Annotated in this window: 52 protein-coding genes and 1 tRNA gene (1 of these 53 running past the window's edge); 31 read left to right on the top strand and 22 right to left on the bottom strand. The window is 66.8% G+C overall.

The features are described from left to right. The first annotated feature begins 17 nt into the window (after positions 1-17). The gene (locus BMY06_RS10630; RefSeq protein ID WP_074982967.1) at positions 18-464 is read left to right on the top strand and encodes an SRPBCC family protein; all 447 of its coding nucleotides are present in this window, start codon (positions 18-20) and stop codon (positions 462-464) included. A gap of 129 nt (positions 465-593) precedes the next feature. On the opposite strand, the gene BMY06_RS10625 is transcribed toward BMY06_RS10630, so the two are convergent. The 5 genes from BMY06_RS10625 to BMY06_RS10605 form a co-directional block, all read right to left on the bottom strand. Beyond that, positions 594-669: transfer RNA gene (locus BMY06_RS10625), tRNA-Ala, on the bottom strand. Between the two features lie 68 nt (positions 670-737). Beyond that, the gene (locus BMY06_RS10620; RefSeq protein ID WP_124260964.1) at positions 738-1,064 is read right to left on the bottom strand and encodes a c-type cytochrome; all 327 of its coding nucleotides are present in this window, start codon (positions 1,062-1,064) and stop codon (positions 738-740) included. Positions 1,065-1,102: 38 nt separating this feature from the next. Then, positions 1,103-1,888 (bottom strand): BON domain-containing protein, encoded by a 786-nt coding sequence (locus BMY06_RS10615; protein WP_065061966.1) that lies wholly within the window; start codon positions 1,886-1,888, stop codon positions 1,103-1,105. A gap of 28 nt (positions 1,889-1,916) precedes the next feature. Continuing rightward, positions 1,917-2,504 carry a phosphoheptose isomerase gene (locus tag BMY06_RS10610; protein WP_074982964.1) on the bottom strand — a complete coding sequence of 196 codons (588 nt, stop codon included), beginning with the start codon at positions 2,502-2,504 and terminating at the stop codon, positions 1,917-1,919. A gap of 193 nt (positions 2,505-2,697) precedes the next feature. Further along, the gene (locus tag BMY06_RS10605) at positions 2,698-3,216 is read right to left on the bottom strand and encodes a YraN family protein (protein ID WP_244144292.1); all 519 of its coding nucleotides are present in this window, start codon (positions 3,214-3,216) and stop codon (positions 2,698-2,700) included. 37 nt (positions 3,217-3,253) lie between these two features. Between BMY06_RS10605 and rsmI the strand changes: the two genes are divergently transcribed. Then, positions 3,254-4,171 (top strand): 16S rRNA (cytidine(1402)-2'-O)-methyltransferase, encoded by a 918-nt coding sequence (rsmI, locus tag BMY06_RS10600; protein WP_065061962.1) that lies wholly within the window; start codon positions 3,254-3,256, stop codon positions 4,169-4,171. Between the two features lie 198 nt (positions 4,172-4,369). Here rsmI and BMY06_RS10595 read toward each other — a convergent pair whose 3' ends face one another. Beyond that, positions 4,370-4,981, bottom strand: a complete 612-nt coding sequence (locus tag BMY06_RS10595) for a septal ring lytic transglycosylase RlpA family protein (RefSeq protein ID WP_074982960.1) — start codon at positions 4,979-4,981, stop codon at positions 4,370-4,372. Positions 4,982-5,785: 804 nt separating this feature from the next. Here BMY06_RS10595 and BMY06_RS10585 point away from each other — a divergent pair. The 3 genes from BMY06_RS10585 to BMY06_RS10575 all read left to right on the top strand — a co-directional run bounded on the left by BMY06_RS10585 (position 5,786) and on the right by BMY06_RS10575 (position 7,704). Continuing rightward, positions 5,786-6,454: an MBL fold metallo-hydrolase gene (locus BMY06_RS10585; RefSeq protein WP_065061958.1), complete on the top strand. Its 669-nt coding sequence runs from the start codon at positions 5,786-5,788 to the stop codon at positions 6,452-6,454. A 68-nt stretch (positions 6,455-6,522) separates the two neighbouring features. After that, positions 6,523-7,143, top strand: a complete 621-nt coding sequence (locus BMY06_RS10580) for a 3'-5' exonuclease family protein (RefSeq protein ID WP_065061956.1) — start codon at positions 6,523-6,525, stop codon at positions 7,141-7,143. A gap of 90 nt (positions 7,144-7,233) precedes the next feature. Next, positions 7,234-7,704, top strand: coding sequence for an Lrp/AsnC family transcriptional regulator (locus BMY06_RS10575; protein WP_173816881.1), 471 nt, complete (start codon positions 7,234-7,236; stop codon positions 7,702-7,704). Positions 7,705-7,746: 42 nt separating this feature from the next. Here the strand turns inward: BMY06_RS10575 and BMY06_RS10570 are convergent, their stop codons facing one another. The 3 genes from BMY06_RS10570 to BMY06_RS10560 form a co-directional block, all read right to left on the bottom strand. Then, entirely contained in the window at positions 7,747-8,892 is a 1,146-nt protein-coding gene (locus tag BMY06_RS10570) for a cation diffusion facilitator family transporter (protein ID WP_074982957.1), read from the bottom strand. Positions 8,893-9,233: 341 nt separating this feature from the next. Then, a complete protein-coding gene (locus BMY06_RS10565; protein ID WP_065061952.1) occupies positions 9,234-9,542 on the bottom strand; it encodes an H-NS histone family protein in 309 nt (102 codons plus the stop codon). Positions 9,543-9,949: 407 nt separating this feature from the next. Continuing rightward, positions 9,950-10,624 (bottom strand): HugZ family pyridoxamine 5'-phosphate oxidase, encoded by a 675-nt coding sequence (locus BMY06_RS10560; protein ID WP_074982955.1) that lies wholly within the window; start codon positions 10,622-10,624, stop codon positions 9,950-9,952. 270 nt (positions 10,625-10,894) lie between these two features. Between BMY06_RS10560 and BMY06_RS10555 the strand changes: the two genes are divergently transcribed. Further along, the gene (locus BMY06_RS10555) at positions 10,895-12,112 is read left to right on the top strand and encodes an MFS transporter (protein WP_074982953.1); all 1,218 of its coding nucleotides are present in this window, start codon (positions 10,895-10,897) and stop codon (positions 12,110-12,112) included. Between the two features lie 154 nt (positions 12,113-12,266). On the opposite strand, the gene BMY06_RS10550 is transcribed toward BMY06_RS10555, so the two are convergent. Together BMY06_RS10550 and BMY06_RS38580 are read right to left on the bottom strand one after the other, a co-directional pair. Beyond that, positions 12,267-13,412: a branched-chain amino acid ABC transporter substrate-binding protein gene (locus BMY06_RS10550; protein ID WP_065061947.1), complete on the bottom strand. Its 1,146-nt coding sequence runs from the start codon at positions 13,410-13,412 to the stop codon at positions 12,267-12,269. Between the two features lie 233 nt (positions 13,413-13,645). Further along, positions 13,646-13,852: a hypothetical protein gene (locus BMY06_RS38580; protein ID WP_124260925.1), complete on the bottom strand. Its 207-nt coding sequence runs from the start codon at positions 13,850-13,852 to the stop codon at positions 13,646-13,648. Positions 13,853-14,205: 353 nt separating this feature from the next. Here BMY06_RS38580 and BMY06_RS10545 point away from each other — a divergent pair, with 353 nt between their 5' ends. Next, a complete protein-coding gene (locus tag BMY06_RS10545) occupies positions 14,206-14,904 on the top strand; it encodes a dienelactone hydrolase family protein (protein ID WP_065061945.1) in 699 nt (232 codons plus the stop codon). A 181-nt stretch (positions 14,905-15,085) separates the two neighbouring features. Next, positions 15,086-16,600, top strand: a complete 1,515-nt coding sequence (locus BMY06_RS10540; RefSeq protein WP_074982952.1) for an amidase — start codon at positions 15,086-15,088, stop codon at positions 16,598-16,600. 49 nt (positions 16,601-16,649) lie between these two features. On the opposite strand, the gene BMY06_RS10535 is transcribed toward BMY06_RS10540, so the two are convergent. Then, the gene (locus tag BMY06_RS10535) at positions 16,650-16,961 is read right to left on the bottom strand and encodes a high-potential iron-sulfur protein (RefSeq protein WP_065061941.1); all 312 of its coding nucleotides are present in this window, start codon (positions 16,959-16,961) and stop codon (positions 16,650-16,652) included. A 132-nt stretch (positions 16,962-17,093) separates the two neighbouring features. Beyond that, positions 17,094-18,200, bottom strand: coding sequence for an NAD(P)/FAD-dependent oxidoreductase (locus BMY06_RS10530; protein WP_065061939.1), 1,107 nt, complete (start codon positions 18,198-18,200; stop codon positions 17,094-17,096). A gap of 389 nt (positions 18,201-18,589) precedes the next feature. Here BMY06_RS10530 and BMY06_RS10525 point away from each other — a divergent pair, with 389 nt between their 5' ends. From BMY06_RS10525 to BMY06_RS10460, 14 genes are all read left to right on the top strand, one after another. Then, positions 18,590-19,213 carry a hypothetical protein gene (locus BMY06_RS10525; RefSeq protein WP_231957658.1) on the top strand — a complete coding sequence of 208 codons (624 nt, stop codon included), beginning with the start codon at positions 18,590-18,592 and terminating at the stop codon, positions 19,211-19,213. Positions 19,214-19,297: 84 nt separating this feature from the next. Next, a complete protein-coding gene (locus tag BMY06_RS10520) occupies positions 19,298-20,101 on the top strand; it encodes an endonuclease/exonuclease/phosphatase family protein (RefSeq protein WP_065061937.1) in 804 nt (267 codons plus the stop codon). 196 nt (positions 20,102-20,297) lie between these two features. Next, positions 20,298-20,951 carry a LysE family translocator gene (locus tag BMY06_RS10515; protein ID WP_065062291.1) on the top strand — a complete coding sequence of 218 codons (654 nt, stop codon included), beginning with the start codon at positions 20,298-20,300 and terminating at the stop codon, positions 20,949-20,951. 709 nt (positions 20,952-21,660) lie between these two features. Next, positions 21,661-22,431, top strand: a complete 771-nt coding sequence (locus BMY06_RS10510) for a ferredoxin--NADP reductase (RefSeq protein ID WP_065061935.1) — start codon at positions 21,661-21,663, stop codon at positions 22,429-22,431. A gap of 454 nt (positions 22,432-22,885) precedes the next feature. Continuing rightward, the gene (locus tag BMY06_RS10505) at positions 22,886-23,836 is read left to right on the top strand and encodes a sensor histidine kinase (protein ID WP_065061933.1); all 951 of its coding nucleotides are present in this window, start codon (positions 22,886-22,888) and stop codon (positions 23,834-23,836) included. Beyond that, positions 23,833-24,489, top strand: coding sequence for a response regulator transcription factor RqpR (rqpR, locus tag BMY06_RS10500; protein ID WP_065061931.1), 657 nt, complete (start codon positions 23,833-23,835; stop codon positions 24,487-24,489). The genes BMY06_RS10505 and rqpR overlap by 4 nt, the downstream gene beginning before the upstream one ends. Positions 24,490-24,860: 371 nt before the next feature. Continuing rightward, the gene (bcaP, locus tag BMY06_RS10495) at positions 24,861-26,267 is read left to right on the top strand and encodes a branched-chain amino acid transporter BcaP (protein WP_065061929.1); all 1,407 of its coding nucleotides are present in this window, start codon (positions 24,861-24,863) and stop codon (positions 26,265-26,267) included. Positions 26,268-26,790: 523 nt separating this feature from the next. Beyond that, the gene (locus tag BMY06_RS10490; RefSeq protein ID WP_074982950.1) at positions 26,791-27,303 is read left to right on the top strand and encodes a (2Fe-2S)-binding protein; all 513 of its coding nucleotides are present in this window, start codon (positions 26,791-26,793) and stop codon (positions 27,301-27,303) included. A 14-nt stretch (positions 27,304-27,317) separates the two neighbouring features. Further along, positions 27,318-29,765: a xanthine dehydrogenase family protein molybdopterin-binding subunit gene (locus tag BMY06_RS10485; protein ID WP_074982949.1), complete on the top strand. Its 2,448-nt coding sequence runs from the start codon at positions 27,318-27,320 to the stop codon at positions 29,763-29,765. Between the two features lie 13 nt (positions 29,766-29,778). Next, on the top strand, positions 29,779-30,576 hold the full coding sequence (locus BMY06_RS10480) for an FAD binding domain-containing protein (protein WP_065061923.1): 798 nt from the start codon (positions 29,779-29,781) through the stop codon (positions 30,574-30,576). Positions 30,577-30,691: 115 nt separating this feature from the next. Further along, a complete protein-coding gene (locus BMY06_RS10475) occupies positions 30,692-31,579 on the top strand; it encodes an AAA family ATPase (protein ID WP_065061921.1) in 888 nt (295 codons plus the stop codon). Positions 31,580-31,665: 86 nt separating this feature from the next. Then, on the top strand, positions 31,666-32,856 hold the full coding sequence (locus BMY06_RS10470) for a vWA domain-containing protein (protein WP_074983029.1): 1,191 nt from the start codon (positions 31,666-31,668) through the stop codon (positions 32,854-32,856). Beyond that, a complete protein-coding gene (locus BMY06_RS10465) occupies positions 32,847-33,428 on the top strand; it encodes an SRPBCC family protein (protein ID WP_074982947.1) in 582 nt (193 codons plus the stop codon). The genes BMY06_RS10470 and BMY06_RS10465 overlap by 10 nt, the downstream gene beginning before the upstream one ends. Then, positions 33,401-34,420 carry an XdhC family protein gene (locus tag BMY06_RS10460; protein ID WP_065061917.1) on the top strand — a complete coding sequence of 340 codons (1,020 nt, stop codon included), beginning with the start codon at positions 33,401-33,403 and terminating at the stop codon, positions 34,418-34,420. Before BMY06_RS10465 ends, BMY06_RS10460 begins: the two co-directional genes overlap by 28 nt. A 183-nt stretch (positions 34,421-34,603) precedes the next feature. On the opposite strand, the gene BMY06_RS10455 is transcribed toward BMY06_RS10460, so the two are convergent. The 3 genes from BMY06_RS10455 to BMY06_RS10445 all read right to left on the bottom strand — a co-directional run bounded on the left by BMY06_RS10455 (position 34,604) and on the right by BMY06_RS10445 (position 37,221). Then, on the bottom strand, positions 34,604-34,738 hold the full coding sequence (locus BMY06_RS10455) for an MFS transporter small subunit (RefSeq protein ID WP_065061915.1): 135 nt from the start codon (positions 34,736-34,738) through the stop codon (positions 34,604-34,606). A 12-nt stretch (positions 34,739-34,750) separates the two neighbouring features. Then, positions 34,751-36,154, bottom strand: a complete 1,404-nt coding sequence (locus BMY06_RS10450; protein ID WP_065061913.1) for an L-lactate MFS transporter — start codon at positions 36,152-36,154, stop codon at positions 34,751-34,753. 344 nt (positions 36,155-36,498) lie between these two features. Further along, positions 36,499-37,221: a PepSY-associated TM helix domain-containing protein gene (locus tag BMY06_RS10445; protein WP_074983028.1), complete on the bottom strand. Its 723-nt coding sequence runs from the start codon at positions 37,219-37,221 to the stop codon at positions 36,499-36,501. 308 nt (positions 37,222-37,529) lie between these two features. Between BMY06_RS10445 and BMY06_RS10440 the strand changes: the two genes are divergently transcribed. Further along, positions 37,530-39,497 (top strand): DUF3857 domain-containing transglutaminase family protein, encoded by a 1,968-nt coding sequence (locus tag BMY06_RS10440; RefSeq protein ID WP_173816883.1) that lies wholly within the window; start codon positions 37,530-37,532, stop codon positions 39,495-39,497. A gap of 9 nt (positions 39,498-39,506) precedes the next feature. Here BMY06_RS10440 and BMY06_RS10435 read toward each other — a convergent pair whose 3' ends face one another. Both BMY06_RS10435 and BMY06_RS10430 read right to left on the bottom strand, forming a co-directional pair. After that, complete coding sequence (locus BMY06_RS10435; protein WP_074983025.1) at positions 39,507-40,559, bottom strand: serine/threonine protein kinase; 1,053 nt, start codon at positions 40,557-40,559, stop codon at positions 39,507-39,509. 247 nt (positions 40,560-40,806) lie between these two features. After that, complete coding sequence (locus BMY06_RS10430; protein ID WP_065061911.1) at positions 40,807-41,019, bottom strand: hypothetical protein; 213 nt, start codon at positions 41,017-41,019, stop codon at positions 40,807-40,809. A gap of 837 nt (positions 41,020-41,856) precedes the next feature. On the opposite strand from BMY06_RS10430, the gene BMY06_RS10425 reads away from it, so the two are divergent. The 5 genes from BMY06_RS10425 (at position 41,857) to BMY06_RS10405 (ending at position 49,843) form a co-directional block, all read left to right on the top strand. After that, positions 41,857-45,030, top strand: a complete 3,174-nt coding sequence (locus tag BMY06_RS10425; RefSeq protein ID WP_074982945.1) for an efflux RND transporter permease subunit — start codon at positions 41,857-41,859, stop codon at positions 45,028-45,030. 36 nt (positions 45,031-45,066) lie between these two features. Then, positions 45,067-46,284, top strand: a complete 1,218-nt coding sequence (locus tag BMY06_RS10420) for an efflux RND transporter periplasmic adaptor subunit (RefSeq protein ID WP_074982943.1) — start codon at positions 45,067-45,069, stop codon at positions 46,282-46,284. After that, on the top strand, positions 46,281-47,903 hold the full coding sequence (locus BMY06_RS10415) for an efflux transporter outer membrane subunit (RefSeq protein ID WP_074982942.1): 1,623 nt from the start codon (positions 46,281-46,283) through the stop codon (positions 47,901-47,903). Before BMY06_RS10420 ends, BMY06_RS10415 begins: the two co-directional genes overlap by 4 nt. Positions 47,904-48,011: 108 nt before the next feature. Then, positions 48,012-49,280, top strand: a complete 1,269-nt coding sequence (locus BMY06_RS10410) for an MFS transporter (RefSeq protein ID WP_074982940.1) — start codon at positions 48,012-48,014, stop codon at positions 49,278-49,280. Positions 49,281-49,657: 377 nt separating this feature from the next. Beyond that, on the top strand, positions 49,658-49,843 hold the full coding sequence (locus tag BMY06_RS10405; RefSeq protein WP_065061901.1) for a hypothetical protein: 186 nt from the start codon (positions 49,658-49,660) through the stop codon (positions 49,841-49,843). Between the two features lie 166 nt (positions 49,844-50,009). Here the strand turns inward: BMY06_RS10405 and BMY06_RS10400 are convergent, their stop codons facing one another. After that, positions 50,010-51,095, bottom strand: a complete 1,086-nt coding sequence (locus BMY06_RS10400) for a fatty acid desaturase family protein (RefSeq protein WP_080180595.1) — start codon at positions 51,093-51,095, stop codon at positions 50,010-50,012. 188 nt (positions 51,096-51,283) lie between these two features. Then, positions 51,284-52,327, bottom strand: a complete 1,044-nt coding sequence (mgrA, locus tag BMY06_RS10395; RefSeq protein ID WP_065061899.1) for an L-glyceraldehyde 3-phosphate reductase — start codon at positions 52,325-52,327, stop codon at positions 51,284-51,286. A gap of 228 nt (positions 52,328-52,555) precedes the next feature. Between mgrA and BMY06_RS10390 the strand changes: the two genes are divergently transcribed. Next, a complete protein-coding gene (locus tag BMY06_RS10390; protein WP_065061896.1) occupies positions 52,556-52,762 on the top strand; it encodes a DUF3185 family protein in 207 nt (68 codons plus the stop codon). Between the two features lie 86 nt (positions 52,763-52,848). Here the strand turns inward: BMY06_RS10390 and BMY06_RS10385 are convergent, their stop codons facing one another. Then, positions 52,849-53,613 (bottom strand): phytanoyl-CoA dioxygenase family protein, encoded by a 765-nt coding sequence (locus BMY06_RS10385; RefSeq protein ID WP_065061895.1) that lies wholly within the window; start codon positions 53,611-53,613, stop codon positions 52,849-52,851. Positions 53,614-54,182: 569 nt separating this feature from the next. Between BMY06_RS10385 and BMY06_RS10380 the strand changes: the two genes are divergently transcribed. Further along, positions 54,183-54,539, top strand: a complete 357-nt coding sequence (locus tag BMY06_RS10380) for a hypothetical protein (RefSeq protein ID WP_065061893.1) — start codon at positions 54,183-54,185, stop codon at positions 54,537-54,539. Between the two features lie 103 nt (positions 54,540-54,642). Here BMY06_RS10380 and metK read toward each other — a convergent pair whose 3' ends face one another. Then, entirely contained in the window at positions 54,643-55,830 is a 1,188-nt protein-coding gene (gene metK / locus BMY06_RS10375; protein WP_065061891.1) for a methionine adenosyltransferase, read from the bottom strand. Between the two features lie 268 nt (positions 55,831-56,098). Between metK and BMY06_RS10370 the strand changes: the two genes are divergently transcribed. Continuing rightward, on the top strand, positions 56,099-56,658 hold the 5' portion of the coding sequence (locus BMY06_RS10370; protein WP_065061889.1) for a lipid A biosynthesis lauroyl acyltransferase. 328 nt of this gene lie beyond the right edge of the window; only the first 560 of its 888 coding nucleotides appear in the window; its start codon is at positions 56,099-56,101; the stop codon falls past the right edge of the window.

Here is a 56,658-nt window from a genome sequence, read left to right as displayed (position 1 = left end):
CCGAACGGAGGACCCTTATGCCGACGAACACCGTGCGCCTTCATCGCGTGCTGCGCGCCACGCCCGAGCGTGTGTATCGCGCGTTTCTCGATGCCGCCGCGCTCGCGAAATGGCTGCCGCCCCATGGCTTCACGGGCACCGTGCATGAACTCGATGCCGTGGTCGGCGGCCGTTATCGCATGTCCTTCACGCACTTCGCGACGGGCGCGAGTCATGCGTTCGGCGGCGAGTATCTGGAGCTGACGCCCGGCCTGCGGCTGAAGTATTCCGGCACCTTCGACGATCCGAATCTGCCTGGCGTGATGCACACCACGGTCGTCTTGCGCGCGGTGTTTTGCGGCACGGAAATGGACGTCACGCAGGAAGGCATTCCGGAAATGATTCCGGCCGAGGCGTGTTATCTCGGATGGCAGGACTCGCTTGCGTTGCTGGCGATGCTGGTCGAAGCGGAAGCTCGCGCGTAGCGTGACGAGCCTGTGCGGCGACAACGCGAAAAGGCAAACCTGAAAGGCAAACCTGAAAGGCAAACCTGAAAGGCAAACCCAAAACGAAAAAGGGTTACAGGCAAGCGCCTGTAACCCTTTGAATTCGTTTGGTGGAGAGGAGGAGGATCGAACTCCCGACCTTCGCATTGCGAACGCGACGCTCTCCCAGCTGAGCTACCCCCCCACAACGAAAATGATTCTAGCACAGCTAAATTTGCTTGTGCCAAGCGTCATTTTTGAGCTGACGCAAAACTATTTCGAAGGCGAGCCCGCCAGGATCCACGCAACGACATCGTGAATATCGCTGGCGCTCATCGCGGGATGCGAGGGCATCGGAATCGCGCCCCACACGCCCGCTCCGCCGTCGCGGACTTTCTTTTCGAGCTTGGCCTGCGCGAGTTTATCGCCCTTGTATTTAGCGGCGATGTCATTGAACGACGGACCCACGAGACGGCGATCCACCGCGTGACAGCCCATGCACGCGTTGGTGCGCGCGATGCTCTGACCGTCGCCCGCGGCGAATGCCGGAGCCGCGCCGAACAGGGCGGCGACACCGCCCGCCGCCATGGCCAACACCATCACGCCACGTCGAATTTCCACCACGGAACGACCCATCATCACATCGTCGCTCCGCCGTTGGCCGAATGCGGCGCGGATTCCGTCACGGGCGCGGGCGCCTGCTGCTCGATCGGACGCGAGCTCACGCCCGAATCCGGAATCGCGCCGACGGTCGGCGCATCGGCCGTCGCGGCGGGTGCCTGCGGCGCCGACGCAGCCGACGCATTCGCGGCCATCGCCTGCTGCGGGTTGATGTACTGATAGCACTTCACGACCTGCGAAACGCCCATCACCGTGCTCGATGCGTCGGCGGCGATACGGCCTTCCTCCGGCGTGACGAGGCCCATCAGATAGATGTTGCCGCGCTCGGACACGACCTTGAAGTTGTTCGCGGAGATGTTCTTGTACGCGACCAGTTCGGCCTTCACGCGCCCTTCGAGATACGAGTCGTTGGCGCGCGACGAGAACGAACTCGCCGGCATGACCGCCAGTTCGTTGACGACCGATTCCACATTCGTGACGCCGCGCACGATGCTCTCGGCCTTCTGCTTCGACGCTTCGTCGGGCACTTCGCCGGTCAGCAGCACGCGCTGATTGAACACCGCTACGTTGACGTGCGCGGTGTCGGGCAGCGCGTTGCTCACGTTCGAGAGCGCCTTCACCTGAATCTCGCGATCTTCGGTTTGCGAGCCCACGGTGCGGCGGTCGGTCGCCACGAGTGCCGTGCCGCCCGCCGCGCCCGCGAGCGCGAGAAAGCAGCCTTGCAGGCTCGCGCACAGCGAAGCCGCGAAGCCGATCGTCAGCGTGGTCCGTGCCAGCGCGCGCGTCATGCCGGTTCTGATCATCAAGTGCCTCTCCTTCGTCCTTCGGGTGTCAGTCGTCGCCCAGCAGCATCGCGTCGATGCCGTCGCACAGGCAGTGGATCGTCAACAGGTGAACTTCCTGAATGCGCGCGGTCCGCCCGGACGGCACGCACAGCTGAATATCGGTGTCGGCGAGCGCGCCGTTGATCTGGCCGCCGCCCTTGCCGGTCAGCGCGATCACGATCATTTCGCGCTCGTGCGCTTCCTGGATGGCCGCCAGCACGTTCGCCGAATTGCCCGACGTGGTGATCGCGAGCAGCACATCGCCGGGCTGGCCGAGTGCGCGCACCTGCCTGGCGAACACCTGCTCGTACGCGTAATCGTTCGCGACGGCGGTGAGCACCGAGGCGTCGGTGGTGAGTGCGATCGCGGGCAGGCCCGGACGCTCGCGCTCGAACCGGCCGATCAGTTCGGCGGCGCATTGCTGGGCCACGGCGGCCGAACCGCCGTTGCCGCAAGCAAGGATCTTGTTGCCGTTCGCCAGCGCGGCGAACATGGTATCGACCGCGGCGGCAATGGGCACCGCCAGGGTTTCCATCGCGGCGAGCTGGAGCGCTGCGCTATCGCGAAAGTGCTGTTGAATGCGTTCGACGGACATCGACTCTCTAATCTGTACTGCGGGTATCGCGAAAATTCCGCTGGGTCGCGGCGTGCCGCAAGTTTAGCGCAATCGCGCGCGTTGTCTTCCGGCGTTCTTTTTCTCTGCGCGCGATTTTCGCGCGTTTTATCGCTTCTTTCGCGCCTTTTTTCACCTGCTTACGAGTGAAGCGGCAATGCTGGCATGCAGACGCTCATTCGTCGTCGGCGCGAAATGCATCGCGCAGCCAGGTGAGCCGGCCGCCTTCGAACGTCACCAGATCGAAGCGGCACGCGCCCGGCATCGCTTCGAGCGCCTGCGCGCGCGCCGCGAGAAAGTCGCGCGCCGCGAGCAGCAGACGTTGCCGCTTGTGCCAGCCGACGCTCGCCGCCGCGCCGCCGTAGCCGCGCCGCGCGCGGGCGCGTACCTCGACGAACACCAGCGTGCCGTCGCGATCGCGCATCACGAGGTCGAGTTCGCCGCCGCGGCAATGCACGTTGCGCGCCACCAGCACCAGTCGCTGACGTTGCAGATAGACGAGCGCGTGCTGTTCGAAACGCGCGCCGATCTCGCGACGCGTGCGGCATTCGCCCGCACGCGTTCCGGCGTTCGACCGCGCCCGTGTGGAAAAGTTGTCGCTCCTGCCTTCGCCTCCGCCTTCGTCCTCGCGTTCATCCCGTGCACCGCCGCGATCCGCCCGATGCGGCGTCGCGGCCGGCCCCACATGGCACAATGTCGGCCTCTTTGCTTGCGTTCGCGCGTTCCGTGTCATGACGTCCCTCTCGTCCCCCTTCGAACTCGCCCAGGCCCAGCACTATCCCGCCGCCACGCTTTATGTCGTGGCGACGCCGATCGGCAACACCGCCGACATCACGCTGCGCGCGCTGCACGTGCTCGGGCTCGCCGATCGCATCGCCGCCGAGGACACGCGCAACACGGGCCAACTGCTCGCGCGCTACGGCATCTCGAAACCGATGATCGCCGTGCACGAACACAACGAGCGCGAAGCCGCGCAGCGCGTGATCGAGCATCTGCGGGCGGGCGAACGCGTGGCCTGCGTGTCCGACGCCGGCACGCCCGGCATTTCCGACCCGGGCGCGAAACTCGTGGACGCCGTGCGCGAAGCCGGCTTCCAGGTCGTGCCGATGCCGGGCGCCAGCGCGCTCGCGACCGCGCTGAGCGTGGCCGGCGACTGGGTCTCCACGTTCACGTTTCTCGGTTTCCTGCCGCCCAAGGCGAAGCAGCGCGCGAGCGCGTTGCAGCCGCTCGCCGCGCATGCGCACGCGATGGTGTTCTACGAAGCGCCGCACCGAATCGTGGAGACGGTGCAGGCGCTCGCCGATGCGTTCGGTCCCGCGCGCCGCATCCTGATCGCCCGCGAGTTGACCAAGCTACATGAAGCGCTGTGGCGCGGCACCCTGGCCGAAGGGCCAACGTGGCTGGCCGAGGATGCGAATCGTCAACGCGGCGAGTTCGTGCTGGTGGTGGAAGGCGCGCCCGCGCAGACGTCGGGCGACGAAAATCACGACGCGCTGCTGCGCGTGCTCTTGCAGGAAGTGCCGGTGAAGGGCGCGGCGAAGCTCGCGGCGGCGCTCACGGGCGCTTCGCGCAACACGCTTTACGCGCGGGCGCTCGAACTGAAGCATGAAGGCGGGGAAGAGGACGAAGAAGGCGGCGAGCCGGACTGAGCCGTCATCGCCACACGGCTGCGCGCGTCCGCCTGGGCGCTCGTGGCCTGAAAAACGAAAGGGCCGCAACGCGTCAGCGTGCGGCCCTTCGTGTTTTGCCGGGGTTCGGCCCGAATCAATCTGCGGATCGGTACGGATCTCGACCGGTGCGCGCCACGCGCCAACACGGTCGAATCAGCGGACGATCCGCTCAGCCGATCAGCGGTCGCTGCCCGAGTTCGAGTTGGCGGCCAGCATTTCCGCCTGCGCGACCTTCGCTTCCTGACGCGAGAGGCCTTCGATGTTCACCTTGGCGGTGCCCGCGTGCTGCAGGCCGAGCATCTTCGCCGCCGCGTACGACAGGTCGATCACGCGGCCGCGAGCGTACGGGCCACGGTCGTTGATCTTCACCACGACCCACTTCGAGGTCGAGGGCACGCTCACGCGCACGTACGCGCCGAGCGGCAGCGTGCGGTGCGCGGCGGTCAGCGCTTCCATATTGAAGCGCTCGCCGCTCGCGGTCTTGCGACCGTGGAACGCGCGGCCGTACCACGAGGCGCGGCCCGTCTGGTGGAACGAGCCGACGTCCGGGCTGTCGCTGTCGATCGGCTGGGCGTCGGCGAGCGACTTGTCGTTGTTCGCGCCCGAAGCCGGCAGCGCGGCCAGCGCGGAGCCGTAGCTCTGCGGCGTGGCAAACGCGGTGTGCGCGTCCTTGGTGCTGAGCGCGTTGCCCTGCGCCTGGTCTTGCGGACCCGGCGGCATGGCACAACCGGCCAGCACGGACACGGCTGCGAGACTCCCGAATCGTCGTCGAGAAAGTCCGAATTTCATAAGCTAGTCATCACGTTTCAAGGCCGTCCCGCGCCTTGGTTGCGCGTTGCCGGATAGCCTCGGCGGTCGCAGGTAAAAGGACTCCCCGCCCGCGAAATGCGGACGAAAGCCGATACCCGGATGCAGCTCCTGAGCCGCTACCGCTGGTTTTCTTTCACGTCTGGCGCAACCTGTCCCCGGCAGCCTGACCAGACCCCACATGCCGCCATCGAACGCGATGGGCTGCATTCAGGCACGCCGGAACAACACGGCGCACAGGAACGGCGGCGTAGGCCCCACCCAGCGTCACGGCAGCAAGACCGTGGCAGGCGCGTGGCACCTGGCTGGGCAAGACGTGCGGTGCCGAACGGATCGACACCTGATTTGCCGTCTTGTAAGGCAGCCTGTTGGGCGAGCCTCGACGGACGGCACTGCTTGACGGCGATGCATCGCGACCCATTTTTTACCGCGGGTCACATCGCCCAGTGAATGCACGTAGAACGTGCGTGATGGGTCGCATTATACCTAAAACTTATTCTTGTCATCCGTTTCCCATAGAAATCCTGACCATTTCTCACCATTGATGTAATAAAGGACGATCACCCTACTCACCTCGATCCCTTGTCTGACAAGGGATTCAGCCGATCGCTGCGCGCCTCGGGCGGCGCTCCCTGCGCGCCGGTACAATCGAATCTTTGGCCGGCGCCGAGGCGGCCGCGGTTCGCTCGCGACGTTTCCTGACGTCGTGGACGTGGACGATCCCGTCCGCAGCCCGCCTCGATGCGCCCCGCCGTCCCAACAACATTTCCGTCCCCGCGTTAGCGCATGAAAGTCACGCTGATTCCCGTCACGCCGTTCCAGCAAAACTGCTCGCTGCTTGTCTGCGAAGCGACGAACCGCGCCGCCGTCGTCGATCCCGGCGGCGACCTCGACCGCATCGAAGCCGAGATCGCGAACCAGGGCGTGCAGCTCGAAAAAGTCCTGCTCACGCATGGCCACGTCGATCACTGCGCGGGCGCGAAGGCGCTGGCCGAGAAGTTCGGCGTGCCCATCGAAGGTCCGCAGGAAGACGAACGGTTCTGGATCGAGCAGTTGCCACAGCAGAGCGTGCGCTTCGGCTTCGGCCATGCGCAGGCGTTCGAGCCGGATCGCTGGCTCGTCGACGGCGACACCGTGCGTTTCGGCGACGAAGCGATGGAGGTCTATCACTGCCCCGGGCACACGCCGGGCCACGTGGTGTTCTTCAGCCGCGCGCACCGGCTCGCGCTGGTCGGCGACGTGCTGTTCGCCGGGTCGATCGGCCGCACCGACTTCCCGCGCGGCAATCACGCCGACCTGATCCGCTCGATCCGCGAAAAGCTCTGGCCGCTCGGCGACGACGTCACGTTCGTGCCGGGCCACGGACCGGTCTCGACCTTCGGCGAGGAGCGCCGCTCGAACCCGTATGTCGCGGACGGCGTACCCGGCGCAACGGGCCAGGCGCAGTGGGGCTGAAGTGGGCTGATGTCGGGCCAAGCGCTGCGAACCCAGCACCAGACAGATTGAATCAACCAGGCGAAGCAATGAATCAAGCAGCCATAGAGGAAATTTACGTCAGCACCGATGTGGAGGCCGACGGTCCGATCCCCGGTCCCCATTCGATGCTGAGTTTTGCGTCGGCGGCCTACACGGCCGACAAGCGCCTGATCGCCACGTTCTCGGCGAATCTCGCCACGCTCGACGGCGCGGCGCCGCATCCGGTGCAGGCCGCATGGTGGGAAACCCAGCCCGAGGCGTGGGCCGCGTGCCGCACCGATCTGCAGGACCCGGCCGCCGCGCTGGTCGCCTACGTCGAATGGGTGGAAAAGCTGCCCGGCAAGCCCGTGTTCGTGGCGATGCCCGCGGGCTTCGATTTCACCTTCATGTTCTGGTACATGATGCGCTTTGCGGGCCGCTGCCCGTTCTCGTGGTCGGCGCTCGACATCAAGACGCTGGCCTTCGCGATGACGGGCCTGCCGTACCGCAAGTGCATCAAGCCGCGTTTTCCGAAGCACTGGTTCGACGATCACCCGCACACGCACGTCGCGCTCGACGACGCCATCGAGCAAGGCGCCCTGTTCTGCAACATGCTCGCCGACCTGCGCGCGCAGCAGGCCGCCGCCGCCGAAGAAGGTACCGCCTCAAGGCAAAATACCGCCGTCTGAGCGTTAAGTTAGGGAAATTCCCTCGTCATCTGTGGTTTGCATTGCGTTTCGTTTTCCCGGCCTCTACCATTTGGGAATCCGGCGACGCACATGGAGGCGCATTTGACACTCGATACCTTCTCCCAGAAGATCCTGCGCCTGCTGCAGCTCGACGCGCGCCGTTCGGTGCAGGAAATCTCCGATCAAGTGGGCCTGTCCAGCACGCCGTGCTGGCGCCGCATCAAGGACATGGAGCAGTCGGGCGTGATCCAGCGCTACACGGCGCTGCTCGATCGCGAGAAGCTCGGCCTGCATGTCTGCGCGCTCGCGCATATCCACCTCACGCGTCACACGGAAGGCGGCGTCGAAGCGTTTGAGCGCGAGATCGCCACCTGCCCCGAGGTGACGGAGTGCTACAGCACCACGGGCGAGTCGGATTACATCCTCAAGATCGTCGCGCCCGACATCAAGTCCTACGACACCTTCCTGCACGAGCGCATCTTCCGCATCCCCGCGGTCGCCCAGGTGCGCACAAGCGTCGTGCTGCGCGAAATCAAGTTCGATACGCAGTTGCCGCTTTAAGCGCACTCGCGCGCACCTGAGGCGCAGACGAGCGCTTCGGCGTCAGGTGTGCGCGGCGAGCGACTTTACCGCCTCGAGCCGGCTCGCGCCGAGTTCGCGCCTGAGCGCGTCGAGATCGACGGCCTCGAGCGCGCGCGGGTTGCCGCCCGGCGCAAGCACGGCCTGAATTTCCAGGCCGGTGCTCAGGTAATGCAAGGTCACCGATTCCACCTGCACGCCGCGCGCCGCGAGCGCCTCGCGCAGCGCCGCGGCCACGCGGTCGCGCGGCGGCAGGCTCGCGACCGAGCGCGCGAGCATGTCGTCCTCGGGATCGACGTGGATCAGCGCGTCGAGCACGCGTGCATCGGTGAGCACGCGCTCGCGCGCCATCTCGGCGATGTAATGCCCCTCGGACACCGAGATCAGCGGATCGACGAGGATGTGCGCGTCGACCAGCGCGAGGTCGCCGGTTTTGCGCGTACGCATTTCGTGCACGTCGAGCACGCCCGGCGTGGAGAGCAGCAGCGCGCGCAGATCGGCCGCGGCGGCTTCGTCGAGCGCGCGGTCGGAGAGATCCTGCAACGCATCCCAGCCGAACACCCAGCCCATGCGCGCGACCATGAAGCCGACGATGGCCGCCGCGATCGGGTCGAGCAGCCGCACGCCCATCAAGCTGCCGACGATGCCGAGCGCCACCACCAGCGACGAAGCGGCGTCCGAGCGCGCATGCCACGCGTTGGCGATCAGCATGGCCGAACGCACGCGCTGGGCTTCGCGCAGCATGTAGCGGAACAGCCCTTCCTTCGACATCAGCACGAGCACGGCCACGGCGAGCGCGCTGGCATGGACGGGCGGAATATCGTCGAGATTCGCGATGCGGGTGCCGGCGCGCGCGAGCATACCCACGCCGACCGTAATCAATATGGCGCCGAGAAATAATGAAGCAACGGTTTCATAACGGCTGTGGCCGTAATTGTGATCGGCGTCCGGTTTTGCGCCGCTATGGCGATTGGCGATAAGTACGACGAAATCGGAGACCAGATCGGAAAGCGAATGCACGCCGTCCGCGATCAATGCCTGCGAATGCGCAATCACACCCACGACGATTTGCAGCACGACCAGCACCGCATTCACGGCGACACTGACCAGCGTGGTCTTGCGCGCCACGCGCTGTTTATCGGAAAACGTCTCGGCGACAGAGGAAGCCATGCTCAGGGCAGCGAGGTCACAATATCCCGATTGTAATGGCCACGCCGTCCCTAATTGTAGATAACCCTGGAATCTTCTTTTAAATCAGGCGACTACGAGAAAGCGTCGCATTCGCATTCAAATATGAACCCGAAGAGCCGGTTCAAAACGGCCTGGCTTAATCCGCCGCGACGGCCGATTGGGGAAACAGAATATGGCATCCGAACGTAAGAATACGTAAGGTAGACGCAATAGATCGCAAAATGCGGACGCAAAAAAGCCGCGCGTCATTTCCCCGTGACTGCGCGGCTTTTCTGCTGGACGGACATTTGAGGTCCGCCTGGCAAACACTGTCTGGCGATTTACTTCTGGATCAGGAATTTCTCGCGATCCTTGCCCGCGATCCAGCGCGGCGGCTTGCCACGGCCCGACCACGTGCTGCCGCTCTCGGGGTCGCGATACTTCGGCGCGACGCTGGCGCGCGAGCGGCTGGCCTGCTTGGCGGCCTTGCCGGCTGCACGGCCGCCGCCGAGTTCGGCGAGCGTGATGCCGTAGTCGGCCATTTTCTGCTTGATCTCGTCGAGGACTTCGGCATATTCACGCGCCTTCGCCTCTTCAATCTGCTGCTCCAGCTTCTCTCGCTGTGCGAGAAGTTCCTTGTATGACGACATGAGTAAAGGTGCCTTGATGGTTCGTTGATAATGGCTACCGATCTTGCGCCAGTATGCCGATTGACAGATGATTCGCCTCGGAAATTGGTGGCGAGATTAACACAGAAACGAATCCCCGGAAAAGCGCGCGCAATAAAAATAATTAAAACAGATTTCCAACTGTTCCGCAGCCCCGCAAGTCATAAAGACGCTTTCATTGCGTGCAAATCAGTATTTTTACTGAATGCCGCTTTTTCCAGATAAATCCGATTCTCACAACTGGCAACTTATGAAAATTAATTGGTAAGAATTCGCAAAACATTTCATGCGATGAGAACTTTGCATGCGATGCGTCATTTATCAGGGAATGGCGCATCGCAACAATCGAGAAAATCCCACAGATGGCGGCATCCAGTTAGAGGGATTATTCAGATAGCGTGGCGCTCAATGCAGTCGATTAGCACGGCATGCAAGGATGGCGTATCGGCCTGCGGCTCCTCGAAAACGAAGCGCGCACGCTGTCCGTCTAGCGCGAGATCGGCGCCATAGCGGTCCACGCCCAGTAACTCCAGTCCGGCGCGGCGCGCGGGATTCGCCTCGAAGGCCGCGATCAGCGCATCTTCCTCGCCGGCGTCCAGCGGATCGAGGTCGTCGATATCGTTGCCGTCGAGCCAGCCCATCGCGCCGAAACCGCCGATATAGCGCAGGCGCTCGACGTGCATCACCCAGAACGTAAAGTCGCCGAGTTCGAGATAGCGCGCCGCGTCGGGCTGATAGCGCAGGTAGCGGCGCGCGAGCGGCGAGTGCGCGTCGGCGTCGGTGGGCTCGAAAAGACCGAGCAGCGTCATGCGCGGGGCGTTCAGCACGTCCTCGCCGCGCGCGCCCGTCTGCGCGATGAGCAACCCGGCGCGCGGATCGCCCTGCAGGTTGCGCGTGTGCTCGGCAAGCCGGCTCACGAGAATCACGGGCCGGTGCTCCGTGTCGACAGCGAACGGCAGCAGCGTCGGATACGGGAAGCCGTGCGGCTCGCGCGCGTGCGTGGCGAGCGCGCCGACGGACACCTGATGCAGCAGATGCAGCGGGGCATGGGCGGGAATCTTCACGGCAGCGTCCTCGGGCGATGGAAACGGCGGAAGCGAAGCAGGCCGGCGGCGGCAAACCCGCATTCCGCGATGCCACTATTAGAGCAGGCCGCGGCGCGGCGAGCAGCCTGCGCGCGCGTTGGCTAAAATCGTCGCCTGGCTTTCAGACAGCTTATTCGCCCGGCCTGGCCGACATCGATCCGGGCCGCCGCCGTCCGCTTTCGCTGATTTCCGCCACCACAGCCGCCGCTTCGCTTATATCCAGCCGCCATCCTTCGCCGGAATTTCCCAGTGTCCAACCACGCCTCCGATCCCGCGCTCGACGCGCAGCCCGCCGCCGTCCATCGCGCCCTGCCCGCCGCCCGGCGTCACCGCGCCCGCATCGCGACGATGGCGCTCTTCTTCGTCGCCGGGATGATGTATGCCTCGTGGGGCGTGCACGTGCCGACCGTGCGCGACAAGTTCCACCTGAACGCGGCCATGCTCTCGTACGCGCTGTTCGCGGTGGCGGGCGGCTCGATTGCCGCGATGACGTCGATCGGCACCTGGATCGCGCGCGTCGGCTCGCGCCGCGCCTGCTTCGCGGGCGGCATCACGATGAGCGTCTGCGGCGCGCTGATCCTCGTCGTGCCGTACTACTGGATGCTGATCGTCGTGCTCGCGGCGTTCGGCATCGGCATGGCCACGCTCGACGTCGCCATGAACGCCGAGGCGAGCGCCGTCGAGGAAGCGGTCGGCAAGCCGATCATGTCGGGGCTGCACGGCATGTTCAGTCTGGGCGGCATGGCCGGCGCGGCGATCGGCGGCGCGCTGCTCGCGCGCGGCATGGCGCCCGCGCTGCATCTGCTGCTCGCTTCGGCGCTGGCCGCGCTGGTGCTGGCCGTGTCGTGTCCGGCGGTGCTGCCGCACGTGCCGCATGCCGCGCACGGCGAGCACGCTAAAACCGGCAATCGCTGGCGCACGCCCGCATTGTGGGCGCTCGGCGCGATCGCGCTGATCGCGCTGATCGCCGAAGGCGCGATGTACGACTGGGCGACTGTCTATATGCGCGACGTCGTGCTGTCGACGCCCGCGCTCGCGAGCGCCGCCTACGCCGCGTTCTCGGGCGGCATGGCCGTGGCGCGCTTCGCCGGCGACGCCGTGCGCGCGCGCTTCGGCGCACCGCAGCTCGTGATGGTGAGCGCGTCGCTCGCCTGCGCGGGGATGATCGGCGCACTGCTGCTGCCGTTCTCGTTCACCGCGCTCACGGGTTTCACGCTGATGGGTCTCGGCCTCGCGAACATGATGCCGGTGCTGTTCGCGGCGGCCGCGCGCGTGAAGGGCATCCACGCGGCCGAAGGGCTCGCGCACGTCGCGGGCATCGCGTACTTCGGGCTGCTGTTCGGGCCGGTGGTGATCGGCGGCATTACGCAGGTGACGAATCTCACCGTGGGCCTGTCGGTAGTCGCGCTGTGCGCCGCGCTGGTGGCGTTCGCCGCGCCGAAGGTGTTGCGGCGGCTGGGCATCTGAGCGAGGCGCCTCGCATCGCCGGTACATCCGGCAGCCTCGGGCAACGCCCAAACAAAAAGCCCGCGAGTCGAAAGACCCGCGGGCTTTTTTCATCGATGCCGATGAACGGCACGTCACGCAGCGCCGCCCGAAGGCCGCGCCGCGCACGCCGCTCTTACATCTTCACCACGTCGAGCAGCGACTTCTTGCCCGACTTGTAGTTGTACAGCGAGATCACGCCGTGCTTGAGGTCGCCCTTCGAGTCGAAGGTCGTCTCGCCGATCACGCCCTTGTAGTCCGTCGTCGGCATCTGCGCGAGGATCTTGGCCGGATCGGTCGAGTTGGCGCGCTTCATCGCGTCGACGATGATGTACACCGCGTCATACGTGAACGGCGCGTAGATCTGGATCGGCTGGCCGAAGCGCTTCTCGTACTTTGCTTCGAACTCCTTGCCAAGCGGCATCTTCTCGAGCGCCATACCGGCTTCCGAGCAGACGATGTTGTCGGTCGCGTCGCCAGCCAGGTCCGAGAGCTTGTCGGTACAGACGCCGTCGCCTGCCAGCACCTTCGCGCGCAGGCCGAGCTGCTTGGCTTGCTTGGCGAACGGGCCGCCGGTGGCGTCCATGCCGCCGTACATGATCGCGTCGGGGTTTTCGCCCTTGATCTTCGTGAGAATTGCGCGGAAGTCCACGGCCTTGTCGTTCGTCGCGTCATGCGACAGCACGTTCATGCCGAGCGCCTTGGCGGTCTTCTCGAATTCGTTTGCGAGGCCCTGGCCATACGCCGTCGAGTCGTCGACGATCGCAACGCTCTTGACCTTCAGCGTCTTCGACGCGAAGTTCGCGAGCGCCGGACCTTGTTGCGCGTCCGTTGCCACCACGCGATACGTGGTCTTGAAGCCCTGTTGCGTGTATGCCGGATTCGTTGCCGACGGCGAGATCTGCACGATGCCCGCATCGCTGTAGATCTTCGAAGCCGGAATCGACGTGCCCGAGTTCAGGTGACCCACGACCGCCACGACCTTGTCGTCGACGAGCTTCTGGGCGACCTGCGTGGCCGTACGCGGGTCAGCCGCGTCGTCCTGCGCGTCGAGTGCGAGCGTGACCTTCTGGCCGCCGATCGTCAGACCCTTCGCGTTGATCTCTTCGACTGCGAGACGCGCGCCGTTTTCGTTGTCTTTGCCCAGGTGAGCGATCCCGCCCGTCAACGGCGCAACGTGGCCAATCTTGACCGTGACGTCGGCGCTCGCCGCCGTTGCAAACGACGCGAACAGCATGGCTGCTGCGCTGATCGGCAACAGCTTGTGAAGCTTGATATTCATGTAAGTCTCCAGTTTCGAACCCAAAAGCAACGTAATCGCCCTGTGCCCCCGCGCCCCGAACGTGTCGCTCCCCGTCGGACGACCACGCAGGATGCATCCTTGATGCACCTGGCCAGTATGGTTTCGAATGCCGTTTGTGACAGCGTTCGCGCACCATACTTGCGCGCAAGTGTAGGTGATCAAATTAATTTGGGGGACTTTTTTCAGATATCGGGGCGAGTACCAATAGGCTTTCACCCGAGCCCCGCGGAAACCCCGCCGGAAGCCCGCTGCGCCTTGCTCTGCAAGGCTTCTACAAGACGTTTGCAATCTTTCGGAAAGCTGAATCCAGGCAGCTCACGACTCTTTTTTGAGATTTTTTGTGAATCAGCCTCGGCGTATTTTTTACTGCTTGACGGCAATCGGTTTTCACGCTGGAACAACCGCCAACGTTTGCGCATTTTCAGCGCGCCGCAATTGAGTTCGGATTCCTCGATAACCGCGCGCCTTTAAAGTCAGCTTTCGTTTAATTGATACCGAGGCTATGAGCGCGTATTCACCGATTCACTCGCTGCGCCTCGGTCATCGGCGAACTGGATGCATCAATTCATGTTGTCCGCGCACGCATCGACCGCGCGAAACGAACGCGCTCGACGCGTGCGAGGCGCGTGTGAGGCACGCTTCGAATAAACGAAAATATTACGATCCGCTTGCGAGCACGACGCACGCTGCAGGCAGGGCGGCGCCTATGGCAAACTGGCTCCCCGTTTTACCGGCCCAGGCCGCACACCCATTCGCGAAGAAGGAGAGCAACGTGAGCGTAACGACTCGATGGATCGACATTCCCGCCGGCAAGGACAGTTTCGGCGCCTATCTCGCCCTGCCCAAAGGCGGCAAGGGTCCCGGCATCGTCATCATCCAGGAGATCTTCGGCGTGAACGGCCATATCCGTGACGTGGTCGAGCAATATGCGCTCGACGGTTACGTCGCGATCGCGCCGGACATCTTCTGGCGCAGCGCCCCGCGCGTCGAACTCGAATACACGGGTGCCGACCGCGACCGCGGCATCGAGCTGATGAAAGCCACCGACTTCAATCTCGTCGTACAGGACATCGCGGCAACCGCCGACACGCTGCGCAAGCTGCCCGAGTGCACGGGCAAGGTCGCGGCCATCGGCTACTGCCTCGGCGGCCGTCTCGCCTATATGGCGGCGGGCAGCGGTTCGGTCGACGCGGCGGTGTCGTACTACGGCGGCGGCATTCACACGCAGCTCGATCTCGCCGACAAGATCAAGCAGCCGATCCTGTTCCACTACGGCGAACTCGATCACGGCATTCCGCTCGATCAGGTCGGCCAGGTGAAGGAGCGCTTCGCGGGCCGCGACAACGCCGACGTCTATATCTACCCGGGCGCCGATCACGGCTTCAACTGCTCGGTGCGCGCGTCGTACAACCAGAACGCGTCGGTGCTCGCGCACGGCCGCACGCTGAGCTTCCTCGCCGAGCATCTCTAAGCGGGTTTCCCGGATCATGGCGATCGCGTCGATCGCCTCGATCACCTGACAACGGCCATTGCGGCAGAATCGCTGCAATGGCCGTTTTGTTTTTTGGGCGATGCGTTCGCCCGCTGAGCCGCGAGACGGGTCTGAAACTCGCCGCGGCATTCACTCACGACGCCAACAGGGAGCGCGCGCCTTGCAGTCCGACTATCTGGAATACGACGCCATCGGCCTCGCCGAACTCGTGCAGCGCCGCGACGTGAGTCCGCGCGAGTTGCTGGACACCGCCATCGCGCGCGCCGAAGCGGCCAATCCCGCGATCAACGCCATCGTGCTCAAGGATTACGACAGCGCACGCAAACGCGCCCAGCACGTCGCGCCCGACGGCGACGGCTTCGACGCACTCGCGCAAGGGCCGCTCGCGGGCGTGCCCTTTCTCGTCAAGGATCTGGGCGCGGCCGTCGCCGGTTTGCGCATGACGCTCGGCAGCCGTCACTATCGTCATTACATTCCGACCGCCGATGCGCCCGTGGTCCAGCGCATTCGCGCGGCGGGCCTGAACATCTTCGGCAAGACCAGCGCGCCGGAACTCGGGCAGATGCCGTACACCGAGCCCGAGCTGTTCGGCCCGTGCCGCAATCCATGGAATCTCGATCACACGCCCGGCGGTTCGAGCGGCGGCGCGGCGGCGGCGGTCGCGGCCGGCATCGTGCCGCTCGCGCACGCGTCCGACGGCGGCGGTTCGATCCGCATTCCGGCCGCGTGCTGCGGCCTGTTCGGCTTCAAGCCCTCGCGCGGCAACCAGCCGACCTCGGACCTGCCGCGCCCGCCGGGCGAACTGGGCGTCGATCTCGCGATATCGCGCAGCGTGCGTGACAGCGCGCTGATGCTCGATCTGCTCGCGGGCGATCCTGGCCTCGCGCCCGGCGCGCCGGGCAGCTTTCTCGCGGCCGCGCGCGCGCCGCTCGACGGCGGCAAGCCGCTGACGATCGCCTACATCACCGATCCGCTGTTCGCCGACGCGCTCTCGCCCGACGTGCGCGACGCCCTCGACGACGCCGCGAAGCTGCTGACTTCGCTCGGCCATATCGTCGAGCCGATCGAACTGGGCATGGATTTCACGGCCACGCGCGAAGCCTTTCTGATGATCTGGTCGGTCGTCGCCGAGCAATACGTGCTGAACGCCGACACCATCACCGGCAACAAGCCGCGCCGCCAGGACTTCGAGATCCCGACGTGGGCGATGGCGCACATCGGGCGCAAGTTCGGCGAGCGCGAACTGCCCGCCGCGCTCGCCGAGCAGCAGCGCGTGACGGCGCGCTTCGACGATCTGATGAAACGCTTCGACGTGATGCTGTGCGCGTCGCTCGCGGCGCCGCCCGTGAAGATCGGCGAGCTGAAACCCACGCAGTCGGAGCGCCTGCAGATGCGCGCCGTCACCGCGATGCCGGTCGAAGCGTTGATGAGAAAACTGCTGACGGAAGCCGCGAACAAGGCGTTCGCGTGGGCGGGCTGCACCGAGATCTTCAATATGACCGGCCAGCCGGCGATGACGGTGCCGCTCGCGTGGAATGCGCGCGGTCTGCCGGTCGGCGTGCAGTTCGCGGCGCGCGAGAATCACGACGCGTTGCTGCTGCGCCTCGCCGCGCAACTGGAGGCGGCGCGGCCGTGGTTCGGCAGGCGTCCGCCTCTGCTGATGGCGCGCGTCTAGACTCGCGCGCCGCTTTCAGGCTCAGTGCGGCTTGTGCCGCGAAAGGCGCTTACGCCTTCTTGTTATACGCGCTGCACCAGCCCTTGCCCGCGACCTGCTTGCCGCCGAACATCGGGCACGGCGCGAACGCGTCGGTGGCCTTGCCCTGGTAGAACGTGCAGTTGCTGCAATCCTGGCCGGCGGCGTACTTCGCGTATTTGGCCTTGTCGACCTTGGCGGCGTCGAGCTTGTAGCCGAGCGCCTGGGACGTGGGATCGGCTTCGGATGCCTTCGGGGCATCGGCGAAGGCCTGGCGCGACAGCGCAACGGTCGTGGCGACGCCAAGGCTCGTGATCAGAAAGCTGCGGCGGGACGATTTCATGGGACTTACTCCAGTATTGTGGGCAACACCGTTCTGACGACGGCGCGCGAGAAGCATAGCAACGATGCCCCACCGCGTGAGCCTGCAATTCCGGAGATAAGAGAAGCGCGTCATCACGACGCGCACGCGCGCTCAACCCGGCCCGGCCATCTCGCAGACGCGCTGCGCAATCGCAAGCGACGCCGTGAGCCCAGGCGACTCGATGCCGAAAAGATTCACGAGCCCGCGCACGCCGTGCGAGGCGCGGCCCTGGATCACGAAGTCGGCGGCCGGCTCGCCCGGTCCCGAGAGTTTCGGACGAATGCCTGCATACGCAGGCTGCAACGCGCCGTCGGGAAGCGCGGGCCAGTAGCTGCGGATCTGCGCGTAGAAACTGTCGGCGCGGCGCGGATCGACGTCGTAATCGATCGACTCGATCCATTCCACGTCGGGACCGAAACGCGCCTGGCCGCCGAGATCGAGCGTGAGATGCACGCCCAGCCCCGCTTCGTTCGGCATCGGATAAATGAGCCGCGAAAACGGCACGCGCCCCGTCACGCTGAAGTAATTGCCGCGCGCCAGATAGAGCGGCGGAATGTGCCGCGGATCGAGTCCGCGAATGCGTTTGGCGAGCCGCGTCGCTTGAAGCCCCGCGCTGTTGACGAGCGAGGCCGCGCGGATTTCGGTCGGCGCGTCGCCGCCCGTGCGGATCACGAAGCCGTTCGCGCTCGCGTCGATCGATTCGACCGGCGATTTGAGCGCGACCACCGCGCCGTCGCGCTCGGCGTCGCCTTGCAGCGCGAGCATCAATTGATGGCTGTCGACGATGCCGGTCTGCGGCGAATACACGGCCGCCACGCATTCGAGCGCCGGTTCGAGCGCGAGCGCCTCCGAGCCGCTGATGCGCGTGAGGTCGAACACGCCGTTTTCCTTGCCGCGCGCGAGGATCGCGTCCAGTTGCGCGATCTGCGCGGGCGCGGTGGCGACCAGCAGCTTGCCGCAGCGCGCGTGCGCGACGTGACGCTCGGCGCAGTAGTCGTACAGCATCTCGCGGCCGCGCACGCAGAGCGTCGCCTTGAGCGAGCCGCGCGGATAGTAGAGGCCCGCGTGAATGACCTCGCTGTTGCGCGAACTGGTGCTGGTGCCGATTGCCTCGGCGGCTTCGAGCACGATCACTTCGCGGCCGCGCGCCGCCAGCGCGCGCGCCACGGCGAGGCCGACCACACCCGCGCCGATCACCACACATTCGATCTGGTCCATGACGCTGCGCTCGCCTCCCGCTCGCTCCGGCATCCTTCAAAAATTGTACGCCGCGCATCGGCAAGCCACCGGCGCGAGTGCGGGCGAAGGCGCGCTGGCGTACACGCATGACGCGCGCGCCGGGCGGCTTCGGGACACGATTTTCCCGGGGTCGAATCGATTTAACGCGCACGCGGCGCGAGGCGGCATTACATTTGCTGTAATAGTTTTCTCGCCCTACGCGATGGAAACCGGGCGGGGTTGTCCCCACATCCTGAAAACAAAGGGGTTTTCGTCCTTGCCGCGACGCCGGGCTTCGCCGCGATCCGGCGGCCGCAAACGCGGCGTTTGCGAACCCGGTATAGGATCGATGGTCATAACGAACCCTGCCAAGCATGGAGCCTGTCGAGATGACGTTATGGAAGACCGCCCTGAGCACCGCACTCGTCGCCGCCTGCGCGCTGGCTGCGAGCGCGCGGGCTCAGGAAACCGCACCGCCCGCAGCAGCGTCGATCACGGTGACGAATCCCGCGCCCACGGCTGCATCGGCGGCGGCGGCCGTTGCGGCGTCCGGCACGTCCGCGCCGGCTTCGCCGCTCGCGCCGCAAGGCGTCGTCAACTGGACGCTGGAAGTCGACCGCGACGGCCAGAAGATCGACAGCTTCGAGGGCTCGACCACGGTCGGCCAGGCGCGCACGGACACGCATCACAAGGTGGTCACGCACAACGTGGGCTGCAAGGATCAGCCCGCGGGCAGCATCGACCTGCAACGCACGATCACGGTGTCGCCGCTGCAAGCGAACGCCAGCGCCGCGATTCTCGCCATCGACGCCCAGGAAACGCTGGAGAACCCCGTCGCGCCGAAAACGACCGACGGCTGCAAGCTGCCGCCGCAGCCGCGCCAGGTGAGCGCGAGTCATCCGGGCCTGAACGTGCCCGCCGGCCAGTGGGTGACCTGGACGATCGTCGATCACGATCCCAAGCTCGTCTACCGGGTGCGCGCGAACCTCGCGCCGCCCGCCGCGGGGCCCTGACGGCGCACCGGTCGACCACGAACCGGAGCGCGGCCCACCGGCCGACGCCGTCCACCCCGCGTCAGAACACGTAGCAACACACGCATGCGAAATCTCGAACAACCTCTCATCGACATGGACCCGGCCCACGCCGGGGACTTCGTCGCGGTGAGCTGGAACCTGCACAAGGGCCGCTCACCGCTTGGCTTTCAGGCCTGGCAGGCCATGCGACGATGGGTGCAGTCGACCCACGCCGACGCCTGGTTTCTTCAGGAAGCGATGGCGCGGCGTCTGCCGCAGCCGGTGCTTTCGTCGACCTTCGGCGCGCCGCTCGGCGATCCGCTCGAAGACGTCTGGCAGTGCCAGGCCACCGAAATCGCCCACGCGCTCGAATTGCAGATCGCCCTCGGGCCGAACGTGTTCAAGCCGTCCTGGCGGCACGGCAACGCCATTCTGTCGCCGCATCCGCTCGACCTGGGCGGACGCTGGGACATCTCCGCGCATCGCTTCGAGCGGCGCGGTCTGCTGGTGGCGCGCGCGAGCGTGGCGGGCCAGCAGGTGACGCTGCTGTGCGCGCACCTCGCGCTCACCCGCAGCGCGCGCCTCAAACAGATGCACTGGATCGCCCACTGGATCGCCAAGGAAGCGCCGCAAGGACCGCTCGTGCTTGCGGGCGATTTCAACGACTGGCGCAACGATTCGGTGCCGCTGTTCGCCGAACACGGCCTGCAGGAAGTGGCGACGCTGCTCGGCGAGCCCGCCCGCACCTTCCCGGCGTTCTCGCCCGCGCTCGCGCTCGACAAGATGTTCGTGCGCGGCCTGCAACCCGTCGAACTCATCACGCCGCCGCAGGAAACGGCCTGGCTCTCCGATCACCTTCCTTATATGGCGCGGCTGCGGCTGGAGTGACGCGAGACGGCGGGCTCGCGCGCCGATTTCGCCGATTTTGCCGATTCCGCCGATTTCATCCTTCCCGCCGATGATTCCCACGCCGCGCGAAAACGGCGTCGGAACCGCTGAAAAACGCCCTGGGTCTGCGAAGCAAGCGCGTTAATATGTCGCGTCGCGCGCCTCGATGGCGCGCTTTTCTTGCTCCGAGGCCCGCGTGCATCACCTCGCCACCCTGCTCCAGATCGCCGTCGTCTACCTGTTCGCGCTGATCAGTCCCGGCCCGAACTTCTTTATGGTGACGCAACTCTCGCTCGCCGGACGGCGCGGTCTCGGCATTGCGTCGGCGTTCGGCGTCGGCACGGGCTCGACGCTCTGGGCCGCGCTTGCGATGCTCGGTTTCGCCGCCGTGCTCCAGCACATCGACTGGCTGTATCAGGGCGTGCGCATCGGCGGCGCGCTGTATCTGCTGTGGTTCGGCATCAAGCTGCTGCGCTCGGGCATGCGCCGCGACACGGCATCGCAGAACGCCGCGCCCAGCGCGCCCGTCGAGCCGCTGCCGCCGCCCGACCGCCGCGCGTGGTTCCGCACCTGGCGCGCGGGCTTTCTCACCTGCCTGACCAACCCGAAGTCGTGTGTGTTCTGGACCAGCGTGTTCGCGGCGGTCTTTCCCGCGCATCCGCCGACGTGGTTCTACGGCGCGGCGCTCGCGCTGGTGGCGGCGATGTCGTTCGGCTGGCACGCGGGCCTCGCGCTCCTGTTCGCCGATCAACGCACGCAGCGCGGCTACAAGCGCCTGCGCCGTCCGATCGACGCGTTCTGCGGCACGGCGCTGATCGGCCTCGCCGCCAAGCTCGCCGCCGACCGCTGACCTTTGACCGCTGACCTTTGACCTTTGACCGCCGACCTTTGCCCGATGAAGCCCGCTCGGCGTCTGCTGAAACCCGCCGATGTCTGCTGAGGCATCCTGAGCAGTTTCAAGCGTTGTTCGCGCGCCGCGAAACTGCCCCGCCGTCAGGGTCAATGGTGCGGCCTGTCAGACGATCCGGTATTATCTGGGGCGAACATTCGCAGGCGCGCCTCGTTCGCGACGCGCGCCGCTCGCGGCAAGCACGCCCGCTCCCTGGTGGAACGGGCAGGACGGCCGGATTCGAGTCGCTCTGAGCGAAATCGAATCGAAATCGGGCTGAACCGGACGCAATCGGGGCCGCATGCGGCCCGGAGCACAAAGTCCGGCACGGCCCGGCCGGCGCCAGCCGTTTTCCGCCGATCGGCAGCCAGCGCTACCCGTCACGCCAGCCGCGTACGGGCGCCAGCACGATGCCTCGGCCCACGCGAGCTTCCCTCCCCTTGCAGCGCGGCGCCGCCCATGAGGCGCGCACGCGGTAAAATGGCGGATTGCGCCTCGTTCGCATCGAGGCTGCGGGCTCGCAGCGGCACGGTCAGCGCCTGCAAAGCCACGTAGCCACCGGATGTCAGAGCCGCGCGCCGCGCATCGTCATACCGGGCCAGTCATGCATCGTCATGCGGCCGGAAGGAACGCCCCGTCCGGCGGACCTCGTTTCGCATCATCAGGAACCATGAGCAAACACACCGAAGAAACCGTTCTGAGCGTCCATCACTGGACCGACACGCTTTTCAGCTTCACCTGCACGCGCGACCAGGCCCTGCGTTTCGACAACGGCCAGTTCACGATGGTCGGCCTCGAAGTGGACGGCAAGCCGCTGATGCGCGCCTATTCGCTGGCGAGCGCGAACTACGAGGAACACCTCGAATTCCTGAGCATCAAGGTGCCGGACGGCCCGCTCACGTCGCGCCTGCAGCATCTGAAAGTCGGCGACAAGGTGCTGATCGGCAAGAAGCCCGTCGGTACGCTGGTGGCCGACAACCTGCTGCCCGGCAAAGTGCTGTGGATGCTGTCGACCGGCACGGGCCTCGCGCCGTTCATGTCGATCATCAAGGATCCGGACATTTACGACCGCTTCGACAAGATCGTCCTCACGCACACCTGCCGTTTCGTCGATGAACTCGCGTACAAGGAATTCATCACCGAAGAACTGCGCGAGCACGAATACCTGGGCGAGATCGTCCGCGAAAAGCTGGTCTACTACCCGACCGTCACGCGCGAAGTGTTCGACAACCGCGGCCGTATCACCGAACTGATCGACACCGGCAAGCTGTTCGCCGACCTCGACCTGCCGGCGTTCACGCCCGAGCGCGACCGCATCATGCTCTGCGGCAGCACGCACATGCTGCGCGACACGGTCGAACTGCTCGAAAAGGCCGGCCTCAAGGAAGGCAGCAACAACGAGCCGGGTCACTATGTGATCGAAAAGGCATTCGTCGGCTGATTTCCTCGCCGGCGGCGGCGAAAAGCCGCAGCACGCCACGCCCAAAAAACCGGAGCCCCGCGCTCCGGTTTTTTTTCGCGGTATGCACGCAACAACAACACGCATAAACTGCCCGGACAGTTACATTTTTCGCCGATTTCGCGTAGCTTCTTTGTCAGTGTTTTTCTGACAGAAATCGAGAAGACGCACGCGAGCCGAACTTCAAGCCGGCTCTCAGGTTTCGCCGCTAAAGCCTTTCCCGACTGTATCTTTTCTTATTTTGGGATATTATCGCGGCGCAACATCGGCCATTTCGGAATGCCTGGCAGAGTCTCGGTCAGGTTGTTACCGGATGTAAATTTCGTTACGCTGCGCCGAGCGAATTCGGGGTCCCGCTTTCCGACGCGGAAAGGCCACCGATTCAGCCGGCGCGGAGCCAGGAACCAGGCGGGACCGGTTCCTCAACGGGGGAAGGATGGATACGTCGACTTACGCCGCGGGCAACGCGCGCGCGCCTGGCGCTGATGCGTCCGCGGCGCGCGCCAGCCATGCGGGCGGCGGCCTCTCCTTGCTGGCCAACGCCGATGGCGCACGCGCCGCGCTCGACGCCATCGCGCGCGTGCAGCGGCAGATCGTCGCGGCCGGCGCCGCACGCGTGGACGCCGACGAGGCCGCGCGCCATCGCCTCGCCCGCGAGCTGCACGACAGCGTGGGCGCCGAACTGGCCGCGACCCGTTTCGCCATCGCCAACGTCTACACCTGGCTGCCCGCCGATGCCCCGCCGCAATGCGCCGACGCGCTCGCGCTGGTCGCCCGCTCGCTCGACGCCGCCGCCACTGCCGTGCGCCACGTGCTCGACGGCCTGCACGCACCCGAACTGGACGCGGGCCTCGCGCCGGCGCTCAAGCGCTGGACGCGCGGCTTCGCGTCGCGCACCGGCCTGAGCGCGCAATTCACCGGCGGCACCTGCGACGCACGCCTCGCGGCGCTGCCCGGCGAAGCCGCGCTGGCCGTGTTCCGCGTCGCGCAGGAAGCGCTCACCAACGTCGCGCGCCACGCCCAGGCGACGCGCGTCGAAGTCCGTCTCGACAGCACCGAGCGCGAGCTGATCCTCACCGTCGTCGACGACGGCGTGGGCCTGTCGCGCGAAGCCGCCCGCCGCGTGAAGCGCCAGAGCCGCCAGCAGGACGCGTCGCTCGCGTTCGTACACGACGACGCCGCCGGCGCCACGGGCCGCAGCTACTACGGCGTCTCCGGCATGCGCGAGCGCTGCGCCGCATTCGGCGGCACGCTGCGCGCAGCGACCGCGCAACCGGGCCAGGCCCGCCCCGGCACGAACGTCGAAGCGCGCTTCCTCTGGGACACGCTCTGCGCCGACACCGCCCCGTCTTCTCTTCCGAACTCCGCTCAGGACGCCCGCTCATGACCCTGCGCATCCTGCTCGTCGACGATCACGCCGTGGTGCGCCAGGGCGTGCGCCAGTTGCTGCTCGACCGCGGCATCGCCTGCGAAGTGATCGAAGCCCAGACCGGCAGCGAGGCGCTCGTCGCGCTCGCGCGCCACGCCTGCGACGTGGTCCTGCTCGACATCTCGCTGCCCGACATGAGCGGCATCGAGGTGCTCAAACGCGCGAAGAAAAAGGCGCCGCGCGTGCCGGTGCTGATGTTCTCGATGTATCGCGAGGATCAATACGCGGTGCGCGCGCTGAAGGCCGGCGCGTCGGGCTATCTGTCCAAGACCGTGGACGCCGCGCAGATGACGGCCGCGATCCAGCAGGTCGCGAGCGGCCGCAAGTATGTGAGCCCGGCGATGGCCGAGGCGCTCGCCGATTACGTGCTGGTCGACGCCGAGCAGCTGCCGCACGAAAAGCTCTCCGACCGCGAATACCAGACGCTGTGCATGCTCGCCTCGGGCAAGCGCCTCACCGACATCGCGCACACGCTCTCGCTCTCCGTGAAGACGGTGAGCGTCTACCGCACGCGCCTGCTCGAAAAGATGAAGCTCAACAACAACGCAGAGCTGACCTTCTACGCGATGAGCAACCAGCTCGTCGATCTCGCGCCCACCGCGAGCTTCTGAGCGGCGCGGATTCGCGCCCGGACGGGCGGTGGCGTGCGGCGTCCTCTTGCCGCACCCGGCTGCGCGCCGTCGCGCCGCACGCCTGCACGCCCGGCGCATGCAAGCGTGCGCCGTCCCACTCAGGCAACCTTCTCGCCATAAGCCCTTGATCCGGAAATGATTTCGCCGATTCGCGAAACGCCCGGCAAGGATCGCGCGCAGCCGCGCCCGTTTGCGGCGGAATCGACTGCGCCTTGCGGCGGCTTCCGACCCGATTGAGCCGGTTCCGACACGGCGATCGGATAAAATTGCAGGTTTCCCCGACATACGGCACGCAGGCGCGATCCCATCCGATCGGCGCCTCGCGCGTTCTACCTGGAGTTCCCCGCCAAATGTCCCTCTTTCGCAAGAAGAACGTCGAAAACATGCTGAAGGCGAGCGCGCAGGGCGCCGGCCTGAAGAAGGCTCTCGGCGCTCTGGACCTCACTTTCCTCGGTATCGGCGCGATCATCGGCACCGGCATTTTCGTGCTGACCGGCACCGGCGCCGTGCAGGCCGGCCCCGCGCTGATGGTCTCGTTCCTGATCGCCGCCGTGGCCTGCTGCTTCGCGGCGCTGTCGTACGCCGAATTCGCCTCGACGATCCCGGTCGCCGGCTCGATCTACACCTATTCGTACGCCACGCTCGGCGAACTGATCGCGTGGATCATCGGCTGGGATCTGATGCTCGAATACGGCCTCGCCAGCTCGGCGGTCTCGGTCGGCTGGTCGGGTTATCTGCAATCGCTGCTCGGCGGCTTCGGCGTGCATCTGCCCGCCGCGCTCACGGCCGCGCCGGGCGCGGTGCCGGGCGTGCACACGCTGTTCAACCTGCCCGCCTTCCTCGTGATGATGGGCATCACGGCGCTGCTCGCGATCGGCGTGCGCGAATCCACGCGCATCAACAACATCATGGTCGCGATCAAGGTCACGGTCGTGCTGCTCGTGATCGCCGTGGGCGCGTTCCACGTCAAGCCCGAGAACTGGCATCCGTTCATGCCCAACGGCTGGAACGGCGTGTTCGGCGCGGCGGCGGTGATGTTCTTCGCCTTCATCGGCTTCGATGCGGTCTCGTCCGCCGCCGAGGAAGTCAAGAATCCGAAGCGCGATCTGCCCGCCGGCATCATCGCCTCGCTCGCCGTCTGCGCGGTGCTCTACGTGGCGGTCGCGGCCGTGGTCACGGGCATCGTGCCGTCGGCGCAGTTCGCCAACATCGGCCATCCGGTGTCGTACGCGCTGCAGGTCGCCGGCCAGCCGTGGGTCGCGGGCTTCATCGACCTCGGCGCCGTGCTCGGCATGCTCACCGTGATTCTGGTGATGAGCTACGGCCAGACCCGCATCATCTACGCGATGTCGCGCGACGGCCTGCTGCCCGCGAAGCTCTCGAAGGTGCATCCGCGCTTCGCCACGCCGTTCTTCACGACCTGGCTCGTGGGCATCTTCTTCGGCCTGATCGGCGCGCTCGTGCCGCTCAACGTGCTCGCCGAGCTGATCAACATCGGCACGCTCGCGGCGTTCTCGATGGTGTCGATCGCCGTGCTCGTGCTGCGCAAGACGCACCCGCATCTGCCGCGCGCGTTCCGCTGCCCCGGCGTGCCGGTGGTGCCGGTCCTCGCCGTGGCGTCGTGCCTGTTCCTGATGCTGAACCTCGCGCGCGTGACGTGGATCGCGTTCATCGTCTGGCTGGTGATCGGCATGGCGATTTACTTCGGCTACTCGCGCCGCCATTCGCGCCTCGCGCATCAGCCGCACGAGCAGTAAGCGCCCGACATTCCCGGCGCGCTTTCGCTGCGCTGCAACGGCCCGTTCCGGCTTGTCCGGACGGGCCGTTTTTCATGCGCGCGCCCGGCATGGCCGCAGTGCAAAAAACGCCTGAAACACTTGCAAAAACGCTGAAAAACGCCGCTTATGGCGGGTAAAAGCCCGCGCAGCGTAAATCGGCAAAGTGTGCTTTACTGTGCCGAGCATCATCGCGGCAGCCGGAAGAACGGCAATACAGCAGCACGGCATCGGTAATTCAGCAGCACGCATTCCACGCACTGAACAGCACAGCACCAGCCGGACCCTCGTCCCCGCTTTCGCCCTCGCTTTTGTCCTCGTCGCGCGCGCCCAATCCGCGCCGCGGCATGCGCCGTCTTCCGATTCGGACGCGCGCCGGACGAAAGATCGCAGGCGGCATCTCGGGGCAAGTGGTGAACGCGGGCCAGGCCGGTCCCTGATCCTCACCGAGTGTGGTACCCGGGCGCGATGCGCGCGCGTCGCTCCGGGCGACAGGAGACAGCCCATGGCGATCAGCCTCAGCCTCACGGTCAACGGCCAGCCCGTGACCGCCGAGATCGAACCTCACACGCTTCTGGTCCAGTTTCTGCGCGAGCAGCGGCGCCTCACCGGCACGCACGTCGGCTGCGACACGGCCCAATGCGGCGCGTGCACCGTGCATCTGAACGGCCGCGCGATCAAATCGTGCAACACGCTCGCCGTGCAGTGCGACGGCATGAACGTGACGACGATCGAAGGCCTCGCCGCCAACGGCGCGATGCATCCGATGCAGGCCGCTTTCCGCGACTGCCACGGCCTGCAATGCGGCTTCTGCACGCCCGGCATGGTGATGAGCGCGGTGGCGCTCGCGCACGCGTGTCCGGGCCTGACCGAAGCGGACGTGCGCGCGAACCTCGACGGCAATCTGTGCCGCTGTACGGGCTATCACAACATCGTGAAGGCCGTGCTCCAGGGCGCCGAAGCCATGCAGGCCGCGGAGCAGCCCGCCGCGCAACCCGCCACCGCTTCGGCGGCGTGACGAGGGAGGCCGCCATGAACGCACCCGACTCCCAGCCGCGCATGATCGGCGCCTCGGTGAAGCGCAAGGAAGACTATCGCTTCCTCACCGGCGCGGGCCAGTACACCGACGACGTCGTCCTTCCCCAGCAAACTTACGCCGTGTTCGTGCGCTCGCCGCACGCGCACGCGCGCATCCGCAGCATCGACACCGCCGCCGCCAAAGCCGCGCCCGGCGTGGTGGCCGTGTTCACCGGCGCCGACGTGGCCGCCGCGGGCGTGGGCGGCCTGCCGTGCGGCTGGCTGATCCACAGCATCGACGGCTCGCCGATGCACGAACCGCCGCATCCCGTGATCGCGCACGAGAAAGCGCTGCATGTGGGCGACCAGGTCGCGCTCGTGATCGCCGAATCGTGGAAGCAAGCGAAGGACGCCGCCGAACTCGTCGAGGTCGATTACGAGGAACTGCCGGCCGCCGCGGACACCGCCCGCGCCGCCGACGACGGCCAGCCGCTCGTGCACGACGGCGTGCCGAACAACACCTGCTACACGTGGGGCCACGGCGACAAGGCCGCCACCGACGCCGCCTTCGCGCAGGCCGCGCACGTCACCACGCTCGACATCGTCAACAACCGGCTGGTGCCGAACGCGATCGAGCCGCGCGCCGTGAACGCGAGCTACGCGCAGCACGACGACAGCTACACGGTCTACGTGTCGAACCAGAACCCGCACGTCGAGCGTCTGCTGATGGCGGCGTTCGTGCTCGGGCTGCCGGAAACGAAGCTGCGCATCGTCGCGCCCGACGTGGGCGGCGGCTTCGGCTCGAAGATCTTCCTCTACGCCGAGGACGTGGCGCTCACATGGGCCTCGAAGCAGATCCGCCGTCCGGTGAAATGGACCGCCGAACGCAGCGAATCCTTCGTCTCCGACGCGCACGGCCGCGATCACGTGACGAAGGCCGAACTCGCGCTCGACAAGGACGGCAAGTTCCTCGCCATGCGCGTGCACACCACGGCGAACATGGGCGCGTATCTCTCGACGTTCGCGTCGAGCGTGCCGACCATCCTCTACGCCACGCTGCTCGCGGGCCAGTACGCCACGCCCGCGATCTACGCCGAGGTGAAGGCCGTGTTCACGAACACCGTGCCCGTCGATGCCTATCGCGGCGCGGGCCGACCCGAAGCGACCTACGTGGTCGAGCGGCTGGTCGAAACCGCTGCGCGCGAGATGCGGATCGATCCCGCCGAGATCCGCCGCCGCAACTTCATCACGCAGTTTCCGTACGCCACGCCCGTCGGCCTCACCTACGACACCGGCGACTACGAAGCCTGTCTCTCGCGCGCGCTGGAACTCGCCGACGTGAAGGGCTTCCCCGCGCGGCGCGACGCGTCGAAGGCGCGCGGCATGCTGCGCGGCCTCGGCTACTCGTGCTACATCGAGGCGTGCGGCCTCGCGCCGTCGAACATCGCGGGCGCGCTCGGCGCGCGCGCGGGCCTGTTCGAAGCGGGCGAGATCCGCGTGAATCCCACCGGCTCGGTGACGGTGTTCACCGGCTCGCACAGCCACGGCCAGGGTCACGAAACGACCTTCGCGCAGGTGGTCTCCGACCGCCTCGGCGTGCCGATCGAGCAGATCGACATCGTGCACGGCGACACCGCGCGCATTCCGTTCGGCATGGGCACGTATGGCTCGCGCTCGATCGCCGTGGGCGGCTCGGCGATCATGAAGGCGCTCGACAAGATCGAGGCGAAGGCGAAGAAGATCGCGGCGCACATGCTCGAAGCGGGCGTGGAAGACATCGAGTTCGCCGACGGCGTGTTCCGCGTCGCGGGCACCGACCGCAGCAAGACCTTCGCGGAAATCTCGCTCGCCGCTTACGTGCCGCACAACTATCCGCTCGAAACGCTCGAACCGGGCCTCGACGAAAGCGCCTTCTACGACCCGACCAACTTCACCTATCCGTCGGGCGCCTATCTCTGCGAAGTGGAGATCGATCCCGACACCGGCGAGACGCGCATCCAGCGCTTCACCGCAGTCGACGATTTCGGCAACGTCATCAATCCGATGATCGTCGAAGGCCAGGTGCACGGCGGACTCGGCCAGGGCATCGGCCAGGCGATGCTCGAGCGCTGCGTCTACGACACCGAAAGCGGCCAGTTGCTCTCCGGCTCGTACATGGACTACGCGATGCCGCACGCGAGCGACGTGCCCTCGTTCAACGTGGAAACCGCGAAAGGGACGCCCTGCACGCACAATCCGCTCGGCGTGAAGGGCTGCGGCGAGGCGGGCGCGATCGGCTCGCCGCCCGCCGTCATCAACGCGATTCTCGACGCGCTCGCGCCGCTCGGCGTGAAGGACCTGCAGATGCCCGCGACGCCGCATCGCGTGTGGCAGGCGATGCAGGCCGCTTCGTTGTCCGCTTCGTCGTCCGCTTCGTCGTCCACGGCGCAATCGTCATCGCAATCCACGTCGCAGCAACCTTGAGCGGAGGCCCACCATGTACGCATTCGACTACCAGCGCGCGGGCGACGCGCAAGGCGCCGTGAAAGCGATTGCCGCCGACGCGGACGCCAAATTCCTCGCGGGCGGACAGAGCCTGCTCGCGGCGATGAAGCTGCGGCTCGCGCAGCCGTCCACGCTCGTCGACGTCACGCGCATTCCCGAGCTGAAAACGATCTCGGTCGACGGCAAGGTCGTGAAGATCGGCGCGGCGGTCTGCCATGCCGACGTCGCCGCGAACGCGCCGATCCAGAACGCGCTGCCGGGCCTCGCGCAACTGGCCGCGCATATCGGCGACCGCCAGGTGCGCGCGCTCGGCACGCTCGGCGGCTCGCTCGCCAACGACGACCCGGCCGCCGACTATCCCGCCGCCGTGCTCGGTCTCGGCGCGACCGTGGTGACGGATCGCCGCCGCATCGCCGCCGACGACTTTTTCCTCGGCATGTACGAGACCGCGCTCGAACCCGACGAGCTGATCGTGGCCGTCGAGTTTCCGGTTCCGGAACGTTCGGCCTACGAAAAGTTTCGCAATCCGGCCTCGCACTTCGCGCTGACGGGCGTGTTCGTGGCGCAGTTCGCCTCGGGCGTGCGCGTGGCCGTGACGGGCGCGGCGCCGTCGGTGTTTCGCGCGACGGCGCTCGAAACCGCGCTCACGGCGAGCTTCACGGCGCAGGCGGCGCGCGCGGTCACGATCGGCGCGGACGGCTTGAACGGCGATCTGCATGCGAGCCCCGAGTATCGGGCGCACCTGATTCCGGTGCTCGCGGCGCGTGCGGTGACGAAGGCGCTCGGTTAGGCGCGTGCGGGAATCGGCGTCCGTTCGCGCGACTTTCTGCGCGCGCGGACGCCGGTGCTTCTCGCCCACCTTCCGCCCGCCACCAAGGAAAACGCTCGCGCAGTCAAAGGCCGCCATGCTCCCCGCCACCATCGACGACACGCTCGCGCAACTCGAAGCGCAGGGCTATTTCGCGAGCCGCGAACTGGCCACGGCGCTGTTTCTCGCGCTCAAGATGCAGCGCCCGCTGTTTCTCGAAGGCGAGCCCGGCGTGGGCAAGACCGAACTCGCGAAAGCCGCCGCGGCGCTCTGCGGCACGACGCTGCTGCGCCTGCAATGCTACGAAGGTCTCGACACGGCGAGCGCGCTCTACGAGTGGGACTATCCGCGTCAGATCATGGCGCTGCGCCTCGCCGAAGCCGCCGGCGACACGCCGCGCAACGACACGCTCTATCGCGACGAATTCCTCCTCAAGCGTCCGCTGTTGCAGGCGCTTCAACCCGATCCGCAACATCCGGGCGCGCGCCGCGTGCTGCTGATCGACGAAATCGACCGCGCCGACGAGCCGTTCGAAGCCTTCCTGCTCGAACTGCTTTCGGACTTCCAGGTGTCGATACCCGAATACGGCACGGTGCGCGCGAGCGAGCCGCCGCTCGTCGTCATCACGTCGAACCGCACGCGCGAAGTGCACGACGCGCTCAAGCGCCGCTGTCTCTATCAGTGGCTCGGCTACCCGGATCGCGCGCGCGAACTCGCCATCGTCGCGGCGCGAGCGAGCGAGACCTCGGCCGATCTGCAACGCCGCGCCGTCGCTTTCGTGCATCAACTGCGCACGATGGATCTGTTCAAGGCGCCGGGCATCGCCGAAACCATCGACTGGTGCCGCGCGCTGCACGCGCTCAGCGTGACCGAACTCGATCCGCAATCGGTGCAGGACACGCTGGGCGTGCTGCTCAAGTATCAGGACGATCTCGCGCAGCTCGACGCGCAACGGATCGCCGACACGCTCGCGCTCGCGGAGTAATGTCGATGCCGATGCCGCGCGCGCCCGCGCTTGCCACTTCGCTCACCGCCGCTTCCCGCGCATCGGACGCGCACGGCGGCCCGCCCATGCTCGCGCGCAACGTCGTGCACTTCGTGCGCGTGCTGCGCGGCGCGGGCTTGCCGATGTCGGGCGCGCGCGCCGCCGAAGCCATCGACGCGCTCGCCTTCATCGACCTCGCGCGCCGCGACGACGTGCGCGCGGCGCTGGCCGCGCTGCTCACCGCCGCGCCCGACGAGCGCGAACTGTTCGACGCCGCGTTCGCGCTGTTCTGGCGCGATCCCGACTGGGAAGGCAAGCTGCGCGCGCTGCTGCTGCCGAAGGTGCGCGGCGCGCTGCCGCCGCCGCGCCGCAATAACCGTCTCGCCGACGCGCTCGCCGCGCGGGCCGCCACGCGCGCGAACGCGCCGCACCCGCCCCCGACGCACGAGCAGCACGAACTGCGCGCGCACGCGACCTTCAGTGCCGAGGAGCGCCTGCGCCAGCGCGACTTCGACACGCTCACCGCCGACGAATGGCGCACGCTGCGCCACCTGATCCGCGCGCGCCGGCTGCCGCTCGCGACCGAGCGCACGCGGCGTCTGAAAACCTCGTCGCGCGGCACGCACGCCGATCTGCGCGCGAGCGCGCGTCATGCCGTGCGCGCGGGCGGCGACTGGACCGTGTGGAAATACCGCGCGCCCGTCGAGCGCAAGCTGCCGCTCGTGCTGCTGCTCGACATCTCCGGATCGATGAGCGCCTATTCGCGCGCCGTGCTCTACTTCTGCCACGCGCTACTGCAATCGCGCGAACGTCTGCAGGTGTTCCTGTTCGGCACGCGCCTCACCTACGCCACGCGCGCGCTGCGCGAACGCGATCCCGACATCGCGCTCGCGCAACTCGCCGCGCAGGTGGCGGACTGGTCGGGCGGCACGCGCATCGGCGCAACGCTCGCGGAATTCAACCGCCGCTGGGCGCGCCGCATGCTCGGCGGCCGCGCCACCGTGCTGATGGTCACCGACGGCCTCGACCACGACGCCACCGCCGCGCTCGACGACGAAATGGCGCGCCTGCACCGCTTCGCGCATCGCGTCGTCTGGCTCAATCCGCTGCTGCGTTACCGCGATTTCGCACCGAAGGCGCGCGGCGTGCAGGCGATGCTGCCGCACGTCGACGCGCATTATCCGGTCCACAACCTCGACTGCCTCGAAGCGCTCGGGCGCAGTCTGCGCGAGACGCCGCCGCGCGCGCCACATCAAGGAGCCACACGATGGAGCTGACCGAAACTCACACGCTGCCGGTGCCGCAGCAGCGCGCGTGGGAAGCGCTCAACGACACGGCCATCCTCAAGACGTGCATCCCGGGATGCGAGAGCATCGAGCCCGACGGCGAAAACGCGTATGCTGTCGCGCTGACCGCCGCTGTCGGGCCGGTGAAGGCGCGCTTCAAAGGCCGCATGCAGCTCGCCGATATCGACGCGCCGCGCAGCTACACGATCCAGTTCGAAGGCCAGGGCGGCGCAGCGGGCTTCGGCAAGGGCGACGCGCGCGTGACGCTCGAAGCGGCCGGCGACGACGCCACGACGCTCAGCTACACCGCCCGCGCACAGGTCGGCGGCAAGCTCGCGCAGATCGGCTCGCGGCTCGTCGACGGCGCGGCGCGCAAGATCGCCGCCGAGTTCTTCAAGCGCTTCGGCGAGCAGTTCGGCGACGAAGCGGAGCAAACCGCCAGCAACGAAAACGACAGCACAGCAACCGACCCGCCAGCCGCGAGCGCCGACGACACCGCGGCGACCGGCGACGAACCGCAAAAGAGGAAACGATCATGGACAGCGTGGATCTCGAAGTCCTGAAATCCAGCGTGCGCTGGCTCGAAGAAGGCCACCGCGCGTTGCTGGTGACGGTGGTGAAGACGTGGGGCTCGTCGCCGCGGCCCGAGGGCGCGATGCTCGTCGTACGCGACGACGGCCTCGTGGCCGGCTCGGTCTCCGGCGGCTGCATCGAGGACGATCTGATCGAGCGCGTGCGCCGCGAAGGCGTGCGCATCGCGAAACCCGAAGCCGTGAAATACGGCATCAGCGCCGAAGAAGCGCATCGCTTCGGCCTGCCTTGCGGCGGCACGATCCAGCTCGTGCTCGAACCGCTCAGCGCGGCCTCGGGCATCCGCGCGCTGCTCGACGCGGTGGAGCGCGGCGAACTCGTCGCGCGCACGCTCGACATCGCAAGCGGCCAGGCCACGCTCGGTCCCGCGAGCGCCACCGACGGCATCGATTTCGACGAGCGCCGCCTGCTGACCATTCACGGCCCGCGCTATCGCATGCTGGTGATCGGCGCGGGGCAGCTGTCGCGCTATCTCTGCCAGATCGCCGTGGGGCTCGACTATCAGGTGACCGTGTGCGATCCGCGCGAGGAATACACCGACGTCTGGGACGTGCCCGGCACGACGCTCGTGCGCACCATGCCCGACGACACCGTGATCGACATGAAGCTCGACGAACGCTGCGCCGTGATCGCGCTCACGCACGACCCGAAGCTCGACGACCTCGCGCTGATGGAAGCGCTCAAAACGCCCGCGTTCTACGTGGGCGCGCTCGGCTCGCGGCGCAACAACGCGGCGCGGCGCGAGCGGCTCAAGGAATTCGATCTGAGCGAGGCGGAACTCGCGCGGCTGCACGGGCCGGTGGGCATCTATATCGGCAGCCGCACGCCGCCCGAGATCGCCGTGTCGATCCTCGCGGAAGTCACGGCGGCGAAGAACGGCGTCTCGCTGCCGACGATCCTGCAGGTCGAAGGCGCGAAGGCCGCGCGCGAGCAGGCTGCGAGTGCCGGTTCGTGTCACGTGTGAGGCGCGCGCGGTTTCGGCCGCGTTCGGCTCGACGCAGCACGCGCGACACCGCGGCGCGCGCATGAAAAACGGGCCGCGACTTGCGTCGGCGGCCCGTAGAGTGCTGCGGGATGCAGCGAATTGCGCGCCCTCGGCGGGCGCCTGTCATCGTTGTCTTGTCGCTAAACCAGGCCGATTGGCGGCTTAGCCGAACAGCTTCATCGCCTGCGCGAGCGTGTTCGTCACGCCCCACACGAGCGGCACCAGCACGTAAAGCCAGAACACCGCCATCAGCGCCTTGTTCGAGGACTTCGTGGTTTGCACGGCTGCATTCGTCATGATGGTCGCTCCTTATTTACCGGCGGCCGCGAGTTGCGCGTCGCTCATGTGATGCTTCTCGTCGACGCGGCGCACCAGCAGATTGCAGATGAAACCGACCACCAGCAGCGAGGCCATGATGTGCACGGTCATCGTGTAGGCGTCGGCCTTCGCCACGCCGTGCGCCACCTGATACGCGCGCACGTAGTTCACGAGCACCGGACCCGCCACGCCCGCCGCCGCCCACGCGGTCAGCAGACGGCCGTGAATGCCGCCGACGAACGCCGTGCCGAACATGTCCGCGAGATACGCGGGCACGGTCGAGAAACCGCCGCCGTACATCGAAAGGATCAGGCAGTACGCGAGCACGAAGAACACGATGTTGCCGCTCTGCGCGAACTGCGGCACCGCGTAGTACAGCACCGCGCCGAACACGAAGAAGATGAAGTACGTGTTCTTGCGGCCGACCCAGTCCGACGCCGAGGCCCAGACGAAACGTCCGCCCATGTTGAAGAGCGAGAGCAGGCCGACGAAGCCCGCCGCGGCACCCGCCGTCACGGTGTCCTTGAAGCTTTCCTGGATCATCACCGAGGCCTGGCCGAGAATGCCGATGCCGGCCGTCACGTTCAGGAACAGCACCAGCCAGATCAGGTAGAACTGCGGCGTCTTGAGCGCCTGGTCGATATGCACGTGCGAGCGCGAAACGAGCTTGCCGCTGGTCGCGGGCGGCGTCCAGCCTGCGGGCTGCCAGCCCGGCGCGGGCACGCGGATCGCGATCGAGCCGATCGTCATCGAGATGAAGTAGGCGATGCCCAGCACCACGAAGGTCTGCGCGACGCCGACGCTCGTGTCGCTCGAGAAGTGCTTCATCAGCATCACGGAGAGCGGTGCGGCGATCATCGCGCCGCCGCCGAAGCCCATGATCGCGAGGCCGGTCGCCATGCCGCGGCGGTCCGGGAACCAGCGAATCAGCGTCGAAACCGGCGAAACATAACCGAGGCCCAGCCCGATGCCGCCGATCACGCCATAGCCGAGATACAGCAGCACGATCTGATGCAGATACACGCCGAGCGCCGAGACGAGGAAGCCGCCGCCGAAGCAGCAGGCCGCCGTGAACATCGTGCGGCGCGGGCCGACGCGTTCGAGCCACTTGCCGCCGAACGCGGCGGACAGGCCGAGGAACACGATCGCGAGCGAGAAGATCCAGCCGAGCGAGGTGAGCGTCCAGTCGTCGGGCGACGACTGCGTCACGCCGATCACTTTCGTCAGCGGCGAGTTGAACACCGAAAAGGCGTACGCCTGGCCGATGCACAGATGCACCGCGAGCGCGGCGGGCGGCACCATCCAGCGCGAAAAGCCGGGCGGTGCAATGGTGGCCTCCTTAGAGAAGAAGGGTGCGGGTGCGGTGCCGCGCGTCGAATCCGCAACGCTGCTCATTGGTCGGTCTCCTTGGGAAGCTAAATACGTCATGCCGTGCGCGCACGTGCCGGCGCCGCCTCGAAGGCGGCCGGCAATCGCTGAATGGGTCCCCGTAGCGATGGTTTTCCTGCGTGCGCGCACGAAGCGCTTACATGCCGAAAGCTCGGCACGCCCGAACGTTAGTGCCCGGCGCGAGTGTTGGCAATATGAGACAGAAGTGCATATGGACCGAACAGGCCCATGACGGAGGACATGAGAGCGAAGAAAAGCGCTTGACTGCGGCCCTGTGAACGGGAATCGCGCGATATTTGCGCCGCGCGTGGATCGCGCGGCTCAGGGTAAATCGTTAGCGAGGCGTGGCGTCAAAGCAACCCGACGGCGAAGGCGGCGGCCACCGATCCGGCGACCAGCACCACGCCAATCGTGCGGCGCTTGTTCAGTTCGGTCCACAGCAGCACGCCCGTCAGCGAGAGCAGGATCAGGCTGCCCGCGATGGTGTCCATCAACAGCACCCAGCCGATGCCCATGCCCACGCCGCGGTGCAGATTGTTGAGCGTGGCGAAGAAGGCGCTCTGCGTGCGCCGCACCGAGACCGTGTTGTTGCCCACCCAGTACTCGACGGCGAGGCTCTGGCGCGGCCCCATCAGCGCGAATTGCCACGATTCGGGCTGCACCACGCTTCGGTCGCCCCACGCGACCGGATGCGCCTTCTCGCGGCGGATCTTGCCGGGCTTGCCGTCGAAGGCGAGTTCGCGCTGCAGCCAGTGCGCGAGCGCCTCGGGCGACGGCGGCCGCTCCCCGGGCAGCGCCACCTGCATCTCCTTGACCTGCGGCGCGCCCGACGAAATCTTCATCGGCCCCGCGCGATGGTTGAGCAGGAAACCGGTCACGCCGAACAGCAGACCGAGCACCGCGCCCCACAGGCCCACCCAGCCGTGCACCTTGCGCAGCCATTTGATGAAAGTCGCGCGGCGCGAGCGCTGGCGACGCGCGGCGCGATCGGCAGCGTCGAGCGGTCTGGTGGACGCACCACCTGACGCATTAGCGGACGGATTGGCGGCATTGCGGGCGGAAGGCGATTCGATCGCGATCTCGTCGACACGGGCATTCACGGGAGCACTCCAGACACGGCGCCGCGCCATGCGCCGCAGCCAAGCTTACAAATGAGAATAGTTATTATTACATATTCGAAAGCCGGGCCGCCGCGAAACCCGCCGTGCGGCCGTCCGCACGCTGGGACGGCGGCGGCGCTTGACAAGCGAATAGCATGACTTTTAAGTGAGGGGATGGCGCAAAAACGCGCATGGCCGGCGCAAAAAGCCCATCGAGCAGGCGACGCACAATCGACCCGGCACGCCCCCATCAACCGCAGCGAAGCCCCCAGAAGGCCGCCATGCGCTACGTCCTCGTTGTTTGCCTTGTCCTGCTCGCGACGCCCGGCGGCGCGAGAGCGGCCGAATTGCGCTCGCCGTTCGAACCGGCCGCGAGCGCGGCGGTGGCGACCGTGACGACTGTCGCGACCGTCGCCGCATCCGACGCCGCCGAGCAGGCGCCCTACACCAACGAGGCGGAAACCCAGACCTTCACGATCAACGCCGACGGCTCCTACACCAAGACCGACACGCTCACGCTGCGCGTGAACACCGAAGCGGGCATCGCGCGCGCGGGCCAGTATTACGTGTGGTTCAACCGCGAGATGGCGCACGTCGAGATTCTCGACGCGTGGACCGAGGACGCCCGGGGCGGCCGTCACGACGTGCGTCCCGACCAGATCCGCGATGTGCAGGAAGTGCGCTCGTTCGACGCGCCGATGTTCCAGGACGTGCAGGACAAGGTGATCGTGTTTCCCGCCGTCGAGCCCGGCGCGCGCGTGCATCTCACCTGGCGCAAGACGCAGCGCGTGCCGCTCGTGCCCGGCTGGTTCAGCGACTTCACGCCGCCCGACATGGCGCCCACGCATAACTTCCGCGTGATCTACGACCTGCCCGCGAACGTGCCGCTCTACGCCGACGCGCGCGGTTTCACGTCGATTGCACCCGTCACCGCGCGCGGCCGCACACGCTACGAATTCCGCTACGACAAGCGCAATTTCGGCCGCCTCGAATATGGTTCGGTTTCCTACGTAAGCTACGGCGACCGGCTGATGGTCTCCACCTTCCCCGACTACGCGGCGTTCGCGCGCGTCTATCGCGAAGCGGCCGTCGACGCGAGCGCGCGCGACCCCGTCGTCGTGCAGCTCGCGCGCACGCTCACTGCGCGCGACGCCACCGAACGTGCGAAAGCGCAGACGCTTTACGACTGGGTGCGCCGCAATATCCGCTACGTGGCGATGAACATCGGGCGCGGCGAGATCGTGCCGCATCGCGTGAGCGAGGTGCTCGCGAACCGCTACGGCGACTGCAAGGACCACGTGGCGCTCTACGGCGCGCTGCTCGACGCCGTGGGCGTGCGCAACACGCCCGCGCTCCTCAACAGCGGCACGATCTACACGCTGCCCGCCGTGCCCGGCTTCGGCGTGATCAATCACGTCATCACGTGGCTGCCGGGCTTGCAGATGTTCGCCGACTCCACCGCGAGCAACGTCGAGTTCGGCTATCTGCCGTCGACCGACATGAACCGCCAGACCGTGCTGGCCGGCGACGGCTCGCTGATGAGCACGCCCACCACCGCCACCACCACGCGCGACAGCGATCTCGACATCACCGTGGCGGCCGACGGCTCGGCGCGCTTCGTCTATCGCCTGCAATCGGAAGGCTGGGCCGCCGAGCAGACGCGCAGCGTGCTGCGTCTGCAAACGCCCGCGCAGCGCGAGGAATCGCTGCAATGGGAATTGCGCAACGCGAATCTGCGCGGCAGCGCCACGCTCGCGTCGAGTCCGCTGGACGCGACGGGCGGCCCGCTCGTCGTCACGCTCACGGGCACGCTGGACGGCTTCGTCGATCCGCAGATGACCACGCCGGTGCCGACGCTCACGAGCCTCGTGGGCGGGCTCGACGCGAATCTGCGCTACTGGCTCGGCGAGACGCGCCGCACGCAGCCGTTCGTGTGCCGCAACGTGGAGATGACCGAACGCGCGCGCATTGCGCTGCCCGCGAGCCTGCGCGTGCTCGACGTGCCGTCGCCGCAACAGGCGGGCAATGCCTTCGTCGATTACCGCTCGCAGTATCGGCTCGACGCGCAGGCGAACGTGTTGCGCGTGACGCGCACCGGACGCACGCATTTCGCAAGCGACGTCTGCAGCGCCGACGAATTCACGCAGATGCGTCCGGCCTTCGAAACGATGGCGCGCGACCTGCGCGCGCAGTTGATCGTGAAGCCCGCGTCGAAGCCCTTGTTGACGCCCGAAACGGGCGCGGACTAGGCGCGATCGTCACACCGGCCAGAGCGGCCCTTCCTGCATCGTGCCGATCTGCTCGCGCAATTCGAGAATGCGCTCTTCCCAGTAGCGCTGCGTGTTGAACCACGGAAACGCGGCCGGAAACGCGGGATCGTGCCAGCGGCGCGCGAGCCACGCCGAATAGTGGATGAGGCGCAGCGTGCGCAGCGCTTCGATCAGATGCAGTTCGCGCGGATCGAATTCGCTGAAATCCTCGTAGCCTGCCAGCAGATCGGCGAGCGCGCGCGATGCGCCTTCGCGGTCGCCGGGCAGCAGCAGCCACAGATCCTGCACGGCGGGACCCATGCGGCTGTCGTCGAAGTCGACGAAATGCGGGCCGGCGTCGGTCCAGAGCACGTTGCTCGGATGGCAGTCGCCATGCAGACGCAACTGGCGCACGTCGCCCGCGCGCTCGAACGCCGCTTCGACGCCTTCGAGCGCGAGCCCGATCGCGGCCTGCCACGCGCTGCGCACATCGGCGGGCACGAAGTCGTGCTCGATCAGCCAGTCGCGCGGCTCGTAGCCGTAGCTCTGAATGTCGATGGACGGCCGCGCGCGATACGGCTGCGTCGCGCCCACGGCGTGGATCCGTCCGATGAATCGGCCGATCCATTCGAGCACGTCGCTGCGGTCGAGTTCGGGCGCGCGGCCGCCGCGCCGTTCGAACAGCGCGAAGCGAAAGCCCTCGAATTCATGCAGCGAACGGCCCTCCAGCACGCGTGCGGGCACGGCCGGAATCTCGCGCGCGGCGAGTTCGGCCACGAAGGCGTGCTCCTCCAGAATCGCTTCGTCGCTCCAGCGCTGCGGGCGGTAGAACTTCGCGACCAGCGGCTGCGCGTCTTCGACGCCGACCTGATAGACGCGGTTTTCGTAGCTGTTGAGCGCGAGCATGCGGCCATCGGTGCGCTCGCCCGCGGGCATCAGCACGCTGTCGACGGCGTCGAGCACGCACTCGGGCGTCAGGCGCGCGTAAGGTGCGGCCTGGGCCGAATCGGCCGAATCCGCCGGTTGCGGCTCGTCGGAGGGGAAGGAGGTATCGTCGTTCATCCCCGCATTGTGCATCTTGCGGAGCGCGGCGGCGAGCCGCAAACGTGGGGGCCTGGGAAGGTTTGGTTGCCGCGCGGCCGCGCAGTCAAACGTTAAACCGGACGGCCAGGCAGGCAGCGGGGGCAAGCCCCTTTTCGTAGATCTCGCGTAGATCGCGCGTGGAACGCGCGCAGGCAGAGGCAGACAGCGACAGACAGCGGCGCGCGCGCAGACGGGCCGGGGATCGGCCCGCGAGGCGCAGTGGCGCTCAGTGGACTTTCGCGCCGGCGGGCATGACGTGCTCGCCCGTGTCGATCAGATCTTCGAGAAAAAAGGGCTCGGTATTGAGCTCTTTCGACGCGCCGGGCTCGCCGCTGTACCACGTGACCATGGCCATGTCGCCGAGAATACGTTGCACGATGCCGCGCGCCCCATTGGGCACGGCGATATGGACGGTGCGGACGATAGAACCGATTTGCATGATGTTTCCCCGTTCCCATTGCCGGCTTTCCCGCAGGAAAGACCGGTCACTGTACTGACAAAAACCGCTGCGCACACCACCAGGTTGCGCATGCATCCAACCTGCTCCGACGGCCCGCGTGCACGACGGCATGCACGATTGCGTTCACCACGGCATGCAGCTTCGGATTCGCTGTGCAAGCGCGTTTTGGGCCAACCGGTTTCCCCATTGTTGCCTGTTTGGGCACGCCCGCAAAGCAAAAAAATAGGGGGGCCGAACAATGGCAAAGCCCGCCGCAGACGGGCATGCTGTTACTTTCGCACGCCGCGCGCCTTCGTGCAGCGTCGAATACAGCGTATTCCGTGGCGCTGTTCGGCGAATCCCGCCCGGGTCGCGAAGACCCGTCTCGCGTTGCGCGATTGCGTCGCCCACAACACTTACGAGACGCTGACTGTACCAGATGGTGAACCGGCGCCCGTCTTTCCACCCTTTCGCGTTCGGCACGCGAAGTGCGCCGGCACACACGTCCACGCGAAAGAACACGCACACGAGCGCACGCAAGCACGCGCAAGCACACACGCAGCCCCATACGCGAGCACGCGCCCAGCCGCCGAAGCCGGTGCGCCACGCGTGAAACCCACATGCAGCGAGGCTGCAACACGGGTGCACACGGGCGCGCGCAGGCGCTATAGTCCAGTCCCAAGGAGACAAACGGCGCGCCGCAAGGGCGAGCCGCCACCGACCACCCCCGATAGCGATCGGACCACCACCAGATAAACACAAGCCGTCCGGACCAGGCGCGCGCGCTGCGCACGCATCGGCGCGGCGCATCGCCCTGAGCGAAGGAATCGCTGTTCCATGTGGATCGTCCGGCTCGCACTCAAGCGCCCGTATACGTTCGTCGTGCTCGCGTTGCTGCTGTTGATCGTCGGGCCGCTGACGATCGTGCGCACGCCCACGGACATCTTCCCGAACATCGACATTCCCGTGCTCTCGGTCATCTGGACCTACACGGGCCTGCCCGCCGACGAGATGTCGCGGCGCATCGCGCTCAACTACGAGCGCGGGCTTTCCGTGGCCGTGAACGACATCGAGCACACCGAATCGACGTCGCTCAACGGCATCGCGATCGTGAAGATCTTCTTCCAGCCGCACGCGAACGTGCAGGAAGCGCTCGCCGAAGTCACCGCGCTCTCGCAGACGCAACTGCGCCAGCTGCCGCCCGGCATCACGCCGCCGAACATCCTGCGCTACAACGCCTCGACCGTGCCGATCCTGCGGCTCTCGCTGTCCTCGCAGCAACTCACCGAGCAGGAACTGTTCGACTACGGCAACAACTTCCTCAAGACGCAGCTCGCGACCGTGCCGGGCGCGAGCGCGCCGCTGCCGTATGGCGGCAAGCAGCGGCAGATCATGGTCGACATCGACCAGCGCGAATTGCAGCAGCACAATCTCTCGCCGATGGACGTCGTCAGCGCGATCAGCACGCAGAATCTGATTCTGCCGTCGGGCACCGCGAAGATCGGCGCGACCGAGTATTCGGTGCTGATGAACGCGAGCCCCGACACCATCGCGGGCCTCAACGACATCCCCGTGAAAACCACGGCGAGCGGCACGGTCTACATTCGCGACGTGGCGCACGTGCGCGACGGCTTCGTGCCGCAGACCAACATCGTGCGCGTGGACGGCCAGCGCGCCGCGCTGCTCACCATCAACAAGAGCGGCAACACCTCGACGCTCGACATCGTCGACCGCATCAAGGCGATGATGCCGCAACTGCGCAACCTCGTGCCGTCGTCGCTGAACATCGACCCGGTCGCGGACCAGTCGCTGTTCGTGCGCGCCTCGATCAAGGGCGTGCTGCGCGAGGCGCTGATCGCCGCCGCGCTCACCGCGCTGATGATCCTGCTGTTTCTCGGCAACTGGCGCGCGACGCTCATCATCGCCGTGTCGATTCCGCTCTCGATGATCACCTCGATCATCGCGCTCGCAGCGCTCGGCGAAACCATCAACATCATGACGCTCGGCGGCCTCGCGCTCGCCGTCGGCATTCTCGTTGACGACGCAACGGTCGCCATCGAAAACATCAGCCAGCAACTCGAACAGGGCAAGACGCTCGAACAGGCGATTCTCGACGGCGCGCATCAGATCGCGATTCCCACGCTGGTGTCCACGCTCTCGATCTGCATCGTGTTCGTGCCGATGTTCCTGCTCACGGGCGTCGCGCACTATCTGTTCATTCCGCTCGCGGAAGCCGTGGTGTTCGCGATGCTCGCCTCGTACTTCTTCTCGCGCACGCTGGTGCCGACACTCGCGAAATACCTGCTGCGCCATCACAAGAGCGCGGACCTTCATCACGAAACCACGCGCAATCCGTTCATGCGCGTGCACCTCGCGTTCGAACGCGGCTTCGAGCGCACGCGCGGGCGTTATCGCGCGTTTCTCGCGGCGCGCGTCGCGCATCCCGTGGGCTTCGTCACGCTCTTTCTGGCCTGTTGCGGCGCCTCGCTGCTGCTGATGCCTTTCCTCGGACGCGACTTCTTTCCGCAAGTCGATGCGGGCACCATCGCGCTGCATCTGCGCGCGAAGACCGGCATGCGCGTGGAAGAAACGGCGGTGCTCACCGACCGCGTCGACGCGCGCATTCGCGCGCTGATTCCCGCGCGCGAGCTGCATTCGATCATCGACAACATCGGCCTGCCGGTGTCGGGCATCAATCTCTCGTACAGCAACACCGGCACCATCGGCACCTCGGACGCCGACGTGCTGATCTCGCTGAACGAAGACCATCATCCGACCGCGGACTACGTGCGCAGCTTGCGCCGCACGCTCAACGACGAATTCCCCGGCGTGCAGTTCGCCTTTCTGCCCGCCGATATCGTGAGCCAGACGCTGAACTTCGGCATGCCCGCGCCTATCGACGTGCAGATCACGGGCCGCGACGCCACCGCCAACCGCGCCTTCGCCGCGCGCCTGCTCGCGAAGCTGCGCAGCGTGCCCGGTCTCGCCGACGCGCGCATCCAGCAGCCCGCCGACCTGCCGCGCATCTTCATCGACGTCGATCGCACGCGCGCGCAACAGGCGGGCTTCACGCAGAAGGACATCGCGAGCGATCTGCTCATCACGCTCTCGGGCAGCCAGCAGACCACGCCCACGTTCTGGCTCAATCCGATGAACGGCGTGAGCTACAACGTGGTCACGGAAGCACCGCAATACACGATCGATTCGCTCCAGTCGCTCGCCAACATTCCGCTCACCGCGAACGGCCGCAGCAATATTCTCGGCTCGCTCGCGAGCATGCAGCGCGAGGCGGGCGAGGCCGTGGTCTCGCACTACAACGCGCAGACCGCCGTCGATATTTACGGCAGCGCCGACGGCCGCGATCTCGGCGCGGTCTCCGACGACATCCGCAGGATCATCGACAACTCGCGCGCCCAGTTGCCCAAGGGCTCGGCCATCGAGTTGCGCGGCCAGGTGCAGACGATGAACGACTCGTTCTCCGGATTGTTCGGCGGACTCGTGTTCGCGATCGTGCTCGTCTATCTGCTGATCGTGGTGAATTTCCAGTCGTGGCTCGATCCGTTCATCATCATCACGGCGCTGCCGGGCGCGCTCGCGGGCATCGTCTGGATGCTGTTCCTCACGCACACCACGCTCTCCATTCCCGCGCTCACGGGCGCGATCATGTGTATCGGCATCGCCACTGCGAATTCGATTCTCGTCATCAGCTTCGCACGCGAGCAGTTGCGCGAACATGGCGACGCCGCGCGCGCGGCCATCGAAGCGGGCTTCACGCGCTTTCGTCCCGTGTTGATGACCGCGCTCGCGATGGTGATCGGCATGGTGCCGATGGCGCTCGGGCTCGGCGAAGGCGGCGAACAGAACGCGCCGCTCGGGCGCGCCGTGATCGGCGGCCTGCTCGTGGGCACGCTCGCGACGCTGGTGTTCGTGCCCGTGGTGTTCTCGCTCGTCTATCGCAAGCTCGCCGCGCGCCGTCAGCGCGCCATCGAACACGTCGTACCGAAACCATGACGACTTCTCCCCTTCTCACTTTCACGCCGACCGATCATGCACGCTGACGCGCCGCCTCCCGATTCTCGTGAACCTCGCGAACATCGCCGCACGCGCCGCTGGCCGCTGGCCGTCGCCGCGCTCGTCGTGATCGCGCTCGCGGCGCAAGGCATCTGGTCGCGCCACAGCGCGCACGCGGCGCTCGAACAGGACGCGCAGCATGCAAGCGTGCTGAGCGTGCAGGTGGTCTCGCCGCAGCGTTCGCAACACGCGCTCGATCTCGTGCTGCCGGGCAACGTGCAGGCCTTTCTCGACACGCCCATTTACGCGCGCACCAACGGCTATCTGCGCAAGTGGTACGTCGATATCGGCGCGCATGTGAAGGCGGGTCAGTTGCTCGCGGAAATCGACGCGCCCGAAGTGGACGATCAGTTGCGCGCGGCGCGCGCCGATCTCGCGAACGCCGAGGCCAATTACGCGCTCGCGAAAACCACCGCCGACCGCTGGACGCAGATGCTGCAAAACCGCTCGGTCTCGAAGCAGGAAACCGACGAAAAGGTCGGCGACATGCTGGCGAAAAAAGCCACGCTCGACGCGGCGCGTTTCAACGTGTCGCGGCTCACGCAGTTGCAGTCGTATCAGCGCGTGACCTCGCCGTTCGACGGCATCGTCACGGCGCGCAACGTGGACGTCGGCGCGCTGATCGACGCGGGCAGTTCGGGCGGTCCGCAAAAGGAGCTGTTTCATGTGGCGCAGGCCGACCGGCTGCGCGTCTATGCGAACGTGCCGCAAGCGTACGCGCAGCAGATCCGGCCCGGCGCGCACGCGTATCTGACGCTCAACGAAACGCAGGGCGCGCGCTATCCGGGCGTGATTGCGCGCTCGGCGGGCGCGGTCGATCCGCAGCAGCGCACGATGCTCGTCGAAGTCGACGTGAACAACGCCGATGGCACGCTGCTGCCCGGCGCCTACGCGCAGGTGCATTTCGCGCTCGACGGCGCGGCGACGCCGCTCACGCTGCCCGGCAATGCGTTTCTGTTCCGGCCGCATGGCGTGATGGTCGCGACCGTCGATGCAAACGATCGCGTGAAGCTCGTGAAGGTGACGCTCGGCACCGACTTCGGCACGCGCGTGGCCGTCGCCGACGGACTCGGCGCGCAGGCGCGCGTGATCGTCAATCCGCAGGATTCGATCGTCGACGGCACGCCGGTGCGCATCGTCGAGCCGAACGCGAAGAAAGCCGCGCCCGCCGGTTCGGAGTCGGAGGGATCATGACGCGGCGCTTTCTCGATCTCACCGCGCGGGCCTTGTGCATCGTCGGCGTGAGCGCGCTCGTCGCCGGCTGCAAGGTCGGCCCCGACTACGTACGGCCGACGGCGCAGGTCGCCGCCACTTACAAGGAAACCGACGCCGACGCAAAAGCGCTCGACGGCACCGGCTGGGCGCTCGCGCAGCCCGCCGACGGCGCGCCGCGCGGCGCGTGGTGGCAGATCTACGGCGACACCGAACTCGACGCACTGGAAACCCGCGTCGCCGAAGCGAACCAGAACGTGCAGGCCGCACAGGCGCGCTTTCGCGCGGCACGCGCGAACGTCGCGCAGCAACGCTCCAGCTTCTTTCCGGTCGTGACCGCCGGCGGCGACTTTTCGCGCGCGCGCACCTCGGAGAACCTCGCGTACACCTCGAAGGCCGGGCGCACGATCAACGACTACAGCGTGGGCCTCGACGCCACCTGGGAACCCGACGTCTGGGGACGCGTCGCGCGCAGCGTCGAAAGCGCGCGCGCCAACGCGCAGGCGAGCGCCGCGGACATGCAGGCCGTGCTGCTCTCGATGCAGGCCGAACTCGCGACCGATTATTTCGAACTGCGCGGCATCGACCGCGAGCGCCAGTTGCTCGACGACACGCTCGCCGCCTATCGCGAGTCGCTCGCGCTCACGCAGCATCGCTACGACGGCGGCATCGCCACCGACGCCGATGTCGGCCAGGCGCAGACGCAATTGCAGACCACCGAGGCGCAGGCGATCGATCTCGGCGTGCAGCGCGCGCAGCTCGAACACGCCATCGCGATTCTCACGGGACAGCCGCCTTCCACGTTCACGCTCGCTGTGCTGCGCGGCGCGCCGCTCTCGGCGCAACCGTTCGCCTCGCCGCCCGGCGTACCGTCGACGCTGCTGGAGCGCCGCCCCGACATCGCCGCCGCCGAGCGTCGCGTGGCCGCCGCCAATGCGCAGGTCGGCGTGGCCACGGCGGCGTTCTTCCCGAGCCTGATGCTCGCGGTGACGGGCGGTCTGGAGGCGACGAACTACAGCCAATGGCTCGTCGCGCCCGCACGCTTCTGGTCGCTCGGCCCGGCGCTCGCGGGCACGCTGCTCGACTTCGGCGGACGCGAGGCGGTGCGCGACGAGGCGCGCGCGCAATACGACGCCAGCGTCGCGCAGTATCGGCAAACCGTGCTCGACGCGTTCGGCCAGGTCGAGGACAACCTCGCGGCGCTGCGCGTGCTCGAACAGGAAGCCGTGGCGCAGGATCGCGCGGTGGACGCCGCGAAGCGCACGCTGGCGATCGTCGAGGATCGCTACAAGAACGGTGCGATCACGTATCTCGATGTGGTGGTCGCGCAGACCACGACACTGTCCAACGAGCGGCAGGCGGTGGCGATCGCGCGGCGGCGGCTTGCGGCGAGCGTCGCGCTCGTGAAGGCGCTTGGCGGCGGATGGCGCGCGGCGGCGCTGGATTCGGTCGATGGGGGCGCGCCGACGTCGGCGTCGGCGTCGGCGTCGGCGTCGGCTTCGGCGTCGGCTTCGGCGTCGGCTTCGGCGTCGGCTTCGGTTGCTCGCGCAACCAGCGACGCGGCCTCTTCCTCTGCTTCGTCCGCTCCTTCGCACAACTGACGCTGTCGCAGCACGCAAAACCCGCCCCACGCTGCCAATCGACGCGGCACCGATCGTGCAACAGGCGTATCGTTGCGCCTTTGCCATTTTCCGCAAGGAGTTCCAGTCGTGACCGCATCACCGGGCGCCGACCGCAAGACCGCGCCCAGCAGCGCCTCCGCCGCTTCCCCGAGCGCGACCCTTCCCTATATCGAGCGCGGCAGCCCCGCCTTCTGGCGCGCGAGTCTCGCGCTGCTGTTCGCGGGCTACGCCACGTTTTCGCTGCTCTACTGCGTCCAGCCGCTCCTGCCCGCGTTCTCGCAGACGTTCGGCGTGAGCCCCGCGCAAAGCAGTCTCTCGCTCTCGTTTTCCACCGCCGCGCTCGCGGGCGCGATCTTCGTCGCGGGCTTCTTCTCCGAAGGCTGGAGCCGACGCGCGATGATGACGGCCTCGCTCACGGCCTCGTCGCTGCTGACGCTCGCCGTCGCGTTCGTGCCCCACTGGGAAACATTGCTGGTGCTGCGCACGCTCGAAGGCATCGCGCTCGGCGGCGTGCCCGCAGTCGCGATGGCCTGGCTCGCCGAGGAAATGCATCCCGAGGGCCTCGGCCTCTCGATGGGTCTCTACGTTGGCGGCACCGCGATCGGCGGCATGGCCGGACGCGTGATCACCGGCATCTGCACCGACCTGTTCGGCTGGCGCGTGGCCGTGGCCGTGATCGGCGTGCTGGGGCTCTGCTCGATGTTCGCGTTCCGCTCGCTGCTGCCGCCGTCGCGCCATTTCGTGCCCAAACGCGGGCTCGGCTTCTCGCATCACCGCGCGGCGCTCATCCGCCACTTCGGACGGCCCGGCCTGCCCGTGCTGTTCGTGATGGGTTTCGTGCTGATGGGCAGCTTCGTCACGCTCTACAACTACATCGGCTACCGGCTGATCGCGCCGCCGTACAGCATGAGCCAGGCGGCCATCGGCGCGATCTTCCTCGTCTACCTGACCGGCGTGGTGGCCTCGCCGTGGTCGGGCCGCATGGCCGACACCTTCGGTCGCGGACGCGTGCTGATCGCGAGCCTCGCGCTGATGCTCGCGGGCGTCGTGCTGACGATGTTCACGCCGCTCTACGCGATCGCCGCGGGCATCGCGTGCCTGACGATCGGCTTCTTCGCGGGCCACGCGGTCGCGAGCGGCTGGGTCGGCCGGCTCGCGCGCGAAGCCAAGGGCCAGGCCGCGGCACTCTATTTGCTGGCCTATTACCTGGGTTCGAGCATCATGGGTTCGGTCGGCGGCCACTTCTGGGCCGGCTGGGGCTGGAGCGGCGTCGCGGGTCTGGTCGCCGTGCTGCTGGTGGCCGGGCTGGCGCTGGCAAGCGTGTTGCGCGCGCGCGAACGCGAAGGCGCGGCTTGATCGGTCAGGTCCGGCGGGGCGGCTGAGGGTGCATCAACGGTGCATCAAACGGCGCAGCCCGGATGCATTCGAGCGCGCATTCGAAGCTGCATTCGAAGCGACATTCGACGCAGCACGCATCGAATCGAAAGCTGTTCGTAACCTGAAGTCGCTGCGCGCGCGCACCGCACGGTGTCCGTCGCGACGCCGCGAGGTCCCGCCACACGGGCCTGCGCGGCCGTGCGGCGGCGCACACGCGGCACGCGTGGGAGGCGTCTCGTTTGCAAGCCTCACCTATACTCGATTCAGGCCCGCAGCCGCAGCGCCGCACGCCGTGCGACAGAAGAAAGCCGTTTGAACGCGCCGCGCCTGCCGCCCCACGAAAAAAGGAGACGAGCATGGAAGGATATTTCACGATCGGCGATTTCGTGATGATCATCCCGATGGCCCTTGCCGGCGCGCTCTTTCTCGGCGCCTTGCCCTGCGCGACCGAATTCCGGCACAACACCTTGCGCGTGATCGGCGCACTGATCGGCGCCATGGTCGCGGTCGCGCTGGTCGAAACGTTGCCGGCGCTGATGTAGCGATTCAGACGGCGCGCAACGGCGCGGACACTGCGGACGTTTGGGGGTTCCGCGTCGTCTGCGAGGTTGTCTGGCGTGGCTGACGTGCGCTTGAGTCCGCTCAGGCGCATGCAGGCGCGCCGTCATGCGCGGACGCCTGGGCGTGCCGCGCTACTTGCCGCGCATGTCAGCGCAAACCGCACTCCCCTACACCCGGCTGCAATCCCTTGAGCTGACGCGCGGCCGCGCGCCAGTACGCCTCGCGCGTCGTCGCGGATGCGGCGGCATCGTCCGCATCATCATGGTCGGCGACGAGCGCGGGCAGCGCGACCCACGGCAGCGTCGGATACAGATGATGTTGCCGATGCAGATGATGATTCATCAGCATCAAGCCGATCACGCGCGGCACCCGAAAGTCGCGCGAGCGACCCGGCTCGTCGAGCGCGACGCCGTAATGCGGCAGGTTATCCGCGAGCGACAGCCACAAGCCGCGCGCGAACATCGCCGCGGCCAGCACCGGCCACGCCTTCCCGTACAGCGCGAACGCGCACGCATACAGCGCCAGCGAGCAGAGCCAGTCGCGCCGTGCGCGGCGGCGCTTTTGCGGATCGGTCGCGTGATTCACAAAAAGACGCTGCACCTGAACGTCCTCGGCGCTCGCGCGTTCGCCGGGCGTGCCCACGCCGCGCGCGACGAGCGTGCGCGCGAGCCGCACTGGCAGAAACGCGAGCAGCGGCACGAGCAGTTCGCCCACATACAGGCCGCCAAGCAGCCGCACGTACCACGCGAGGCGACGCAGCCAGCGCGGGCCGTGTGCATCATCGACGTCGGGACGATCGAACGCCTCGCGCGTGAAGCGGTGATGCATCAGGTGTCCGAAACGCACGGCGTCGAACGGCATCGCCATGCCGATGGCCAGCAAGCGCGCGACGATTTCGTTCGCGCGTCGCGAGCGCAGCAATTGCCCGTGGATGCCTTCGTGAATCAATCCCCAGTGGATCGGCGTGGCGAGCACGACCGGCACGAGCGACGCCATCAGCGCGAAAGTCGGGCCGCCCGCCGCGCGCAACAGCAGTGGCAAACCGAACAGTTGATACGCGAGCGCAAGCGTGGCGACGGCGATGAGCGCGGTGTTGGCGCGCAGATCGGGTTTGCGTGCGGGTGTGCGCCCGGGCATGCGGCGGCCTGCCGTGCCGGCGGACGCGCGCGGCGCAGCGGCAGGCGGTGCGGACACTGCCTCGCCCAGGGTACGAACGGCGCTCGTCGACTCCATCGGCAATCCTCAGTGCAAAGACTGCCGCGACGTTAGCAGCGCTCCGTGACAGCCCCAGGACGCGCAGCCTTCGGCGTCGCAAGGCCTGTCACCGCGCATGACAACGTTGATGCCGAATAAAAAACGCCTCGCATGAAGCGAGGCGTCGGGCGTCCATCTTCACGCGTCCGCACACCGGACGCGCGCGATCAGATGTGCTGATCGGTCGACGGCTTTTCCCACAGATTCACGCCGCCTTCGGTCGCGAAACGATCAATCTCGGCCAGCTCTTCGGCCGAAAACTCGATGTTCTTCAGCGCCGCCACGTTCTCGCGCACCTGCTCCGCGCGGCTCGCGCCGATCAGCGCCGAGGTCACGCGGCCGCCGCGCAGCGTCCAGGCGATCGCCATCTGCGCGAGGCTCTGGCCGCGACGCTGCGCGAGTTCGTTGAGCTTGCGCACGTGCTCGATGTTCTGCGCGCTCAGATGCTCGCTCTTGAGCGAACCGCCGCCCGGACGGTTCACGCGCGCATCTTCCGGCACGCCGTTCAGATACTTGTTCGTGAGCAGGCCCTGCGCGAGCGGCGTGAACGCGATGCTGCCCGTGCCGATGTCTTCGAGCGTGTCGAGCAGATCGTGCTCGATCCAGCGGTTGAGCAGGTTGTACGACGGCTGATGAATCAGCAGCGGCACCTTGTACTCGGCCAGCAGTTTCGCCATTTCACGCGTCTTCTGCGCCGAATACGACGAAATGCCCACGTACAGCGCCTTGCCCTGCTGCACGGCCGTGGCGAGCGCGCCGGCGGTTTCTTCGAGCGGCGTTTCCACATCGAAACGGTGCGAGTAGAAGATGTCGACGTAATCAAGGCCCATGCGCTGCAGGCTCTGGTCGAGGCTCGCGAGCACGTACTTGCGCGAGCCGCCGCCCTGGCCGTACGGACCCGGCCACATGTCCCAGCCGGCCTTCGACGAGATCAGCAGCTCGTCGCGGTACGGACGGAAATCGTCCTTGAAAATACGGCCGAAATTGGTTTCGGCGCTGCCGTACGGCGGGCCGTAATTGTTCGCGAGGTCGAAGTGCGTGATGCCGAGATCGAAGGCCGTACGCAGAATGTCACGCTGCGTCGAAATCGGCGTGGTGTCGCCGAAGTTGTGCCACAGGCCGAGCGAGAGCGCCGGCAGCTTGAGTCCCGACTTGCCGCAAAAGCGGTATTGCATCTCCGAATAGCGTTCAGCAGCTGCTTCGTAGGCCATCGTTTGAATCCTCGACGAGAACAGGTTTTCAGGAAGTCCGGCGGCGGCGCTCGATACACGCGAATGCCGCTCCAGCAGCGGTTTGCGCCCGCTCGATACGCCGCGCGGGCTGCCATGTTAGCCAATCCGCGCGATGCGTGCAGAGGCCCATCATGTGGGATGCGAACATGGACGCCAAAGCGCGGCTCGCCTACACTGCGGCGTCCGTCCAACCCCGGGAGGTCTCTTATGATGAAAGCGGTTTCGTTCGCGCTGATCGCCTGCGGCGTGGTGCTGCTCTACTTCGGCGGCCAGTCGTTTCACTCGTTCTCGAACGACGTTTCGCGCCTCGTGACGGGCGCGCCCACCGACCGCACGATGACGTTGATCGTGGCCGGCGTGGCCGCGACCATTGCGGGCCTCACCGGTCTCGCGCTCAGCGGCCGCCGCCGCTAGCGCATCGGCTTTACATCGGCGGCACGTCTGTTTCACGAAGGGCGCGATGCGTGACGCGCGCGCCCTTTATCGTCGAACCTGCACCGTCAAACCAGCTTGACCTCGGGCTTCGAGGCCGAGCGCGAACCCGGCAGCGGCACGTTGCTCGCGCCGTGGTAGGTGTAGACGAGCGAGAACTTCACGTCGTTGCTCTGGTTCTGACCGGCCGAATGCAGCGTGTTGCAGTGGAAGAACACCACGTCGCCCTTTTGCAGCGTGGGCGACATGGCCTGCTCGATCCACGCCTGATTCTCCGGCACGTCGGAGCGGAAGAACTTGGCGGCGTCGAAGCTCGACGACGTGAACGGCGCCGTATGCGAGCCCGGCACGAACCACAGGCCGCCGTTCTCGACCGTTTCCGGCCCGAGCGCGAGCCACACGGAAACGAGGTCGTCGCGCTCGAACGACCAGTAGCGCACGTCGCGATGCCAGCCCGTGAGGCTGCCGTACGCGGGATGCTTGGTCATCATGCAGTTGTGATGCACGCGCGAGAGCATCGGCTCCTCGCCGAAATACAGCTCCATCCAGCCCGCGATTTCCGGCGACGTGGCCCACGAAGCGAATTGCGGATGACGCCCATAAGCGTCGAGCAGCCGCCGCACCGTATGACCGCCCGGCGCATCTTTCGAGTCGGGCGCGCCCGGATAACGCAGGTCGGCTTCGAATTCGACCGGCGCCTGCGCGGCCTTCAACTGCTCCTGCGCGATGCGCTTGATCTCGTCGCAACGCTCGGGCGCGACGAGGCCCGGCACGACCACGAAGCCGCGCTCGCGCAGCGCCTGCACCTGTTCTTTCTTTGACTGAACTGACATGAGACTTCCGTTATTCGAGGCCTGCGAAGGCTGCGCACCGAAGCGGCTCCGATGACGCGCGAGGCGCGCAGCAGCGGCGCCCCGAGGCCTGTTTGCCCGAGCCTGCGCCGTTCGCTCGATTGTAAAGCGTGCGGGCTCGGGCGGAGACAAGCGTTAGCCATCCGGATGATATGAGTGCGTGCGCAATCCCGCGCCGGCGGCGAACGTATCCGGAGCACGCCGATGGCGCACGCGCACCGCGATGGCGAGAAAGGGCGCGATGACATGCCTCTTTATTGAGCACACGCGGGTATTAACCGACTTTCTGGCGTCACGATTCGCGTGTAGTCTGCGCGCATGCAGTTTCATCGCACTTCACCTCCAATGCGCGGACGGACCGCCAGCCAGACCTTGCCCAGCAAGGCGCTCGCCTCTTCGGGCCGATCCCCGCGCTCACTCTTTCGCCTTGCGCACGCCCAGCGTCTCGCCGCGCGAATTCCGCTATCGTGACTTCCCTGCAAACAGGCACGTTTGGTGCTCGAAGCATCACGTCGCGCGAGGCGCACACCGAACCCGATTCCGCACACGCCATGCATACCCTTTTCGATACTCGCCGTATGACTCGCGCCGCACTGAAGGCCGCGCGCCCCCGCCGTCATGTCGTCCGCGCGCTGCGCCATCACGCCGCACGCACGCACGCGCTCGCCCAGCACGTGCGTGAAGCGCGCCCCGTCGACGGTATGCGCGCCTGGTTCCACGCGTTCTTCTCGGTGCTGCGTCAGCGCGCCGGTTCGCGCCACTTCTCGCTGCGCACGCTGCTCTATCGTCCGAACACGACGCTGCGCACGCTCGCCGCGCCCTCGACCGTCCATACGGCGCGCAACACGCGCCGGCCGCGCCGCATGGGCGCGAGCAGCGAAGGCTGGTTCGGTTTCGCGATGCGTTAAAAGACACGCGCAGAAAAACAAAACCCCGCACGGGCGCGAGCCCTGCGGGGTTTTTCATGGCGCGTGCGACGCCGCGCGAGCGGCATCGCACGACGCAGCGTGCTTACGCCAGCGCGACGACGGGTTCCGTGCCGGCGGCTTCAGCCAGCGCGAGCGCCTTGTCGGTGGCTTCCCACGAGAATTCCGGCTCTTCGCGGCCGAAGTGGCCGTAAGCAGCGGTCTTTTCGTAGATCGGACGCAGCAGGTCGAGCATCTGGATGATGCCCTTCGGACGCAGGTCGAAGTGTTCGCGCACGAGCTTCGTGATGGTCGCGTCCGAAACCTTGCCGGTGCCGAACGTGTTGACCATGACCGAGGTCGGCTCGGCCACGCCGATCGCGTACGAGACCTGAATCAGGCAGCGCGACGCGAGGCCGGCGGCCACGATGTTCTTCGCGACGTAACGGCCGGCGTAGGCAGCCGAACGGTCGACCTTCGACGGATCCTTGCCCGAGAACGCGCCGCCGCCGTGCGGAGCTGCGCCGCCGTACGTGTCGACGATGATCTTGCGGCCCGTGAGACCGCAGTCGCCTTGCGGGCCACCGATCACGAAACGGCCGGTCGGGTTCACGAGGAACTTGATGTCGCCCTTGATCAGGTCGGCCGGCAGGACCGGCTTGATGACTTCTTCGATCACGGCTTCGCGCAGCGTGCCGAGGTCGATGTCCGGCGAGTGCTGCGTGGACAGCACGACCGTGTCGATCGCGTGCGGCTTGCCGTCGACGTAGCGCACGGTGACCTGCGACTTCGCGTCCGGACGCAGCCAGGGCAGACGGCCGTCGCGGCGCAGGTTCGACTGGCGCTCGACCAGACGGTGCGAAAGGTGGATCGGCAGCGGCATCAGCTCGGGCGTTTCGTCGCATGCATAACCGAACATCAGGCCCTGGTCGCCGGCGCCTTGATCGAGGTTGTTGTCGTGCGCGCGGTCCACGCCCTGGGCGATGTCCGGCGACTGCTTGTCGTAGGCGACGAGCACCGCGCAGCCGCGGTAGTCGATGCCGTAGTCGGTGTTGTCGTAGCCGATGCGCTTGATCGTGTCGCGCGCGACCTGGATGTAATCGACGTTGGCCGTGGTGGTGATTTCACCGGCGAGCACGACGAGACCCGTGTTGCAGAGCGTTTCCGCTGCAACGCGCGAGTATTTGTCTTGCGTAAGGATGGCGTCGAGAATCGCGTCCGAGATCTGGTCGGCGACCTTGTCCGGATGGCCTTCCGAAACGGATTCGGAGGTGAAGAAATAATCGTTTGCCACGTGTAAGGCTCCTTGTAGCTGGTGACGGTGGTACTCACGTTGCCAGCTTCGGGCCTCGAAGCGGCGACGCTTTAGCGGATTACCAGACCGGCGCGCCTGCAGATCGGTCGAAAAGAACGATGTGCGGCAAACCGGCTTCGCCCCGCAAGTTGTCAGTTAACTCGGCGAAGCCCGTATTATAGCGACTTCCCTAATTTGTCGCAGAGTCGCCGCGCGTGTTGTCAATCGCCTTCTCCAGTTCGTTTACGCCAGTCTTGGGAGCCGCATCATGCTCGGCAAGCTAGGCTCCCGTTTCGCCATCGGCCTGCTCAAGCTGTTCGCGATCTTGCCCTATGGCTTCGTCGCGCGCCTCGGCGACGGCCTCGGCTGGCTGCTTTATCAGATCCCGAGCCGCCGCAAGCGCGTCGTGCACACCAATCTGCGCCTGTGCTTCCCCGAGTGGAGCGACGAGAAGCGCGAGGACGTGGCGGGCAAGCATTTCCGCCAGGCCATCCGCAGCTATATGGAGCGCAGCGTGCAGTGGTTCGGCTCGGCGAAGAAGCTCGAAAAGCTGATCCAGCTCGACAGCGAAGTCGATCTCACCGATCCCGATCTGCCGCCCACGCTGTTCCTCGGCCTGCATTTCGTGGGGATCGAGGCGGGGTCGATGTTCCTGAACTACTCGCTGCATCGCCCGTGCGGCTCGCTGTATCAGCCGTTCTCGAACCCCGAGTTCGAAGCCGCCGCGAAAGCCGGCCGCAGCCGCTTCGGCGCCGAAATGGTCAGCCGCGCGGACAGCGCGCGCGCCGTGCTGCGCTGGCTGCGCGACCGCAAGCCCGTGATGCTCGG

Source organism: Paraburkholderia tropica, assembly GCF_900109265.1.
GTDB lineage: Bacteria > Pseudomonadota > Gammaproteobacteria > Burkholderiales > Burkholderiaceae > Paraburkholderia > Paraburkholderia tropica.
This window is presented reverse-complemented; position numbering and strand designations above follow the sequence as displayed.

Excerpts from the sequence above, each read along its gene's own strand:
- BMY06_RS10620 (WP_124260964.1), bottom strand. The coding sequence starts at position 1,064 with ATGGTGTTGGCCATGGCGGCGGGCGGTGTCGCCGCCCTGTTCGGCGCG.
- BMY06_RS10530 (WP_065061939.1), bottom strand. The coding sequence starts at position 18,200 with ATGGACCAGATCGAATGTGTGGTGATCGGCGCGGGTGTGGTCGGCCTC.
- BMY06_RS10575 (WP_173816881.1), top strand. The coding sequence starts at position 7,234 with ATGGAGGCGCATTTGACACTCGATACCTTCTCCCAGAAGATCCTGCGC.
- rqpR (WP_065061931.1), top strand. The coding sequence starts at position 23,833 with ATGACCCTGCGCATCCTGCTCGTCGACGATCACGCCGTGGTGCGCCAG.
- BMY06_RS10385 (WP_065061895.1), bottom strand. The coding sequence starts at position 53,613 with ATGTCAGTTCAGTCAAAGAAAGAACAGGTGCAGGCGCTGCGCGAGCGC.
- BMY06_RS10440 (WP_173816883.1), top strand. The coding sequence starts at position 37,530 with ATGCGCTACGTCCTCGTTGTTTGCCTTGTCCTGCTCGCGACGCCCGGC.
- BMY06_RS10485 (WP_074982949.1), top strand. The coding sequence starts at position 27,318 with ATGAACGCACCCGACTCCCAGCCGCGCATGATCGGCGCCTCGGTGAAG.
- BMY06_RS10470 (WP_074983029.1), top strand. The coding sequence starts at position 31,666 with ATGCTCGCGCGCAACGTCGTGCACTTCGTGCGCGTGCTGCGCGGCGCG.
- BMY06_RS10510 (WP_065061935.1), top strand. The coding sequence starts at position 21,661 with ATGAGCAAACACACCGAAGAAACCGTTCTGAGCGTCCATCACTGGACC.
- BMY06_RS10380 (WP_065061893.1), top strand. The coding sequence starts at position 54,183 with ATGCATACCCTTTTCGATACTCGCCGTATGACTCGCGCCGCACTGAAG.
- bcaP (WP_065061929.1), top strand. The coding sequence starts at position 24,861 with ATGTCCCTCTTTCGCAAGAAGAACGTCGAAAACATGCTGAAGGCGAGC.
- BMY06_RS10505 (WP_065061933.1), top strand. The coding sequence starts at position 22,886 with ATGGATACGTCGACTTACGCCGCGGGCAACGCGCGCGCGCCTGGCGCT.
- BMY06_RS10430 (WP_065061911.1), bottom strand. The coding sequence starts at position 41,019 with ATGCAAATCGGTTCTATCGTCCGCACCGTCCATATCGCCGTGCCCAAT.
- BMY06_RS10390 (WP_065061896.1), top strand. The coding sequence starts at position 52,556 with ATGATGAAAGCGGTTTCGTTCGCGCTGATCGCCTGCGGCGTGGTGCTG.
- BMY06_RS10450 (WP_065061913.1), bottom strand. The coding sequence starts at position 36,154 with ATGAGCAGCGTTGCGGATTCGACGCGCGGCACCGCACCCGCACCCTTC.
- BMY06_RS10460 (WP_065061917.1), top strand. The coding sequence starts at position 33,401 with ATGGACAGCGTGGATCTCGAAGTCCTGAAATCCAGCGTGCGCTGGCTC.
- BMY06_RS10585 (WP_065061958.1), top strand. The coding sequence starts at position 5,786 with ATGAAAGTCACGCTGATTCCCGTCACGCCGTTCCAGCAAAACTGCTCG.
- BMY06_RS10550 (WP_065061947.1), bottom strand. The coding sequence starts at position 13,412 with ATGAATATCAAGCTTCACAAGCTGTTGCCGATCAGCGCAGCAGCCATG.
- BMY06_RS10630 (WP_074982967.1), top strand. The coding sequence starts at position 18 with ATGCCGACGAACACCGTGCGCCTTCATCGCGTGCTGCGCGCCACGCCC.
- BMY06_RS10455 (WP_065061915.1), bottom strand. The coding sequence starts at position 34,738 with ATGACGAATGCAGCCGTGCAAACCACGAAGTCCTCGAACAAGGCGCTG.
- BMY06_RS10405 (WP_065061901.1), top strand. The coding sequence starts at position 49,658 with ATGGAAGGATATTTCACGATCGGCGATTTCGTGATGATCATCCCGATG.
- BMY06_RS10525 (WP_231957658.1), top strand. The coding sequence starts at position 18,590 with ATGACGTTATGGAAGACCGCCCTGAGCACCGCACTCGTCGCCGCCTGC.
- BMY06_RS10580 (WP_065061956.1), top strand. The coding sequence starts at position 6,523 with ATGAATCAAGCAGCCATAGAGGAAATTTACGTCAGCACCGATGTGGAG.
- mgrA (WP_065061899.1), bottom strand. The coding sequence starts at position 52,327 with ATGGCCTACGAAGCAGCTGCTGAACGCTATTCGGAGATGCAATACCGC.
- BMY06_RS38580 (WP_124260925.1), bottom strand. The coding sequence starts at position 13,852 with ATGCGCAAACGTTGGCGGTTGTTCCAGCGTGAAAACCGATTGCCGTCA.
- BMY06_RS10615 (WP_065061966.1), bottom strand. The coding sequence starts at position 1,888 with ATGATCAGAACCGGCATGACGCGCGCGCTGGCACGGACCACGCTGACG.
- BMY06_RS10610 (WP_074982964.1), bottom strand. The coding sequence starts at position 2,504 with ATGTCCGTCGAACGCATTCAACAGCACTTTCGCGATAGCGCAGCGCTC.
- BMY06_RS10535 (WP_065061941.1), bottom strand. The coding sequence starts at position 16,961 with ATGAAATCGTCCCGCCGCAGCTTTCTGATCACGAGCCTTGGCGTCGCC.
- BMY06_RS10420 (WP_074982943.1), top strand. The coding sequence starts at position 45,067 with ATGCACGCTGACGCGCCGCCTCCCGATTCTCGTGAACCTCGCGAACAT.
- BMY06_RS10465 (WP_074982947.1), top strand. The coding sequence starts at position 32,847 with ATGGAGCTGACCGAAACTCACACGCTGCCGGTGCCGCAGCAGCGCGCG.
- BMY06_RS10480 (WP_065061923.1), top strand. The coding sequence starts at position 29,779 with ATGTACGCATTCGACTACCAGCGCGCGGGCGACGCGCAAGGCGCCGTG.
- BMY06_RS10475 (WP_065061921.1), top strand. The coding sequence starts at position 30,692 with ATGCTCCCCGCCACCATCGACGACACGCTCGCGCAACTCGAAGCGCAG.
- BMY06_RS10415 (WP_074982942.1), top strand. The coding sequence starts at position 46,281 with ATGACGCGGCGCTTTCTCGATCTCACCGCGCGGGCCTTGTGCATCGTC.
- BMY06_RS10520 (WP_065061937.1), top strand. The coding sequence starts at position 19,298 with ATGCGAAATCTCGAACAACCTCTCATCGACATGGACCCGGCCCACGCC.
- BMY06_RS10435 (WP_074983025.1), bottom strand. The coding sequence starts at position 40,559 with ATGAACGACGATACCTCCTTCCCCTCCGACGAGCCGCAACCGGCGGAT.
- rsmI (WP_065061962.1), top strand. The coding sequence starts at position 3,254 with ATGACGTCCCTCTCGTCCCCCTTCGAACTCGCCCAGGCCCAGCACTAT.
- BMY06_RS10595 (WP_074982960.1), bottom strand. The coding sequence starts at position 4,981 with ATGAAATTCGGACTTTCTCGACGACGATTCGGGAGTCTCGCAGCCGTG.
- BMY06_RS10570 (WP_074982957.1), bottom strand. The coding sequence starts at position 8,892 with ATGGCTTCCTCTGTCGCCGAGACGTTTTCCGATAAACAGCGCGTGGCG.
- BMY06_RS10490 (WP_074982950.1), top strand. The coding sequence starts at position 26,791 with ATGGCGATCAGCCTCAGCCTCACGGTCAACGGCCAGCCCGTGACCGCC.
- BMY06_RS10425 (WP_074982945.1), top strand. The coding sequence starts at position 41,857 with ATGTGGATCGTCCGGCTCGCACTCAAGCGCCCGTATACGTTCGTCGTG.
- BMY06_RS10400 (WP_080180595.1), bottom strand. The coding sequence starts at position 51,095 with ATGGAGTCGACGAGCGCCGTTCGTACCCTGGGCGAGGCAGTGTCCGCA.
- BMY06_RS10565 (WP_065061952.1), bottom strand. The coding sequence starts at position 9,542 with ATGTCGTCATACAAGGAACTTCTCGCACAGCGAGAGAAGCTGGAGCAG.